This is a genomic window from Halanaerobium sp. (assembly GCF_003070835.1).
This window is the reverse complement of the sequence record NZ_QBLR01000009.1, coordinates 1-40865: the sequence shown is the minus strand read 5'-3', so window position 1 is coordinate 40865 and position 40865 is coordinate 1. Positions and strand designations below refer to the sequence as shown.

Here is a 40865-nt window from a genome sequence, read left to right as displayed (position 1 = left end):
TTTTTATCTGTTATAAAGTTATAATTAAATAAGACAAAGTTTATAGAAACCGGTTTTTATAAAGCTAAAAAATTATTAGTTCCCGGTTTTTAGTAATTCTAATTATACTAACATGTTAGTGTAAACGATAAAAAATATCAGTTTTACAATTAAAATCTACTCTAAACAAAATAATCTGGATAATCTCTCTTCAATTTTTCCTGGTCAAACTGAATTCGGCTAATATGAGATTCCATTGTCTTTTTTGCCTTTTTGGGATCTCTATTTTCAATTGCATTAATAATTTTCTGATGATCTCCAATAACATCAGATCGGTTAAAGTCAGCTGATAAACTGAGCATTCTCATCCTATTTAAATGGGTACTCAACTGTTCAATTGCTGTCCAGATATTGGCCATATTACAGCCTGCAAAAAGCATTTCGTGAAACTCATTATCGTATTCAAAAAGTTTTTGATAATTATTTTGTTTTAAACTTACCTTTTGAATCTGTAAATTTGCTTCTAAATCAAACATTTTTTCCTCTGGGAAAATATCACAGGCAAGTTCAACTATTTTGATTTCTAGAGCTTCCCGCATAAACTTTGCTTCCTGTACCTTGTCTAAATCTATATATGAGACAAAAGTACCTTTCTGAGGATAAACATCAATTAAACCTTCTTCTTTTAATTTTACAAAAGCTTCCCGAATTGGAGTCCGGCTGACTCCAAACTCCTTTGCTATCTCTTTTTTGCGCAGAGGTGTTCCAGGCTTCAAAGAAAGGTTCATAATATTTTCCTTTAAAACATTATAGACATAGTCTTTCATATTCAAATTTTTGTATTCATCATGTTTAGCTAAATTCATAAACTCACCGCCAATCAGTATATTAATAATACTAACATACCAGTTTAGAATTGTCAAACAATTAACAAATATTTTTACAGTTTTTCTAAAAAAGTGCCTGCTGGCAAATCAAGCTGATTATATAAATTGGCTTCGCTGGGATTATCCTTCCAGGCATAGCGGAGATATTTAGGGTCCTCTACTCCTTTAGTATCGATAATAACCTGATTATTATTTAATTTTGCTTTTACTGTTTTAAATTTCTTTTCTACTCCTGCCAGTTCAAAGCCCTTTAACTGCTCACCTTTAACTTTTAAGCCTCCAGCAAGATTGTTGAATTCCAGAATTATTTGCTTCTCTTTTTTAGTTAACTTTTTTAATTCCGGTCCACTGTAGACCACATCTTCTCCATAGGCCAGCTTGCGGGCTGCTAAATAAAATCTGTGAGCCACGTCTTTTTTATTTAAAGGATGGAGATCATTCCACTCTCCTAAGTCAAGGTTAACAGTCATTGCAGTATTTTCAAGCTTTAAAGCATCACGCTGTGCATTACGGAAAGCTGCCCAGATTTCTCTTTCATTTTCCTCAGGTGGCTCAAAGTTTGGCAGTTGGGCATAGATAAAGGGAAACTTACCCTGGTTAAATCTCTGGCGCCAGAGTTTGATCATTTTAGTAAATAAGTCTTTATACTCCTCTTCCCGGCCGGTATTTGATTCACCCTGATACCAGCAGACTCCTTTTATCTTATAATTAAGCAGTGGAGCAATCATTGCATTAAATAAACCAGTAGGCTGCCACTGAATAAAAATTTCTTCTTTTTTATCTTCTTTAATCACAGCAGCAACTTTATATTTCCATTCGCCCTTCAGATCAATTTCATTTTCTCCGAGGAAGAGCTTATATGGTTTATCAGCTACAAATTCTCCCTGACCGTCATTAACAACAACTCTGACTGCTATTAAATTCTTGCCCGCCTTTAAAATCCCTTTTTTCAGCTTATATTTACGGGGGGGATATTTGTAGGTTACTGCTCCTACTCTTTTACCATTAACATAGGCTGTATCTGCATCTACAATCCTCCCCAGCCAGAGTCGAGCTTCATTTTCTGCCTCAGCTTTAGTCAATTCAATTTCTTTTCTAAACCAGACAACACCATTTTTGTTGGCAAAGTTGAGCCGGTCAAATTTAGTTGGAATCCTAACTGTCTGCCAGTCAGAGTCATTATAAGCTGGGTCAAAATAGTGTGGCTTGTTATTTAAGCCCCGATCATTTTCATAAACTCTTTTTGCCCATTCTTTATTAACTTCAAGATTATGTGCTTCAGCTGCTTTAATCTTTTCCGGCTGAGCAAATTCAGCTGCTACTTTTAAATATTCCGGATATTCTGCCAGTGACTTTCTGCTCATCCAGGCTTCAACTGGTGAACCACCTACACTGGCGTTTAAAATTCCTACTGGAACTTCATATTTTTCATTTAATTTTTTGGCAAAGAAATAAGCTAAAGCTGAAAAGTCGCTGATAGTGTCCTGAGAAACTTTTTTCCAGCTAGCTCCCTTAATATCTTTATTTTCATCTTTAAAATTATAGGTGATTGGTAATTTAAACTCTCTAATTTGATCATTTCCTGCCGCTTTTATTTCCTCAGCATAGCGATCTTTAACCCGCTGCATCGGTAGTTCCATATTTGACTGTCCTGAACAGAGCCAGACTTCGCCGATTAAAATATCGCTGACTTTAATTTCTTTATCAGCAGCAATAATTTTCATTTCAAAAGGGCCACCAGCCTTTTGAGCCGGTAAAAACAGAGACCATTCCCTCTCAGCATTGGCTGCTGTCAGATATTCTTCTTCCTTAAAAATAACTTTAACTTCCTCCTGAGGCAGAGCCCAGCCCCAGATTTTAATTTCTTCATTTTGCTGTAAGACCATACCATCATTAATTAAAGAAGGTAATTTTAAATTTATATTCTGCATCTATTTATACTCCTTAAGTTTATGTATTAAGAGCAGGGTAGAAAACTACCCTGCCAATTTAATATTTATTAAAATTTTGCTTCAGTCATTGCTCTTAACATATCTTCACTTAATTCAAGTTCCAGGCTGCCTAGAGCTTCTTTAAACTGCTCATCTGTAGTTGCTGCAATCAGGGGAATAGCATTGGGCTCTCTATTCATTAACCAGTAATAGACCAACTGGTTTCTCGTTGCTCCTGTTTCAGCAGCAATTTCATCTAAAACTGCCAGCCTTTTATCAGTATCCGGACCCTGATACTGATCTTTAAATTCTTTATTCGGGTTTGTATAAGCACCCTGAAGCAGGGGAGAATAGGCTACTAAAGAAATACCGGTATCTTCTACAAATTCAAATAAATCCTGGTTTGCTGCCACCTGATCCCCAAAACCCCAGCCGCTTTTGGGCCTTAAATAAGAATAACGCTGCTGAACTGCACTGTAGCTCTGCCAGTTATTTCTGATGGCAATCTGTCGTGCCCGTTCCAGCCTCCAGGCTTTAAAATTACTGGCACCAATTGCTCTAACTTTACCCTCTGTAATCAATTCATTAAAGGCTTCCAGTGTTTCTTCCATTGGCGTATTAAAATCATCAGTATGAGCATAATATAAGTCAATATAATCAGTACCCAGTCTTTCTAAACTTTTATGAAATTCTTCTTTGATCTGCTTTTTACTGCACCCATATTCGGTGCCGGGATAGGGAAAACCAACTTTAGAAGCAATGATTACCTCAGAACGGTTATTTCTTTCCTTAAGCCATTTACCGATCATTTTTTCACTTTCTCCACCCTGAGTCTGATCACTTATCCAGTGAGAATACATATTGGCGGTGTCCAAAAAGTTTCCTCCAGCAGCAAGATACTGATCCATTCTTCTAAAGGATTTCTCCTTACTGTCTCTGGCACCAAAGTATAAACAGCCTAAACCCATCTGACTGACCTGAAGCCCTGTCTTTCCAAGCTGAACTTTTTTCATGCTGAAACCCCTCCTTTTATATCTATTATATTACATATTTGTACCCGGTCCAAAACGTCTTTTTTGGACCGGGTACAAGTGAATATTATAACAACACTAAGCTATTTCACAAAAATCAGGTTTCCAAGTCCGGACATGTTTCTCCAGCCTTCTCCACTCTGATCATTCCAGATAGCTACTCCATCTCTAGTGCCATCACCATTTCCGTCATCATTTACCTGAAAATCAAAACCGATAATTTGACCTTCTTCGGCAGTGATTTCCACAAAAGGAACAGCAGCTTCGACAATATAGCCGGTTTCAGTTACTCGGGTAGCTGTTTTCAGGCCTTCTCGCTCTGGGTTAAATGACTGCTGATTTAAATAGTTAATTCTATACTGAGTATCATCTGACTGATATTCAGTACTTTTATCATTATTTTCGTCGACAAATATCTCAACAGAATCCTCTTCGTGTACCTGCTCACCAGCCAGGCTGAGCGCTGAATCTTTTACTTCTGCAAAGATGTATAAAGTATTTTCATCCCACATAGTCTTAACTTCAGCAGTAGCTGGATTTTCACCGGAAATTATTTTCTCCGTTTTGATTGTATTGGCCTTCTCCCAGCTCTCATCCATTTCCGCATCAATTTCTGCTTGACCGTAAACTGCTTCTGTAATTACTGGTTCTTCTTTTAAATTTAAAGTCCCATAATTCTCTGCACTTTCAGTCTGCTTTTTAGTAAAGTCATTCCAGATAATAGAGGTTTCAGATTCTGCATCATTAATTTTAAGATCAAATCCAACTTGATCTCCAACCTTTAAATTCCGACTTTCTACCGGTATAACTGCTTCAATCAAATACGAATTATCTTTTTCTACTGCTGCAGTTTTTAAATTGGATTCTCCACTTCTTTTAATCTGGTAATGTTTTATTGCTTCAGAATCAGCAGTTTTTGCATTTGCTTCATCTACAAATATTTCTAGAGCATCTTCAGCATTTTTACTCTCATCTTCAATCTGAGCATAAAGATAAATATTGTTTTCATCCCAGCTCAACTTAACTTCTCCACCGAGATATTCATTTTCTTCTAAATCCAAAGTGTCTCCGCTATTCTGCCAGATCAAATCACTTTCAGCATCAATCTCTGGGCTTCCTTGAGAAATATCGAATTCTTTGGTGATTACAGGTAGTCTATCTGGATTAACAACTCCCCAGAAAGCTGGTTTGGCTTTTAATGACTGGTCAAATAAAAGCGGCCAGTTATTTCTTTCTACCGGGAAACCTGTTAACCAGGTGTGGTCATCTGCAATTCCCCAGAGAGTAACATTAGTAATTGAATCAGAATACTGTTTAAAGAGATTAAAAATCTCACGGTAGCGGTGTCCCTGCTTAACAGCTAGCTCCTCACTAAAGCTGTCATAACTCTGACTATTATTTGTATAGACACTTAGGTCTAGCTCAGTTATCTGGAGATCCACTCCCAGAGAAGCAAATTTGTCTAAAGTCTTCTCCATTGTAGCAATTGAAGGTGATTCAATATTAATGTGGCCCTGCATTCCAATTCCATCAACCGGAATATCTTCTGCCAGCAGCTCTTTAACAACTCTGTACATAATATCTCTTTTAGCCGGATCTGATAAAAGACTGTAATCATTGATATATAGTTTTGCCTCCGGGTCAATTTTATTAGCATGGATGAAGGCTTCTTTAATATAATCAATTCCCGCTATTTGATACCACTTACTATTTCTGAGTCCATTGGTTTCAGTTGAAGCAGGATCAATCGCTTCATTTACAACATCCCAGCTATCGATATCACCCTTATAATGCTCCATTGTTTTTTCAATATGCTTTCTCATTCTATCTAAGAGAACTTCCTTAGAAACTAATTCTCCCTCTTCATCTTCAAAAAACCAGTCGGGAACCTGACTGTGCCAGACTAAGGTATGACCTCTCATTACCATCTCATTTTCTTTAGTAAATTCACGAATCTTATCCCCACCAGTAAAATTAAATTCGCCTTCTTCTGGCTGAACTGTCTCTGGTTTCATTACATTTTCTGCAGTTAGACTGTTAAAATGCTTTTTTAAAATTTTGCCATGTTCTCCTTCTAGCTGATAGGGCTCAATGGCTGCTCCAATCTTAAAATGATCTGCATAAGCCGCTTTTAGAGAAGGAATATCTGCTTCCATTTTCTGCACGATTTCACCTTCCTTTTTAATAACAAGATCGTCAATTAAAAATTCTAATTCGGCATTAGCTGATTCCGCATACAGGGTAATTCTGTCCATACCGGAATTAATAGTATAATTTCCATTCAGTTCAACCCAATCAGAGGCAGAAGCTTCAACACTGGTAACATTATCCCAGGAATTGCTGCCATCCTTATTATTTTCTGTACTTAAAGTAATTGTTGAGTTCTCAGAACCTTCCACAAGTTTAACCATCATTGAAAAATTATATTCTTTGTTTTCTTCAACAATATTATGAATGTCAAGACTTGGTCCATTCCAATTTTGAGTTCTGCCCCTGACCAACAGACTCTGACTGCCGCTTACTGCAGCAGAATCAATAACTTTTAGTACTACTCCTTTACCTCTAGGCTTCCAGCTGCCCATCCCAGCTTCAAAATCAGTTTGATAGACTACTTCGGCAGCTGCTGAAGCTGAAAATAATACAGCAGAAAGTAAAATTAAAATTACAACTAAAAACACATCCTGTTTGATTTCTCTTATAAAGTTCATTTAAATCCCCCTGGTTAGAATTATTCCTTAACTTAATTTTCGCAATATTTATCTATATTAAAAAGAGAAAACTTATCAAAAGCAAATTTAATTCTGCTTCAATAAGCTTTCTCTTAAGTTGTTAAGAAAATATTAAGCTTTAAATCAAATTTATTCTTTTACTCCACCAAGGGTCAGACCATGGACAAAGTACCGCTGCAGAAATGGATAAACAACTGCAATTGGCACTGTAACAATAATAGTCATAGTTGCTCTAATAGCACGGGGAGTAATCTGAGCAGATTGAGCTGAATTTGATAAAGCCTGCTGCATTGAGCCTGACATTGAATTGGCGGTAGCCAGAACTTTCATCAGCTCATACTGTAAAGTTGAGAGAGCTGGATTGGACGAGTTATAGAGGAAAACATCCCACCAGGCACTCCAGTGATAAACTGCTGTAAAAATAGCAATTGTTGCCAGTACAGGTTTACTCAGAGGTAAAATAATTTTTAAGAAAATAGTAAACTCTGAGGCACCATCAATTTTAGCTGATTCGATTAAACTTTCTGGTAAACCATTGATATATGTTCTAACAATAATTAAGTTAAAGGCTGCTACCAGTCCAGGCAGGACATAAACCCAGAAGTTGTTAGTTAAACCAAGCCGCTGGTAGAGGAAGTAAGTTGGTATCAACCCTCCCTGAACATACATTGTTAGAACATAGATAAAGGTAATAAACTTTCTTAAAACAAAATCTTTGCGGCTGATTACATAAGCCAGCATCGCTGTTAAAAAAGTTCCAAAAACTGTTGTCAAAACAGTTCTGGCAATAGAAACACCTGCTGCATGAAAAATTTGTTGATCTGTTAATAATGATTCATAATTAAAAGTTGTAAATTCACGCGGCCAGAGATAAATTCCACCTTTAATACTGTCTCTTCCCTCATTAAACGAAATTGCCAGTGTGTTTAAAAATGGATAGAGAGTCACAATAATTAAAGCTATTAAAAATGTATAAATAAATAGATCTAATAAAATATCATCCCAGCCTCTTTTTTTGGCTCTGATCATAAGAATTTATTCCTCCTTTTAAAGTAATCTTTCCTCGCCCATCATTTTAGCTATTTGATTGGCACTAAAAACTAAAACAATACTAACTAAACTTCTAAAAATACCTGCTGCAGTAGCAAAAGAATAACGCATCATTTTCAGGCCAAAATCAAGCTCAAAAATCCTAAAAATCCTTGAATATTCAATTACTCTTCCATTGCTGAGCAGATAAATCTGCTGGAAGCCCATATTCATCAAGCGGCCAACATTGATAATTAATAAAATTATAATAACAGGTTTTAAAGCTGGTAAGGTGATATATCTAATTCTCTGTAATCTGCTGGCACCATCAATTACTGCTGCTTCGTATAAACTTGGGCTGATTGAAACTATTGAGGCCAGGTATAAAATTGCTCCAAATCCAACTGTTTTCCAGACATGAGAGGCTCCAACTATCCACCAAAAAAGTTTTGGAATTCCCATAAACATAATAGGAGAATCGACAATTCCCAGATTCAATAAGAGATCATTTACAATTCCATTAGTAGAAAGAGCATTCATCACCAGGTTAGCACCTACAACCCAGGAAATAAAATGGGGTAAATAAGAAATTGTCTGGGTGATTTTTTTGAATTTAGCAAATCGTACTTCATTTAAAACCAGGGCAAGTAAAATTGAAAAAAACATACCTGATAAAAGCTTAATTATACTCATAGCCAGTGTGTTTCTTAAAACATCAAAAAACACTGGATCTGATAAAAGTAATCTGAAATTCTCTAAACCAACCCAGGTCTGCTCAAAAAATGAATTCCCCGGCCAGTAGTTTTGAAAGGCCATTAACCAGCCCCATAAGGGTATATATTTAAATATAATTACATAAATTATAAATGGAAGTGACATTAAAACTAAGGCTTTCTGCTTCCATAGTTTCTGCCAGAAAGTATCTCCACTGCTATTCACAAATATTCCTCCTTCAAGATTTGTACTAATTAATCAAAAAATATAAAATTTTTATTTAGGAGCAGGAAGCTGAGCTTCCCACTCCAATCATCAATGATAAGCTTATAAACTAGTTTTTACCAGTTTTCCATTCTCCAGTCAATCTGTTTTTGATATTCTTTAATTTGAGCATCCATTAAACCATTAATCTGTTCAGTATAAGCATCCCAGTTAGCTTCGAACTTCTCTGTCGAATCCATTACCAGAGTTGGAACATGCTGTACTAAAGCGTTAGTCATTCTTGTTGATTCAATCTGAGCTTCAGAATTTGTAGGTAAGGTAATTGTCCAGAGTGGGAAATATTTTCTGTCTTCAAATGGCTTATTATATAGTCCTGTAAAGGATTTAACCCCATAGGCATCCATTACTTCTTTTTCCGCTTCTGAACTGTTTGCATAAATTGCACTCGGCTGTCTGCTGGGCATAAAACTGTTTCCATTAGGACCAAGACCAGTTAGACTTGGGAAGGCATTATAGAAATAATGACGGCCAAAAACATCTCTAACCCAGGATGGATCCTGGAACTTTTTAAGCTGTTCTTCAGTGCGGTAGAACTTTCCATTTTCATCTACCTGATAGTGCTCACCTTTAATACCCCATTGAATTAAACGCTGTGTTTTTAAACTAACAAGATAGTCTAAGTATTTAATTGCAGCCACTGGATCTTCACAGGCAGTTGTAATACCCATACCCTGTGTAGTCTGAACATATGGCTTATCTCTCATATGCTCTTCAACAATTGGATCATAGGTCACAGGGAAAGGTACCATAATGCTGTCGGGTTTTTCATTAATTAGAACTTCCTGAGCCTGCTGAACCTGCCAGTACTGGTTAAGTGTTCCTAAAACCCGACCGGAACTGATTTTTTGTAAATACTGGTCAAAGTTAGAAACAAATGCTTCTTGATCTACAACACCTTTATTGTACATTTCATTTAATTTCTTATAATAATATTTTTCAGTGTTACTTCCATAGTAAGGTCTAACTACATATTCGCCACCTTCTTTAACTGGTACAAATCCACCTTCATTTGGATAACCCATTAAGTGCATAGGACCATTGGTGGTTGCAAATCTTCTCCAGCCATCAAATAAAGTAGTATACCCAATTGTTTTTTGCCCATTATACTCAGGATGTTCTTTTTGATATTCTTCAATTAACTTAAAATACTGATCAAATGATTTAATTACAGGATAATCATTTGCTTCCAGTACTCTTTTATTAATGAAAAATCCTACTGATGGATATCTTCTTTCAGCTGGCTCAAAAGGAATGGCTAACTGAGGCAGGTAATAAATATTACCATCATCTTTTTTTAGAGATTCCAGATGATTTGCATAATATTTTTTGATGTTTGGAGCATGTTTTTCGATTAAATCATTCAGTGGAATTAAAGCACCTGCTTCCACAAATTTGTCAGTAAAATGAGCTGCTACCAGCATATCAGGATAATCCTGACTGGCGATCATTAAACCAACTTTCTGCTCTAAATCTCCAACAAGATATTCTCTGTTCAGCTTAACACCAGTTTCTTCCTGAATAATGTCACCAACAATTGATGAACCAGAATAATCAGGTAAGGAAACAGAAATAAAAACATCGAATTCCTTTAAATCATCCTGGGCTGCTGCTGCAGCTGTAAAAGCTAAAGACAGAACCAACATTAAAATTAAAATACTTAAACCTTTCTTCAAAATAAACCCTCCTTATAATTTTGATGTATATTTGATAAAATTGAATCAATTTTATCCGAAAATTAAGAATCACATAGACTAATAAATTCTAAAATTGCCGCTTAAGGCCAGTAAAGCAAATAAATAAAGAAAATTGTCATAATAGCGGCGCTCATCTTTTCTCAGCTCAGCTTCCCAAAAATCTTTTAGATATTTTTCTGTAAATTTATTTTCTCCAGCCAGTGATGCTGCTGCATTTGCAGATTTGAGCCCGAGATAATGTAAATAATCAGGTTTTTCTAATTCCTGTCCGTCTATTGAGTATTTTGTATATTCCTCTTTATCAGCAAAAAATTCCTGTAATTTATAAGCTTCTTCCTGCTGCCAGGGGTCTTTATTAAACCAGAGTGAATCAACTCCAATATTAAAAGCTACCCGGTAGGCATCACTGTAAAAATCTCCATGTCCCTCTTCAAAACGAGGGCTGCCGTCATATTCAGCATATTCAGCTGATAAACCGGTTTCAGGATGACAGGAATGCTGCAGATATTTGCGGCTCGCCGCTGCAGCTTTAAGCCAAAAATCCTGATCTTTTTCATTTCCCCAGCGGGCAAAGAGTTCGTAAAAATGCGGCAGATGATAGGAAGGATCTGAAAACTCAACTCCCGGGACAAATTTAATTAAATAATTATCGGGATTCCACATTGGATCCCCAGGAGAATTTTCTCCTTTATGAACAACTTCATTTAAAATTTCTTTTGCCTGCTCGGAATAATTTAAAGGTTCTTTACCGTCTCCCCATCTTCGGGAAGCTAAAAGTAAAGCCATTGCAAAATATTCTTCTCCATCTGGAGCAGGTCCATCAAAATTTTTATTTCCCTTACGGTCACAGGACCAGGCAAAATAACCTTTATATTTTCCTGCAGGATGATACATATATTTTTTGGTCCAGCGCCAGAGCCTGTCAAAAACTTCTTTTTGATCAAGTTGAACTGCTGCCATCATTCCATAAGACATTCCTTCAGTTCGAACATCATTATTCCCAGTATCAGTAATATAAGCCATCTGATCTTCAGTTTGATGATAAAACTTTAAGTCCTGGTCGAAAAATAGAGATTCCCAGGTCTTTTCAATTTTTGCTTCTATATCATTCTCGGAATAACCATGTTTTTTTAGCAAATTTTGATACTGATCTGAATAAAAAGCTCCTTTTTCTCCCAAATAATCCCCTCCTTTATAATTTTAGAAACCGGTTTAAAGTTTGAAAATTAAAAAACTAAACTTGATTTCTCTATAGAAACCGGTTTAAATTATCATAAAAAATTATTAAATTTCTCTGCAAGTTTCTCCAATAATTAATCTGGTAGGTAAAATAATCGGCGAAAATGATTTCTGATCTATAATATTTAAAAGCAGCTTTGATGCTGCCTTACCCAGTCCAATCTGATCCTGAGCAATGGTAGTCAGATGGTAATGTCTTCCCACTTCAATACTATCAAAGCCGATAACTGAATAATCTTCGGGGACATTCAAACCTGCCTCCCGGATTGCCTTAATAGCACCAATTGCAATCAAATCTTCGGCAAATATTGCTGTCGGTTGCTCTTCTAAGCGGAGAATTTTCTTCATTGACTGATAGCCGGTTTCCATACTATAATCACCGTCAAACATCCACTTGGAATTATAAGGGAGGTTTAGAGCTTTTATAGACTGCTGAAAACCAACAAATCTATCTGTAGAAACTTTAAAGCCATTAAGACCTCTGATCATTGCTATCTTTTTGTGTCCCAATTTTGCTAAATATTCTACAGCTTTGCGGGCTCCACCGGTATTATCAGAAGTCACATAAGAAGTGTTAGATCCAACAAGATCTAAATCTATAAATACAGAAGGTATCTCAGACTTTAAAAGCCTGTCAAACTGAGCTATATTAACCTTTCCATAACCCATCATAATAACTCCATCAACATTTCTGTTTTCACACTTTTCCTTGTAGCTGTAGTCAACCCAGGATTCATCCCACTGCTTATTTGTAAAATACAGAAGATCATAACCTTTATCTCCCATAACAGCTTCGATTCCTTCAAAAACTTCTCTAAAGAAGAAGTTATTTAAAATCTGAGGACCAAAAATACCAATTGTATAAGATTTTTTGGTTGAGAGACTTCTGGCTACTGAATTAGGCCAGTAATTATTTTCTTTCATAATTTTTAATACCTTTTCTTTAGTATCATCACCAACACCTGAATAATTATTGATTACTTTAGAAACTGTTGATTTTGATACTTTTGCTTTTTTTGCTATATCATTGATTGTTACCATTTTGTCACTTCCTTCGAAACCGGTTTATTTAATCATACTAAAAAAATTATCTGATTTCAATAGGAAATGATAAATTTTTCTTGTTTTTTTAAATTTTTTGAATCTTAACTCAAGTTTATGAAAGTTTTTTTAATGGAGTGGGCGATAATTTAACCGCCCACTCAGCTTTTAGCAGGTAAAAATTTATATTTAATTATTTAAAATATACTGGTTTAATCTAGCTTCCAGCATTTCCTGATGTCCGGAATAATTTTCAACTTCACCAAGCTCCATAGCATATTCTGCTAATTCTTCCAGGCCAACTTCTTTATTGACAATCTTTTTACCGATTCCACTTTCATAGCTTGCATATCTTTCAGCTACAAAATCTTCTAAGACTCTATCTTCTAATAGTTTATTAGCAATTTTTAGACCTTTAGCAAAAGCATCCATTCCTGCAATGTGACCGTAGAATAGATCTTTCATTTTAAAGGACGGACGGCGAACTTTTGCATCAAAGTTTAAGCCACCTTTACCGAGACCATTGTTCTTAAGGATCTCATACATAGCCAGAGTTGTTGTATAAATATTAGTTGGGAACTGATCTGTATCCCAGCCGAGTAATAAATCTCCCTGGTTGGCATCTACACTACCGAGCATATCATTAATTCTGGCATAGTGAAGCTCATGCTCAAAATTATGACCGGCTAAGGTTGCATGGTTTGCCTCGAGATTAACTTTAAAGTGATCATCTAAATTATATTTTCTTAAGAAAGCAATTACATTAGCTGCATCAAAGTCATACTGGTGCTTTGTAGGCTCTTTTGGTTTTGGTTCAATTAGTAACTGACCATCAAAACCAATTTTTTCTTTATACTCTACTGCCATTTCTAAGAAGCGGGCCAGGTTATCCTGCTCCAAGGCCATATTTGTATTGAGCAGAGTTTCGTAACCTTCACGGCCGCCCCAGAATACATAGTTTTCTCCTCCCAGTCTTTTGGTTGCTTCCATTGCCTTTTTAACCTGAGCAGCAGCCATAGCAAATACATCTGCATTTGGAGAAGTAGAGGCACCATTCATAAAGCGGGGATTGGTAAACATGTTTGCTGTTCCCCAGAGCAGCTTAATCCCAGTCTCATCCATCTTTTCTTCAATTAAATCGACAATAGTATCTAAATTTTTGTAGCTTTCAGCAACTGTCTTTCCTTCAGGAGCAACATCGCGGTCGTGGAAGCAGAAATAGGGAGCTCCCAGCTTATCCATAAAGGTAAAGGCCCCTTCAACTTTAGCCTTTGCTCTTTCTAATGGGTCACTAATATCTGCCCAGGGATAAACTCTGGTTCCTGCACCAAATGGATCTTCACCGGTATCAGCAAAAGTGTGCCAGTAAGCAATTGAAAATCTTAAGTGTTCCTCCATTGTCTTGCCACCGATTTTTTCTTCCGGATTGTAATACTTAAATGCCATTGGATTATCAGATTCCGGACCTTCATACTTCACCTTTTTAAAATCTTTAAAAACATTTTTCATAATTTGATTACCTCCGTTTTGTTAGAAATATAAGTTTGAGACATTAAGAGCAATATTAATTTAGGTATTAATTTAAGTGTTAAATTAACTCTCTAATTATATTATTCAAGACTAAATTAAAATCTCCTGCTTTTATTTTTATTTTTTTTAAAAATTTTAGTTTAAGCAGCAGATTTTTTATTTTTGGTATAAATATCAACCCAGACTGCAAGAATTAGAATTAAACCTTTGATAATTGACTGCCAGAAGTTCTCTACATTCATCAAACTCATACCATTATCAAGACTGGCCATTACTACAGCACCAACAACTGCTCCCCCGACTTTACCAATACCACCAGCAAGACTGGCTCCACCAATAACACAGGAAGCAATTGCATCTAATTCAGCACCATCACCAGCTGCTACTGAGGCAGCACTCAGCCTGGATGTTAAAAATATACCTCCAATTGCAGCCATTAAGCCATTGAGCATAAAAACCGTCAGTGTAATTTTTTTGATGTCTATCCCTGATAACTTTGCAGCATCACTGTTACCTCCAATTGCATAAATATAGCGGCCAAAAGTTGTTTTGTTGGTTATAAATGAAAAGATAGCCAGAAAAATTGCCAAAACCATCAAAGGTATTGGGATTCCGCGATAGGCATTAAAAACCAGAATGAAGACTACCAGTAAAATTACAGAGACGGCAATCTTTAAAATTTCAAATTTTAAAGGAAGGACATCAAAACCATATTTCAATTTATCTTTTCTAGACTTTAGCTGAATAAATATAACAGCAAGTCCAACTACCAGTGCGAAAATCAAGCCTGTAATATCAGAAAAATATCCTTTACCAAAGTAGTAAAATAAGTCACTCATTGGTCCGATTGTTGTACCACCAGTAATCCCAACTAATATTCCCCTAAAGATCAGTAATCCACCCAGGGTAACAATGAAGGAAGGAACTTTTCGGTATGCTGTCCACCAGCCATTCCACAAACCTAAAATTAAACCTAATAAAAGTGTTAAACCAATTGAGAAAACTGGATTCATACCCTGCCAGACATCTAGAATAGCAACTACTCCGCCTGCCAGTCCAACCAGAGAACCTACCGAAAGATCAATATGTCCCATAATTATGACCATCACCATTCCAATGGCCAGCATTGAAGTAAATACAGATTGTCTAAATAAATTGGAAATATTTCTAGCTGTTAAGAAATCACCACCGGTGGTAAAAGAAAAAATAATCCAGATTGATACCAGAGCAATAATCATCATATAAGTTCTAAAGTCAAGTTTTATTTTTTTGTATTAGCCATTCATTTCTCCCCCTGTTGCATAAACCATTATTTCTTCCTGACTGATATCCTTATCCCTGTTATCGAACTCTTTAGTAATTTCCCCCTCATGCATTACAATAATCCTGTCGCTCATCCCCAGTATTTCAGGCAACTCTGAAGAAATCATAATTATCCCCATCTGATCTTCAGCAAAATTATTCATCAGTTCATAAATTTCCTGTTTGGCACCAACATCAATCCCTCGTGTTGGCTCATCCATAATTAAAACTCTTGGAATTTTTACAAGGTTTTTCGCTAAGATTGCCTTCTGCTGATTACCACCACTTAAATTAACGATCTTTGTATTTAAAGATGCTGTTTTAACATTCAATTTATCTACCAGTTCAGAAGTCTTTAAGATCTCTTCATTTTCATCAATAACTAAAAAGTTTTTAAAGTTTCCTAAAAATGAGATTGAAATGTTTTCTTTAACACTCATCGGAGGAATAATCCCAAATCTTTTCCGGTCTTCAGAAATAAGAGCAATTCCTTTATCTAAAGCCTCTTTGGGAGATTGAATATCCACTATTTCATTATCTAAATAGATATCTCCTGTTTTGCTGCCTGGTAAATAACCAAAAAGAGTATTAGCAATTTCAGTTCTACCAGCACCAATCAGGCCAAAAATTCCTAAGATCTCCCCCTCTGCCAGCTCAAAAGAAATATCTTCCAGGATTTTATTACCCTGATAATCATTAAGATTTAAATTTTCAACCCTTAAAATTTCCTTACCTGCTTTATTTATTCTATCAGGAAACATCTGCTCGATCGAACGACCAACCATCATTTTTACTACTTCTCTCTCATTTAATTTATCTTTAAAATCACCACCAATATAGGCACCATCTCTTAAAACAGAAATATAATCAGCAATTTCAAAAACTTCATTTAACTTATGAGAAATATAAATACAGGTTACCCCTTCAGATTTTAAATCACGCAGAATTTCCATTAATAAATCTACTTCATTATCTGTTAGTGAGGCAGTAGGTTCATCCAGAATTAAAAGTCTCGAGTTTTTAGCCAGAGCTTTTGCAATTTCAATTAACTGCTGTTTCCCAACTCCAAGCTGCCCGACTTTAGTTGTTGGTTTAACTCCTTCTAACTTCATCTTTTTGATCCACTTATTTGTCTGATCATACATTTCATTCCAGTCTATATAACCTTTTTTAGCAATTTCATTACCCATAAAAATATTTTCTGCTACATTCATTTCCTCAAAAAGTGTTAATTCCTGATGAATAACTGCTATTCCGTTTGCTTCAGCCTGATGAATATTTTCAAATTCTTTTTTTTCTCCTTCAAGAAAAATTTGTCCTTCATAACTCCCGGCGGGATAAACTCCACTTAAAACTTTGATTAATGTTGATTTACCCGCTCCATTTTCTCCACAAAGAGCATGAATTTGATTTTTTTCAACCTGAAAAGAAACATTATCTAAAGCTCTAACTCCAGGAAAATCTTTGATTATATTCTCAGTTTTCAACAAAACATCTTCCAAATCACTCAGCTCCTTTCATAAAGGAAAGAAAAGGGGAGATTTTATTACTCCCCTTTAATATCCATCTTATTTTTCAGGTCTTTCAGGCCACTCAGATTTTGGTATATTTTTATATACTTCTTCCATTTCATGGAATCCATCTGCAATTACTGTTTCAACCATATTGCCCTTATGAACCTGAATAGGTGTCAGTAAAACTGAAGGTACATCATATTCACCATTATTTATTGCACCATTGGTGTCTACTTTTTCACCATTAGCCATTTTTACTGCTATTTCTGCACCACGAGTTGCTAGATCCTGAATAGGCTTATAAACAGTCATAGTCTGAGTACCCTCTACTATTCTCTGACAGGCAGCAAGGTCCGCATCCTGACCTGAAACTAAAACTTCACCTGCAAGTCCCTGTTCTGCTAGAGCCTGAATAGCTCCACCAGCAGTACTATCATTTGAAGCAACTATCACATCAATATTATTATTATTTGCTGTTAAAGCATTCTCAACAATACTTAAGGCTTCCTGAGGCAGCCAGTCTTTTGCCCACTGGTCACCAACAATGTTTATTTTACCTTCGTCAATATAAGGCTGTAAAATGTTCATCTGACCCTGACGGAATAATTTTGCATTGTTATCTGTTGGAGATCCTCCCAGCAGAAAATAATTTCCGGTTGGCTGTCTTTCAACTAAAAATTCAGCCTGTAGTTCACCAACTCGAACATTATCAAAAGATAAATAATAGTCTACTTTAGAATCCATCAGCATTCTATCATAGGCCAGTACTGGAACATCATTTGCATGTGCCTGTCTAACAATACTTCCCATAATTTTTCCATTATGAGGGACAACAACCAAAACATCGATTCCCTGTGTAATTAAATTTTCTGCCTGTGACATCTGTACCATATCATCACCATTAGCAGACTGAACTAATACTTTTGCTCCCATTTCTTCTGCTTTTTCTACAAAAATATCACGGTCATGCTGCCATCTTTCCAGTCTTAAATTATCCATTGATAAGCCAATTACAATTTGATCATCCTGAGCCATCACAGAAAAAGTACCTAAAAATAATAGAACTGCCATTAATACTGAAATAAATAATGTTTTACGCATTAATAAATCCCCCTTATATTGTCTTAAATCCAAAGAATAAGTCAAACGAGAGCAGGTTCACCTCCTTTTATCAACTTTAATTATATTTAAAGCCTCTTGGGCTTTAAAACTATTTCACTTCAACCTCAGTAAAATAACTTCTCTCTGCTGTCAATTCAACCTTATCTCCTTTTAAATTAATTAGGTCTTCAAGGCGGATATCTATAGAAGAACTGCCGAGCATAATTTCAAACTCACCAGGTTCTACTACCAGATTCATGTCCTTATCATAAAATGCCAGCTGTTCAGCTTTTAATTTAAATTCAACAGTTTTGCTCTCTCCTGCTTTGAGTTCAACTCGCTTAAAGCCTTTGAGTGATTTGATTGGTCTGGTTAGAGAAGCAATTCTATCGTAAATATAAAGCTGCACTACCTCTGCTCCAGCAAGCTGGCCGGTATTTTTAATGTCTGTCTTAATTGTAATTGTTTTATTCCCTGCAAATTCTTTTGGACTTATCTCCAGATTTGAGTACTCAAAGTCTGTATAACTTAAGCCGAAACCAAATGGATATAGGGGTCTGTTGCCTGTAAATACATAATCACGATAATGTGACATATGGCGTCGGTTATAATGAATAGGAGTCTGCCCAACATTTTTAGGAATTGAAACTGGCAGTTTTCCAGCCGGATTATAGTCTCCAAATAGTACATCTGCTACCCCATTTCCACCTTCTTCTCCCGGTAACCAGGCTTCTAAGATTGCATCTGCATTTTCTGCGGTCCATTCAATTGACAGAGGACGGCCATTGACAAGCACAACCACAACTGGAGTTCCTGTTTTAACAATTTCCTTGATCAATTCTTTTTGAACTCCCGGCAGATCCAGAGATGTGCGGTCATGATGTTCTCCAGTAGTATCAGTTGTATTCTGAAGTTCACTTAAGAAGGCTCCACCTTCAAAATCCACCACATCATCATCACTGTTTTCATTTTCTCCCATACCTGAAAGTCCTGATTTTCCACCAACAACAACCAGAGCAACCTCTGATTCTTTAGCAGCCATAACTGCTTCAGCAAAACCTTCCTTACTGCTGTCCATGATGCCGCAGCCATAGGCGTAATTTATTTGTGTCTGATCTGAAATCTTTGCTTTGATTCCATCTAGGATGCTGATAACTTCTACTGCATCCTCTTTGCTGTCCACATGAGCACTGTAGGCATAGTCACCAAGCAGATTACGGGTGCTGTCTGCAGAAGGACCAATCACAGCCAGTGAAGAAATTTCTTTAGCTAAAGGCAGTAAATCATTTTCGTTTTTAAGTAAAACCATAGATTTTCTGGCTGATTCTCGGGCCAGCTCTCTTTGTTCTTTTGTTTCAAAAAGATCTGCAATTTTATCAAGATCAACATAACGCTGTTCAAAGGCATTGACCTTAAATTTATAGCGGAGATGTCTTCTGACTGCCTGATCAATAACGGCTTCAGAAATCAGTCCATCATTAACAGCATCAACTAATTCCTGTCCGTAGCATTCAGTTTCCGGCAGCTCGATATCAAGCCCTGCTTCTAGAGCTTTAATTCCTGCTTCCTGCATTGAGCGGGCAACCTTATGTTCATTATGCAGCATTTTAATACTCCAGTAATCAGAAACTACAACCCCGTCAAAACCCCATTCTCCTCGTAAAATATCTGTTAATAATTTTCTGGAAGAGGCACAGGGGATCCCGTCAATATCATGATAGGCATTCATTACTGAACCAGCTCCCGCAGTTTTAATTGCGGCTTCAAAGGGGAATAGGAAACTTTCTCTAAGTTCTCTTTCCGAAAGATTTACTGGAGCATGGTTGCGACCACCTTCTGAATAACTGTGCCCGGCAAAATGTTTAAGTGTTGCTACAATTCCTTCTGATAATTTATCTCCCTGCAGGCCTTTGACATAGGAAGTCACCATTTCTGCAGCCAGATAGGGATCTTCTCCAAAAGTCTCTTCTACTCTACCCCAGCGTAAATCTCTTGCTACATCTGCAACAGGTGATAGTGCCAGGTGAGCTCCGATTGAGCGCAGCTGTTTTCTAATTACATCAGTCTGTCTTTCCAGTAGTTCCGGCTCCCAGGAACTGGCAACTCCAATTGACTGAGGAAAAGTTGTTCCACCTTTACCCATATAACCGCTCAAACACTCTTCGTGGACAATTGCTGGAATTCCAAGCCGGGTATTTTCGGCGATATATTTCTGCATCTTATTTGCCGCTTCAGCTGCAGCTTCTGGTTCTAAAGCACTGGCTCCGGCAATTCTTGTGATCTGACCGATCCCATTTTTTAAGTATTTAGCTGCCTTTGCTTCTGAAAACTTTCCGTTTTCTAAAATTTTGTCAGGACCAATTGATCCCAGCTGAGCTACTTTTTCTTCTAAAGTCATTTCAGTTAATAATTTATCTACTTTTTCTTCTAATGAGTAATTATCCAAATTAAACTCTGTCATTAATTATCTCTCCTTCTTCTTTAAAATATTATTTATATTTTATCCCTTTAAGGCCCCGGCTGTCATTCCTTTAATAATATGCTCCTGTAAGAAAACATAAAGAATTATCAAGGGTAAAACTGATAAGAAAAGAGCTGTTAAAGTTAAAGGAATATTTATCCCATGCTGACCCTGAAACTCAAATAAGCCCAGGGTCAAAATTCTTTTGCTCGGACTTGAAGTTAGAACCAATGCATAGGCAAACTGATTCCAGAGCAAAGTTAGATTATAAATTGCAACTGTAGCAATTGCTGGTTTAACCAGTGGCAAAATTATATCCTTAAAAATTCTAAACCTGCTGGCCCCGTCAATTATTGCCGCTTCTTCCAGTTCATAAGGAATATCATTTATAAATCCTGTCAGAATAAAAACTGAAATCGGAAGACTGAAGGCAACATAGGGTCCAATTAAAGCTGAGAGTCTGTCATATAAGCCCATCGAAAGTGTTATCTTATAGATTGGAATCAGAGTTGAATGAATTGGAATCATCATTCCAGCTAAAAATAAGATATAGACTATTTTATTATATTTGAAATCAATTCTAGAAATTGCATAACTCGCCAGGGCAGAAACAATAATTATAATTGCGACTGAGATAAAACAGACTATAATACTGTTAATAAAATAAATATAAAAACCTGATTCCATAACATCAATATAGTTCTGCAGAGTAAACTTTTCCGGTAAAGACCAGACTGGGTTTCTGAAGAATTCCATTCTAATCTTAAAACTGTTTTGGACTAAAAAGACAAGCGGGTAACCTGTTATCACAAGCCAGATAGACAAAAATATATATATAATTAAATTTTTGATTTTATTCAACATAATCTCTCACCTAATTCCTGACATCTTTTTTACTGAAATTTAGAAATACAACTGATACTATAAGTGCAACTAAGAATAATGCTACAGAAATCGTGCTGCCATAGCCCATATTCATTTCTGTAAAAGATTTGGAATAAAGATAGGTAGCCATTAATTCGGAGGCATGATTTGGACCTCCACCTGTTAGAGCAAAAATCATAGCAAAGTACTTAAGTGAACCAACAATAATCAAAACAGAGGCATTAACAACTGTGGACCTAAGCATTGGCAAAGTGACAAAGAAAAAAGTCTGCAGATTATTGGCCCCATCAATTTCTGCTGCTTCATAAAGCTGTTTTGGTATATTTGAAATACCAGCCATAAAAATAATCATATAAAGTGGTATAAAACGCCACTGAATTGGCGCTGCTACAGAATAAAAGGCAATATCAGGATTCCCCAGCCAGCTCTGAGTAAGCTGTTCGAGACCTACTAAATTTAAGACCCCATTAATCAAACCAAAAGTGGGATCATACATATAACGCCAGAGAAATGCTACTGCAATCGAAGATAATAACATCGGTACAAAATATATAGTTTTAAAAAAACTGGCTCCCTTAATTTTACGGGTTAATAAAACTGCTAAAAACAGAGCAATTGGTATCTGTACTACTAAGGATATTGCTACAAGTTTAAAATTGTTTGCCATCGAAGACCAGAATATAGGATCACTTAATAATTTTGACCAGTTTTCAAGACCCAAAAATTCCATTGCACCTATACCGTCCCATTTAAAAAATGAATAATAAGCTGAAAGCGGAATGGGAATAATTAAATAAACCAACGAAAAAATTACTGCCGGAAGTAAAAATAAAGCTGCAATAAAATATTTATTGTTCATTAATTCTTTTTTATCCATTATTTAAACACCTCTTAAATTAGAGCAGAGAGGAAAAATCCTCCCTGCATATTAATTCTAGTTTCCTTACTTTATTCACCGTAATATTCTTTGGCAGCTGCTTCCATCTTATCTGCTGCTTCTTCTGGAGTCATTTCCATACCAAATAAGGCCTGAGTTGTATTTAGATGAACCTGAGCCAGTTCTAATGGTAATGTTTGGTCATACCAGAGCTGGATATGGTTTGCTTCTTGACTGGTATTATATATTTTTTTCGTAATTGGTTCGTCTATTTTTTCACCAACACCTCTAAATGGAGGGATATTTCCAATTTCAATTAACTTTTCTCCCATTTTAGCATCAGTTAAATAATGTAGGAATTCAACTGCAGCATCTTTATTTTCAGCTTTTGTAGAGACAGAATAATAATTATCTCCAGGTGTACCAACTAAGTTAGAAGGATCCCCTTTTCCTGATTTAATTTCAGGAAAGTTAAAGAAACTAAATTGATCTACCATATCTGGAGCTTCATTTTTAATACCAGAATAGGCCCAGCTTCCCATCAGATACATTGCTGCTCGATCTGTATATAACAATGTTCTAGACTGTGATGCGTTTTCATCAAGACCATTAACTCCTTCAGGGAAAGCTCCCATTTTTACTAATTCCTGAATTCTTCTTCCTGCTTCAATAAATGCTTCATCATTAAAGGCACCTTCTCTGCTGATTGCTTTCTGCAGAGCTTCTGGTCCACCAATTCTATCTACCAGATACATAAAATACATTGAGCCAGGCCATTTATTTTTATTAGCCAGAGCAAAAGGTGTAATTCCATTGTCTGTAAATGTTTTGACAACATTTTTTAGCTCTTCATATGTTTCTGGTACTTCCAGACCATATTTTTCGAATAGATCAGTTCTATACCAGACAAGTGCAGGAGAAACATTGGTTACAGGAACACCATACATTTCACCATCTACCCGGCCTAAATCCATAGCTGCAGGCATAAAGTTATCTTTCCAGTCTTCAGTCATATGTGATTCTAAAGAATATACCTTGTCAGCATCTACATATCTTTCCAAACTGGCACTACCCCAGGTCATAAATAAATCCGGAGCATTATCAGCAGACATAGCAGTTCTCAGCTTAGTTTTATAATTATCATTTTGAGTTGGAACATGCTCAATATTAACATTTGGATTATCAGCTTCAAAACGTTCAATTGCATCTTTTACTGCTGGAGTAGCCTGGTCAGCAGCTGTTCTAATATCCCAGAGAGTAAGAGTTACCTCATCCTGAGCCATTACTGTAAGCGAAAATAGAGAAATTACCATTAATAAAGCAAGCGACAAAATTGAAAATTTCTTCATAAAATTATTCCTCCCTTTTAATTTTAAATCAAGACTTTTTGAAAGTTAACTTGAAATTCCAAACAAAGAAAGTACTTTTTACTGATCCCTCCCTCTTCAAATTTTTTAAACCAAAGACAAAATTTTCATTAATTTAAGCATTAATTTAAGCACTAAATTAACTCTCTATAACTTTTATTCAACACTCGGTCAAAAAATCCTGCAAGAAATTTCAGATTTTTTACGGTTTTTTTAACTAAAAAAGAAAAAACCACCTTTTTGCTGGTGGTTTTTTCTATAAATAGATTATTTTATATTTATTTAACTTTTTCTAGAATTTTTTTAATATTATTTATCTGTTCATCTGTCAGTCGACCAACCGGCTCTTTGCAGACTGCATTTAAATTGCTGCCGCTGATAGAAACAGCCTTTTTAATCGCCGGGAAAAAGGGATCAGAAACACCGTAGATCTCCATCATTAAATTGATTTTATTGACTAATTCTTTTACTTTATTAAAATCTTCTTTTTGATAGGCGCTGTAAAAATCTGTAAATAATGCAGGAGCTACATTAGATAATCCACCGATTAATCCATCTCCTCCATTCAATAAATTGGGGAGAAAATACTCATCAAATCCGGAATAGACAGCAAAATCTCTTTTTAGCGGTATTTTTACTCTTTGAATTAATTCTCTGGTATGGCTGATTGTATCCATTGTATCTTTAATTCCTACAATATTGTCATAATCTCGGGCCAGCTCAAAGACTATCTCCGGAGAAATATTAACTCCACTGCGGGCTGGAAAATTATAAATATAGAGATTCAGATCAACATTCTGGGCAATATGACTGTAATAATTATAGAGGATCTGCTGATTAAACTGAAAGAAATAGGGAGTAATTACAGCTGCCCCGTCTGCTCCTTCAGCACCAGCAAAATTAGTTAGTTCAATTACATCCTCTGCTGCTGTTCCTCCTGTACCAACTAAAACCGGCACCCGCTTATTAACAATTTTGACAGCAAAAGAAATCAGCTTTTTCTTTTCTGCTGCAGTCATCGCAAAAAATTCTCCAATACTGCCCAAAAACAAAATGCCATTTACTCCAGCTTCTATTAGTTTTTCTATATGCTCTTCTGTGGCCTCAAAATCTATCTTTTGATCCTGATCAAAGACTGTAATCGTTGGGGTAATTATTCCTTTAATCAATTTTATCCTCCTCAGATTTTTAAATTATTATATAGTGCTATTATTTATTAATTCAGTTAAATATTCTGTGTCAATATAGGCACCCTTCATGGGAGAAGCAGCAAGCTGGCTGAAAATGCCCAGGGCACCATTTAGAACGTTTGGCTCTGGTTTTTCCCACTCTTTAGAGCGCTCTTTTAAAATCTGCTTAATTTCTTCTTCACTCTTTTCTTTACCATCAACACCAACTATGTTTAGAGTTCTTTTTTCTATATTAATTTCTATTAAGTCGTTTTCTTTAACTAAAGCAATTGGTCCGCCGGAGGCAGCCTCTGGTGAAACATGGCCAATTGCCGGTCCCCGGGTAGCACCGGAAAATCTCCCGTCAGTTATTAGAGCGGTAGTTTTATTTAATTTTGGGTCAGAAGCGATAGCCTCTGTTGTATAATACATCTCCGGCATTCCAGTACCTTTGGGGCCTTCATAACGGATAATTACAGCATCACCGGAAACTATATCTCCATTTAATACAGCTTCCATTGCTTCTTCTTCCCTGTCAAAGACTCTAGCTCGGCCAACAAAGTTCTTCATTTCTTCAGGTAGAGCTGAATGCTTGACCACTGAACCTTCTGGGGCCAGATTGCCTTTCAGAATTGCAATCGCTCCCTGAGCATTAATTGGAGAATCAACCGGAAAAATCACTTTTTCTTCTGCTGGCATTAAAGCCGGTTTGGTTTCCATTCCTTTGAGGTAGGAAAAGGTTTTTAATTCATTTAAATTTTCGCCCAGAGTTTTTCCAGTAATTGTTAATACGTCAAGGTGCAGCTGATCTTTAATTCTTTTCATGATTTCCGGAACCGCACCTGCATACCAGAAATACTGAGTCGGATAATCACCACTCGGAATTGTATTCACCAAAAATGGAACTTTACGGTTAATCTTATCAAATAAGTTGCCTTCAATTTCAATTCCCAGCTCATGAGCAAAGGCCGGCAGATGCAGCAGCGCATTGCTCGAGCCACCTATGGCAGCATGAACTGTAATTGCATTTTCAATTGACTCTTTGGTGACTATATCTTTAACTTTAAGATCATTTTTTACAGCTTTAGTTAAATATGAGGAAGCCAGCTCGGTCATTTCTTTTAAGTAGGGGCCATTGGCAGGGATTAAAGCAGCCCCGGGTAGTGCCAGTCCAAGTGCCTCAGCCATGACCTGCATTGTAGAAGCTGTGCCCATAAACTGACAGGCTCCACAGGAAGGACAGGCCAGCTTTTGGGTTTCTAAATATTTCTCTTTGCTGATTTCTCCTCTTTTATATTTCGCATAATCACTGGCGGTCATATCAACAGTAGTATTTTTCTCACCTAGAGCCATTGAGCCACCTGGTACATGTGCAGTCGGTAGATTTAACCTGGCTGCTGCCAGTAAATGAGCAGGGATTGCTTTATCACAGGCTGAGATCATCAGCATGCCGTCATAAGGGGCGGCTTTCGCCTGAACTTCTACCATATTTGCAATCATTTCTCTGGAGACCAGAGAATAATTCATTCCATCATGTCCCTGGGCAATCCCATCACAGATGTCACTGACTATCATTGAAGCCCCTTTTGCACCCTCATTTTGTAAACTCTGCAGTGCCTGCTCAACCAGCTGATCAAGATGAAAACTGCCTGGATGACCGTAACCATAGGTACTGCTGACTAAAATTTGAGCTTTTGCTAAATCCTCTTCCTCCCAATCCATCCCCATTTTTAAAGCGTCAAGTTCAGGACTGCTTTTGCGTATTTTTTGACTTTTAAGCATAATTATCTCTCCTGGATAGATATTCTTTAACAATGATCATTATTGTTTCAAAGCACTTTTTAAAACCTCAACTAAATAATCTCTTTTTTCAAGGTTTTCAAATTTAAAAGCCTGCTCATGCATTTTTTTGATTTCTTTTTTACTCAGATCAATAAACTGAGCTGCATAAACTGAAGAAAGCATTGTAGATATTGTACTGCAAATGGATTCCCTTCCAAGTTTCCTAAACCATTCTCCACTGTAATCCAAACTAAATTCATTCAAATTTGTAGCAACTGAGTTAGCAACAACTTTAAGAATTTTACTGGTTTCTGCATGTAAAAGCCCATTATTTCTCGCAGTCCAAGCATCAAGACCAAGTTCGCGTTTTATTTTATTTAAGCCGGAAATCCTTTTGAGATATTCTGAATCACTTTTGGGAACAACAAGTCCCTGCACTCCAATATCTTTGTAGGTCCAGATTGTCCAGTGTTGCTCATGTTTATTAAAAACTTCTAACTGATCTCTTAAAGCCTTTAATCTTTCACCATCTGCAGGAGTGGGATTATTTACATCTCCATCAAATAAAGCTCCAAATTCACCTACCCAGGAAGGGCGTTGATGTTCAATTATCCAACCATTTCTTTCTAACAAAGAATCTTCCAGCCATTTTTTATCAGCATAAACTGACCCAGTTGCTCTTTCCATTTCTACTACAGGTCCAGGATATCTGCGTGCGCGATGTGTTGCCGGAGTATAATTATGAGAACTGTAGGCTAAATTATCATCAAATGGTTCTTCAAACCCTTCAAATTGCTTAGAATAATGATTACCTTCCAGAAAAATAATATGTTTTTTGTCTACCTCTCTGATTGCCTTTACTATCTTTTTATAAAAACCATTAATTTTTTCTACAGTTGGCGCATTTGGTTCATTCACTAAATCATAAGCAGCTACATATTCCTCATCTTTATATCTTATAGCAATATGCTGCCAGAGTTTTGCAACTCGATTCTGGTAATCTATATTATCCCACATTAAACATACATTTTGGGGATTATCAGAATGCCAACCTTCATTTTGCCAGCCTTGAGCCGCATGTAAATCTAAAATAATATAGATCCCATATTTTCTTCCGAATTCTACCACTTTATCTAAGTATTTAAAAATATCATCCTTATATTTACCAGGATTTATATCATCCTCAAAATGTCTGTAATTAAAAGGTACTCTGATCACCGTAGAACCTATTTCTGCTAAAAATTTAAAATCAGCTTCTGTAATAAACGAATCAAGCAGACTGTCAAAAAAAGCTTTATATTTATCTTCTCCTAATTCTTCTCTTATTGCTTTTCTGACTGAAGACTCTGCTCCCGGGTAGCCTGTAATAAAGTTCTCCATATTCAACCAGCCACCAAAGCTAACTCCTCGGAGATAAATTTTTTCTCCATTTTCATTTATTATGTCTTTACCCTGCATCTGCAAAAAACTCATATAGTTTCTCCTTTCAAAATAAAGTTAATTAAACTAGCAGTGTTTAGTTTTATAAAAATTAACCTTTTACAGCTCCAGCTGTCATACCCTTTATTACTTTTTCCTGAAGGAAAATATAGAATAATAAAAGTGGTAAAACTGACAACATAACTCCTGTCATAACCATCGGTACATTAGTTCCATATTGTCCCTGAAAATTCCATAATCCTAGAGTCAAATTCCATTTGTCTGGATTTGAGATCAAAACCAGAGCATAAATAAATTCATTCCATAAGAGAACTAAATTATAGATAGCCACTGTAGATACTGCCGGCTTAATAAGTGGGAAAATTATTTTAGTAAAAATCTGAAATATATTTGCCCCATCGATATAGGCTGCTTCTTCTAATTCTCTTGGAATTTCTGCAATAAATCCTGTTAAAATAAATATTGAAATTGGCAAGCTAAAAGCTACATAAGGACCAATTAAACCTGTTAATTTATCATATAAGCCCATTGTCTGAGTCATTTTATAAACTGGAATCAAAGTAATATGAATTGGAATCATCATTCCAGCCAGGAAAAAAGAAAAAACAGAGTTGCTTAACTTGAAATCTATTTTAGCAATCATATAGGCTGCCATAGAAGCTGATATGATTATTATTACAAGAGAAGAAATAGTTACAAATAAACTATTTAAATAAAATCTTATAAAACCCGAGTTCATGGCAGTTAAATAATTATCTAAACTAATATTTTCTGGAAATGCCCAGACTGAGCTGGTAAAATACTCCATATTAGTTTTCATACTTGTCTGCAGCATAAATATAAAAGGATAAAGTGTTATCAACAACCAGATACCAGCAAGTAATACAACTATTAATTTTGCGCTTTTTGACATTATTTATCACCCTTTCTTGTCGCTTTCATAAATAAAATTGAAAATGTAAAGGCAATGATAAATAAAGCAAGAGCAATAGTACTACCGTAACCCATCCGCAAACTATTGAAAGCATTTTTATACATATAGGTTGCCATTAATTCTGAAGCATTGTTTGGACCCCCACCAGTTAAAACATATACAATATCAAAAAACTTTAGAGAACCCACAAGAGAAAGCACACTGGCATTAATAATTGTAGGTCTAAGTAAGGGTAAGGTGATGTAACGGAAGTTCTCCCATTTGGATGCCCCATCAACCTTTGAAGCTTCATAAAGCTCATCGGGGATATTTTTTATCGCTGCTAAAAACAGAATCATATAAAAAGGTATATAACGCCAGTTAATCGCTACAATTACAGAATATAATGCCAGTTTAGGACTCCCCAGATAATTTATAAACAAATTTTCAAAACCAATTGTCTGTAAAAACATATTTAATAAGCCAAAATTTGGATCATAGATATTACTCCATAAAGTTGCAACAGCAACCGAAGACATTAACAGAGGAACAAAATATATTGTCTTTAAAATATCAGTAATTTTCGTTTTTTTGGCCAGTAAAATAGCTAAAGCTAAGGCAATTGGTAACTGCCCAAATAAAGATAAAAAAACTAACTTAAAATTATTAAATAACGCCTTGTGAAAAATATCATCTCCAATTAATTCAATCCAATTATTTAAGCCAATAAAAATTCTCTCTCCAAATCCTTTCCATCTAAAAAATGAATAAAATGCAGAAAGAGGTATTGGAGCTACCATGTAGAGTGAAAAAAATAATAGTGCCGGCAGTAAAAATAAAAATATAGTTAATTTACTAACCTTCTGCATATATGAATACCTCCCAGTATGATAGTTAAATAATCACCCTGCATTTAATAAAGCAGGGTGATTATAATAACTCTCATTTAATTTTCATTAAAATATTTTTGTGCTTCATCTTCCATCATCTGTGCTGCTTCCTCAGGAGTCATAGTTTTTCCAAATAAGCCCTGCATAGTATCTAGATGTGCTTGAGCTATTTGAGGAGGTAAATACTGATCATAATATAATTGAACATAATTAGCATTATTCAATGCAGTATATATATCAACCATAAATGGATCATCTAAATATTTTTCTACTCCTCTAAAAGGAGCCAGGTTACCAAGATCTACTAACTGTTTTGCTGCAGTTTCATCTGATAAATATTTAAGAAACTCAATAGCTGCTTCCTTATGCTTACTACTTTTAGCAATACTGTACATGTTTCCTCCTGGTGAACCAACTAAATTGGTTGGATCTCCTTTACCATCTTCAAAAACTGGAAATCTAAAGAAACTGAAATTCTCTAACATTGCTGGATTTTCGTTTCTAATCAATCCATATGCCCAGTCTCCCATTAAATACATTGCTGCTCGATCAGCATATAAGAGCTGTCGGGATTGTCCCTGATCTTCATCAAGTCCATTTACACCGGGAGGAAATGCACCAAGATCAACAAGTTCCTGAATAACTTCTCCTGCTCTAACAAAAGCTTCACTTGCAAATGATCCACCATCTCTACTGGCCGCATTAAGAAAAGCTTCTTTCCCACCGATGCGGTCAACTAAATACATATAATACATTGAGCCTGTCCATCTATTTTTGTTTGCCAGAGAAAGAGGAATATACCCGGCATCCTTCAGCTGAACAATTACATCTTTAAAATCTTCATAGGTTTCTGGAATTTCCACTCCTACTTCTTCAAAAATGTCAGTTCTGTAAAACATTAGAACTGCTCTCATACCGGTAATTGGCACAGCATAATAATTCTCATTAAATCTGGCAATTTCTAAACCGGCCGGCACAAATCTTTCAATCCAGTCATCCTGCTTTAATGCCTCGGTCATATCCATTACTTTACCTGCATCAACATATTCTTTTAATGGACCTCCACCCCAGGACATAAAAATATCTGGTTCATTATTAGCTCCCATTGCTACCTGAAGTTTTGTTTTATAATCGTCATTACTTGTTGGTACATGTCTTACTGTATACTCAGGATTATCTGCTTCGAATCTTGCAATTGCATCCTGAATTACTGGTAATTCACTCTCTGCTTCAGTAGTTATATCCCATAAGACAATTTCTTCTTGAGCAATAACAGAAACACTTAAGAGAACAACTAAAAACATAGAAATTGACAGAATTAAAGATAATGATTTTTTCATTTTTTTAATAACCTCCCTGTTTGATTAAATAAACCTAAAATTATTGAATCCTCCCTCCTTTCTTAAGCTAATTATATATGACCAGAATTTAATTTAAATGTTAATTTAACAAGTAAATTAACTTATAATTATATATTTCGACATAATAATACAAATTCCTGCAAAATAATTTTAATTTTTTTAATATTATTCTTTTTATCAACAATAACCTCTTTATTTGCCCCAGATTTTAACTCTATTAGTGCCTTTTTGCAGAATAGATAAAGGTCCAACAGTCCCTTTTTGAGATTTTCCTAAATAATCTCTATCAATAATTATTTCTTTTCCTTGAGGATCATCAAAGTCTGCATCAGCAATCCTAACTTTACCGAGACTTCTGGTGCTTTTAACTTCCGCTGCAAGGTCTTTAAAATCTGCTGTTAACTTACACTCCAGATAGACGGCATCTTCAGACTCTATAATTCTCAATTCTGGATTAAAACCAGGATTAATATAGTTATTTTCTTCTTTTTCAAAAGGAAGTGCTCCATTTAAATAAACATTATTATTAATATAAACAGGCTGCTTGGTATCCATAAATATTTCTACATCTCCTGGTTTTTGATGTACTTTTTCAAAATATTCCGCTAAAGAAGTCGGAGAATTGTCATAATGAGCAGTTCCTACACCTTCTTTAGAATCATTTTCTCCGATTATAATTTCGTCACTTTCATCCAGACCTATAAATAGATTATTATAAAAACGATCATCACCACCCAAAATTACAGTGAAGCCTTTAATTTTAGTGCTGTGCGGCTGATGATAGGGAGTTGAACGCTTTAAGACTTTTCGCTGTACCATTTTGCCTGCTATTAAATTATTAACATAGGCTCCACCCTGAGAAAAGTTATCCAGTGCATAATCAGAAGCTAAAATATTATTATCAACAATATAAGGTCCGTGGCTGACTTCAATAAATAAGTCGCGGTTATTATTATAATAGAGGTTGCTGCTGATTCTCGTTCCTTGAGTCTGCCAGTCCATCCAGGTACCTAATGAACAGTCATGAATCCGGTTATCATGAATTTCTACATCAATAGGAGCATGCAGTTTGATTCCAGCAATTTCATGACCATAAAATTCTCTTTTTAAAGCAATATTATAGATATGGTTGTTATAGATTTCACTGAAAATACAGCCTAAATGGCCAACAACTCCATTCTGACCACTATCATGAATGGTGTTATTTCTGATAATATGAGATCCAATATTATCTTTGTTCCAGCCGTAATCTCCTGCTTCAAAAACTGATTCAATCTGATATTTATAACCGGGTTTATCCTGTCTTTTACTGCGGAAATTATCACCAGTTGCTGCAGTTTTACCAATACTAATCGCACTGCATTTTGCATCATGTATGTTATTCTCTTCAATAATCCAACCTTTACTCCAGTTAGGACCAATTAGACCTGGTTGATCTGCTGTTGGAGGTGTCCAGGGAGTAGCTGCCTGGGCCATCTCAAAACCTTTAACAGTAATATAATCAATACCAGTAGTTTCTGGATAAAAACAGGCTTTGCGGACATTTATCTCAACTAGTTCCTCAGTTGGATCTGCCTGATGAAAGTTAGCATAAATAGTTGTTTTTTCTTGATCAACCTCTACATACCAAAGATATTTTGTCTGCTCCGGGTTTTTTACTTTATCTACTTTCCCAGTCCAGTCATCTTTTATTTCGATTTTAACTTCTGGATCAACTAATTTATCATAAGAGTCGACTTCGTAAAAAGACATTCCATTTAGGTAAACATCTCCTAAGTGTTTTGTTTCCTGACCACCAGTATGGATCAGCCAGTCACCAAAAATTTCTTCCTGATAGGGATTATAGTCACCAAAAATTTGATTATCTATTTCTGTTTTCCAGATTGAAGCTTCAACATTCTTCCAGTCTTTTATTCTTTCTGAACCTTTAATCACTACTTTTTCATTTTCAGCTGCCTGATAAGTAATTCTCCTCTTATCACTTAAACCTCTATTCTGCGGCTTAACCCATTCTCTGTATGTACCTTCGTGAACTATAACAGTATCTCCAGCCTGTGCAATTTGTGCAGCCTTATTAATTGTTAAAAATGGTTCTTCTTTAGTTCCTTGATTAAAATCTGAGCCTTTTTTTGCAACATGATATTCAAAACTCATTTATTATCCCCCTATTAAATTATTTTTTAAAAATAGTAAATATAAGATAAAACTTAAACAATCCACAGCATTAATTTAAGACTTAAATTAATGCTGTACTTATATTATTCTCCACCTATCATCTGATTCCTGCAAGAACTTTCAGACTTTTTTGATTAAAAAAAGAAATACCGCTACATAAATAGCGGTACGAATGTTATATTTTTCTGTTACAATTCAATTTTTTAGTTTCCTGGCAGCAGAGTAAACGAAGCTAAACTAGCACTTCCTTCCCCTCTGTAGGTAAAATATAATGAATGTACTCCATCTGGAATTTTAACATCTGTTGAATATTCCTGCCAGATATTTGAAAATTCAACCTGTATTTCTGCTAAAACCTCCCCATTCCAGGCTGTCTTAACTTCAAATCTGCCGCTGCAGTAACCACGAACTTTAATTTTAACTTTATTTATATTATTAAACTCAAAATATTTAAAACCAGCTGTTGCAAAATCTTTCATATTCTGAATATAACCTGTTTCTTTATCTCCATCTTTACCGTCCTGAGTTATCTTCGGAAACTGCTTATCCATCCAGGCACCGGTAAAATCAGTATAAACTGATTCTTCATCAGTAAATAAATTACAGGCAAGATAGGCCGGGTATTCTCCCACCCCAATTAACGGATTATCTTTTGAACCAGTAGAAGTCATCTCTACCTGGGGAATATTTCCCTCGTTTGTAAATTCAATTTTTTCCAGACAGGCCTGTCTGCTAAAATTGGTTCCATTCGTATGTCGGTGATAAAAGATATACCACTGATTATTTATTTCAACAATGCTGCCGTGATTATTTCCGCCATAATACATTGGCTTAGCAGCCGCTTTATAGCTTTCAATACCAATATCAGCATTGCTGACAATAGTTCCCTGATATTCAAAACCTTCGGTTGGCTTCTTGCTCGTAGCATAGCATAATTCATGCATTAAAATTGAAGAATAAATTAAATAATATGTATCTTCTCTTTTTCTAATCGATGGAGCTTCAAAAAATTCATGCCCTTCAAAGCCTGTTCCCTCACTATAAGGTTCACTCGGGATTACAAATCTAGGTTCTTCAATTATTGTCAGCATATCGTAATCTAAAACTGTGGCCATCGCCCCATTTCTTGATTTATCACCTTTCTGACAGAAGCCAGTATACAAATATGTTTTCTCCCCTTCAGTAATTACACCAGGATCAAACTGCGGCTGGTCTCCTTCTTTTTCACCAAGGCGAGTACCATCCTGATAATGGACATAACCATAAAACTCATATTCTCCAGCCGGAGTATCAGAAACAGCCACTGAAACTATAGACAGCTTATCAAGAACATAATAAAGATAATAGCGACCATCAGGGCCAACAGTCACATCCGGAGCATATAAACACATGCTGGCATCTGGATTAAGAGGATCTTCTGTTTTTTTATAAATTACCCCTTCATAACGCCAATCCGAAAGATCATCAACTGGAGCCGACCAGCAGACATAATCATTTAAACAGTAGGCATGACCATTGAATCGATCATGAGAACCGTAAATATATACTCGCTCATTAAAAACATATGGTTCAGCATCAGGGATATACTCCCATGATGGTAAATATGGATTCACTTGTTGTTTTATCATAAATCAATTCCTTTCATTTTATTTTAAAGTCAATAAAACCACAGAACTGGAAGGTATTTCCCCAGTCAACTTCTGGTTTTCAATACTAAACTCATCAAATTTTTCTGGTTTCACAAGATCAGGATTTTCAAATGTATTATGATCATTTGAATTGTCTGAAGTTAAAATTGTCCCCTTAACTTCAGTTGCATCAATTGAATTAATTATGGTCTCTATTTTCGCATCATTTTCTGGATCCAGATTACAAAGAGTAATATTAACCTCACCCAGATCATTCTTAGAAGCAGAAGCACTCAGTTTTGGAATCTCTTTATATTTTTCAGTTTCTAAATGAATAGGGATTTGAAGTGCATCCTGATGTACTTTAAACATTTTAAAAACATAATAGGATGGGGTTACAATCATATCTTCTTCATCAGTTAAAACCATTGCCTGGAGAACATTTGCAGTTTGAGCTATGTTGGCCATTTTTACTCTATCTGCATGCTGATTGAAAATATTTAAGTGTATTCCGGCTACAAGCGCATCTCTTAAAGTATTCTGCTGATATAAAAAACCAGGATTTGTTCCGGGTTCTACATCATACCAGGTTCCCCACTCATCAACGATTAAAGCAACTTTCTTTTCGGGATCATATTTATCCATTATCGTGCTGTGTTTTGTTATTAGTTCATCCATATACATAGCTTTTTTTAAGGTAATATACCATTCATCCTGGTCAAAATCAGTTGCTGAACCTTTATTTTCCCACTCATCACCGGGAACAGTATAATAATGGAGGCTTAAACCATCCATCTTATCAGCTGCTTCTTCCATTAAAACTTCGGTCCAGTGATAATTGCTGTCATGTGATCCACAGGCGATTTTGAAAATTTTATTATCTCCATGATCATTAATATATGTTTGATAGTTTTTATATTTATCAGCATAATATTCAGGCCGCATGTTTCCACCACAGCCCCAGTTCTCATTTCCTACTCCAAAATATTTTAAATCCCAGGGTTCTTCACGACCATTTTCTTTTCTCCAGTCAGACATTGGTGATTCTCCATCATGAGTCAGATAATCAACCCATTCCTGCATTTCTCTAATAGTTCCACTACCCAGATTACCGGAGATATATGGTTCTGTATCTAAAAGATCACAGAGATCCATAAATTCGTGTGTACCAAAATGATTATTCTCAGTTACACCACCCCAGTGATTATTAACAATAGTAGCTCTTTCTTCACGGGGGCCCACTCCATCTTTCCAGTGATATTCATCTGCAAAACAACCTCCAGGCCACCTTAGGACTGGTATATTAATTTCTCTCAAAGCTTCAATAACATCATTTCTGATGCCTCTTGTGTTAGGAATTTCAGAATCTTCTCCAACCCAAAATCCCTCATAAATACATCTTCCTAAGTGTTCTGCAAAATGTCCATAAATATTTTTATTTATCTTCTCTTTTGCTTGCTCTATATTTAATATCAGTTTATTCATAATTATATTCCTCCAAAATTAATTTATATTATTATCCTTTAATACTGCCAGCTGTCAGGCCGGAAATGAAATGTTCCTGCATTTTCAAAAATAAAAGTACAATCGGCAGAACAGCCAATACGGAGCCAGCCATTAACATACCATAACGAGGTCGATACTGCCCGATTAACGTTGATAAACCCACAGCCAAAGTAAACATCTCTTCTGTTCTCATTACGATTAAAGGCCATAACAAATTATTCCAGGCAAAAATAGAAAATAAAATGGCTAAAGCAGCTAATACTGGTTTTGATATAGGTAAAACTATTCGATAAAATATCTGCCATTCTGAAGCTCCATCAACTCTCGCTGCATTTAGAAGATCATCTTCTATTCCCACCATATATTGGCGCACAAAAAATAAGCCCAGTGGATTTGCAATCATTGGCAATATTAAACCAGCATAAGTATTAATAATTCTGGCTTTAGTTAACATAATAAAAAGTGGAATTAATTGAATATGAATGGGCAGCATTTGAGCTGCAACAATAATTAAAAATATAAAATTTCTATATTTGAATTCATATTTTGCAAAGGCAAAACCGGCAAGACTACAAACAAACAATCCCAGGATAACATAGCCAGTTGCAAAAATTATACTATTAATATACCATCTTATAAAATGAGTATCAGCAAGTTCTGTATAATTCGTGATAATGGGATTGTTTGGTAATAAACTTAAACTACTGGTGAATATTTCTCCCGACGGCTTAAAAGATGAAACAAACATCCAGTAAAATGGTATTATAAACAATAGACAAACAAAAATAAAAAACACAACTACTCCAAAAGTTTTAATATTATTTGAAATATGAAGCCGCATAATTTAACCTCCAAAAGTATCTATTATAAATTAATTTTCTTTGAAGAATCCAGTGAGTTTGAGTTGGAATAAAGAAAGAATTAAAATAATTAATGCCATTAAAAAACCAATAGTTGAAGCATAACCCAACTCAAAATATGAAAAGGCTGTCCGATACATCATTACAGCTAAAGTTAAAGCACTTTTTCCCGGTGAGGCTCCACCATCCCACAACATATAAACTTCAGTAAATAATTTATATCCGCCAATTAAATTTAGTGTCGCTACAAAAATAATAATTGGTTTTAAAAGTGGCACTGTTATATAGTAAAAACGCTGCAGCATATTGGCTCCATCAATTGAAGCTGATTCATATAACTCTTTTGATATACCAGTTAATCCGGTTGTAAAATAAATTAAATTCATACCTGTCCAGCGCCAGGTTGCAATTAAAACCACTGAAGGTATTGTTAACAGGGGATTTATTAACCATTTTTGAGGTGGAATCCCAATATAACCTATTAACAAATTTACAATCCCAGTTTCGCCTTTATATAATAAAATTTTGAAAACTGCTGCAGCTATAACCAGTGAAGTTAAAGTTGGAATAAATAAGATTGTTTTATAAATATTTTTACCCTTACAATGTTTAGAATCCAATAAAACTGCAAAAATCAGTGGAATAGGAATCAAAGTAATCATAGTTCCAATCATATATTTGGTATTATTCCATACAGCTTTTAGAAAATTACTATCATTTATAAGTTCAATATAATTTTTTAAACCAACAAATTCTCTTCCTGATAATCCCTGCATCTCATGCAGGCTTAAAAAGGATGAATATATAATTGGGTATGCTTTAAAAATAGTAAAAAAGATTAAAAAAGGAGCTATAAATATCCATGGGACTATTTTTTTATTATATAAAATCTTTTTAATCATTCATTTCCCCCCCCATAAGTATTGTAATTCTGGATGCACTGCAAAAAATACACTCTTTTCACAGTGCAACCATTTTAATTTACTTTTTGATAAAGTTGTAAGAAAGAATTAATGTTTGATTATTCGGAACGTAATGTCTCCGCAGCATCTTTAAGTGCTTTCTCCACATCTTTATTTTGTTCAATAGTTTTAAATAGTACTTCTTCACCTAAAATATCCTGAACTTTTGGGTAAAGTCCTGTTAGATATAAAGGTTGAATTTCACTTTGTAAGCTTTTAATAGTATTCATCACTCTCTCGTTACCAAAGTAAGGTAAGGGTTCATATAATTCTTCATGATTATATGCATCTTTTCTTATTGGATCAAATCCAAGTTCTGTCCAGATCTGTACACCCGCTTTTTCAGTTAGCTTTGCAAAGGCTAAGAAATCTTTAGCAACTTCAATGTTATTAGCCTGCTTAGTGATAGCTGTACCGGTTCCGCCACCAGTCGCTGAAAGAGTTCCTCCAGAACTCCAGGCAGGCATTGGACGAACTAATATTTTTCCCTTTAAATCAGGCATGAAATCAGTAAATCTAATCATGTACCACTGTGGCATTGGCAAAACACTTGCATATTTACCACTATTCATGACATCATAGAAATTTTGCTGATGGTAATCCTGCATGACATTTCCTATTTTATGTTTGTAAACTAGATCCTGTAAAAACTGTAGTACTTTTATATTTTCTTTTCTGTCCAATATAATATTTCCATCTTCATCAAAAGAATTACTTCCAAACTGACGACTCATTAAATGAAATGGCCAGGCTGATCCGTGTGCTACAGGGGCCATCCATTGATCTATCTCTCCATCACCATCGGTATCTTTGGTTAATTTTTTACCTACTTCAACATAATCTTCCCAGGTTTTAATATCATCAACTGACACACCGGCTTCTTTAAATAGTTCCTGATTATAATAAATAACTGCTGTTCCTATATGAGTTGGAATACCATAAACTTTACCTTCTAATGAAGAATAAGGAGCAAGTCTGGCAGTAACAATTTCATCTTTATACTTATCTGTTACGGAAGTAAGATCAACCAGTTTATCAACACTATTGGCAACAATCCCCGGAAACTTTGCAATTTCAATATCAACTATGTCAGGAGCACCCATTCCTGTTTGTAAAGCAACATTTAATTTATCATGCATTTGATCATATGGTAAGGTCTGAGTTTTAAGTTTTAAGGTAACATCAGATTGTGCCTGATTATATTCTTCAGCTTTCATTTCAAAGAATTCAGCATGAGCGTTAACAAATGTCCACATATTCAACTCTACAGTTTCAGCATTGACTGCTGTTGCTGCTAATAAAAATCCTAAAACCAAAACAAAACTCAAAATTATAACTTTTCTTCCTTTAGCTAGAAACATATGCTTATTTCCTCCTTTTGGTTATAAAAACTTCAGCTTTAACTTTACAGACTGTAAATCACAAACAAAAATATTTCACCTCCCTAAAAGTTAAGTAGTTTCTCTTATTACTAATTTGGGATGAATAAGATGTGTCTGATAACTATCACTTCCTCCATTATCAATTCTCCTAAATAATAATTCCATAGTTTTTTCTGCAATTTTATACTTTGGCAAATCCATTGTAGAAAGCTTAGGATTTGTATAAGAAGCTACACTATTATCATAACCTATAACTGCAACTTCATCCGGTATTTTTATTTTCTTATAATTTAAATAATCAATCACTCCAGAAGCCATCACATCATTATAAACAAAGATTGCATCTATTGAGCCATTATTTTCAATTAATTCTTCTGCTGCCTGATATCCATCTTCTCTATCAAAATCTTTTTGAATCGAAACTAAATCTTTATCTAATTTTAAATTATTTTCTTTTAATGCTTTTTTGTAACCAGAATATCTAATCTCAGTAGTTTTACTTTCTTCTACCCCAACGAAGGCAATATTTGACTTATTATTTTTAATCAAATATTCAACAGCTTTAAAACTTCCTTCCTGATCATCAATTAATACTGTATCTATATCGTCTCGTTTTCTTGCTCCAGCCATTCCGACTACAGGAATATCTGCTTCCAGAAGATTCTCTATAAAATTACTGGTCATAATCTCCCAGGTCAAAGTTACGATAACCCCACCGACTCTGTTTTCAATTAGATTATTTAAATATAAATCACTCCTTTCTATTCGTGAATGTGTATTACATAAATATACTCCATATTTCTTTTCAAAGGCAAAATTTTCAATATAATGACCAATCTGTGAAAAAAATTCATTTCTGATAGTTGGAACTACATAGGCTATCATTGGATTTTCTTTTTTTGATAATGCTCTAGCAATTCTGTTGGGCCGATAATTTAGTTCACTTACAGCACTTATAACTTTTTTTGAAAGTCTATCACTAACTTTAACATCAGAATCTTTATTTATTACAGCAGACACTGTTGCTACAGAAACTCCTGCTTTTTTTGCTACATCTTTGATTGTAACCATAATAATCTATCTCCCCAATTATATTTATTATTAGCTTAAAAATCCTTAGAATTCTTTCTAATCGGTTAGAAGTTTGAATTTTAAAAAATCTAATCGGTTAGAAATATAGTAAAAATATATAATATTTACC

General features: G+C 35.3%; 30 protein-coding genes. All 30 read right to left on the bottom strand.

Features of this window, described 5'->3' with window-relative positions; all coding sequences use genetic code 11:
• Nucleotides 1–161: 161 nt before the first annotated feature.
• Nucleotides 162–845 (bottom strand): GntR family transcriptional regulator, encoded by a 684-nt coding sequence (locus tag CI949_RS02195; protein WP_108140053.1) that lies wholly within the window; start codon nt 843–845, stop codon nt 162–164.
• Between the two features lie 74 nt (nt 846–919).
• Nucleotides 920–2797, bottom strand: a complete 1878-nt coding sequence (locus CI949_RS02190) for a sialate O-acetylesterase (protein ID WP_290762669.1) — start codon at nt 2795–2797, stop codon at nt 920–922.
• 68 nt (nt 2798–2865) lie between these two features.
• On the bottom strand, nt 2866–3810 hold the full coding sequence (locus CI949_RS02185; RefSeq protein WP_290762667.1) for an aldo/keto reductase: 945 nt from the start codon (nt 3808–3810) through the stop codon (nt 2866–2868).
• Nucleotides 3811–3911: 101 nt separating this feature from the next.
• On the bottom strand, nt 3912–6536 hold the full coding sequence (locus CI949_RS02180) for an endo-1,4-beta-xylanase (RefSeq protein ID WP_290762665.1): 2625 nt from the start codon (nt 6534–6536) through the stop codon (nt 3912–3914).
• 150 nt (nt 6537–6686) lie between these two features.
• Nucleotides 6687–7586, bottom strand: coding sequence for a carbohydrate ABC transporter permease (locus CI949_RS02175; protein ID WP_290762662.1), 900 nt, complete (start codon nt 7584–7586; stop codon nt 6687–6689).
• Nucleotides 7587–7604: 18 nt separating this feature from the next.
• Nucleotides 7605–8525 (bottom strand): sugar ABC transporter permease, encoded by a 921-nt coding sequence (locus CI949_RS02170; protein ID WP_290762660.1) that lies wholly within the window; start codon nt 8523–8525, stop codon nt 7605–7607.
• 116 nt (nt 8526–8641) lie between these two features.
• Complete coding sequence (locus tag CI949_RS02165) at nt 8642–10258, bottom strand: extracellular solute-binding protein (RefSeq protein ID WP_290762658.1); 1617 nt, start codon at nt 10256–10258, stop codon at nt 8642–8644.
• Nucleotides 10259–10336: 78 nt separating this feature from the next.
• Nucleotides 10337–11458 (bottom strand): glycosyl hydrolase family 8, encoded by a 1122-nt coding sequence (locus tag CI949_RS02160; RefSeq protein WP_290762657.1) that lies wholly within the window; start codon nt 11456–11458, stop codon nt 10337–10339.
• Between the two features lie 105 nt (nt 11459–11563).
• Nucleotides 11564–12559, bottom strand: coding sequence for a LacI family DNA-binding transcriptional regulator (locus tag CI949_RS02155; protein ID WP_290762655.1), 996 nt, complete (start codon nt 12557–12559; stop codon nt 11564–11566).
• Nucleotides 12560–12748: 189 nt separating this feature from the next.
• Nucleotides 12749–14068, bottom strand: a complete 1320-nt coding sequence (gene xylA / locus CI949_RS02150; RefSeq protein WP_290762653.1) for a xylose isomerase — start codon at nt 14066–14068, stop codon at nt 12749–12751.
• 161 nt (nt 14069–14229) lie between these two features.
• On the bottom strand, nt 14230–15327 hold the full coding sequence (locus CI949_RS02145; RefSeq protein ID WP_365941422.1) for a sugar ABC transporter permease: 1098 nt from the start codon (nt 15325–15327) through the stop codon (nt 14230–14232).
• Between the two features lie 36 nt (nt 15328–15363).
• Entirely contained in the window at nt 15364–16893 is a 1530-nt protein-coding gene (locus CI949_RS02140; RefSeq protein ID WP_290762650.1) for a sugar ABC transporter ATP-binding protein, read from the bottom strand.
• 66 nt (nt 16894–16959) lie between these two features.
• The gene (gene xylF, locus CI949_RS02135; protein WP_365941423.1) at nt 16960–17976 is read right to left on the bottom strand and encodes a D-xylose ABC transporter substrate-binding protein; all 1017 of its coding nucleotides are present in this window, start codon (nt 17974–17976) and stop codon (nt 16960–16962) included.
• Nucleotides 17977–18115: 139 nt separating this feature from the next.
• The gene (locus CI949_RS02130; RefSeq protein ID WP_290762646.1) at nt 18116–20467 is read right to left on the bottom strand and encodes a glycoside hydrolase family 3 N-terminal domain-containing protein; all 2352 of its coding nucleotides are present in this window, start codon (nt 20465–20467) and stop codon (nt 18116–18118) included.
• A 39-nt stretch (nt 20468–20506) separates the two neighbouring features.
• Nucleotides 20507–21331 carry a carbohydrate ABC transporter permease gene (locus tag CI949_RS02125; protein WP_290762644.1) on the bottom strand — a complete coding sequence of 275 codons (825 nt, stop codon included), beginning with the start codon at nt 21329–21331 and terminating at the stop codon, nt 20507–20509.
• 10 nt (nt 21332–21341) lie between these two features.
• Entirely contained in the window at nt 21342–22229 is an 888-nt protein-coding gene (locus CI949_RS02120; protein ID WP_290762643.1) for a carbohydrate ABC transporter permease, read from the bottom strand.
• Between the two features lie 71 nt (nt 22230–22300).
• Nucleotides 22301–23578, bottom strand: coding sequence for an extracellular solute-binding protein (locus CI949_RS02115; RefSeq protein ID WP_290762641.1), 1278 nt, complete (start codon nt 23576–23578; stop codon nt 22301–22303).
• Nucleotides 23579–23874: 296 nt separating this feature from the next.
• Complete coding sequence (gene dapA / locus CI949_RS02110; protein ID WP_290762639.1) at nt 23875–24765, bottom strand: 4-hydroxy-tetrahydrodipicolinate synthase; 891 nt, start codon at nt 24763–24765, stop codon at nt 23875–23877.
• 27 nt (nt 24766–24792) lie between these two features.
• Entirely contained in the window at nt 24793–26547 is a 1755-nt protein-coding gene (ilvD, locus tag CI949_RS02105; RefSeq protein ID WP_290762637.1) for a dihydroxy-acid dehydratase, read from the bottom strand.
• 39 nt (nt 26548–26586) lie between these two features.
• Complete coding sequence (locus CI949_RS02100; RefSeq protein ID WP_290762635.1) at nt 26587–28020, bottom strand: glycoside hydrolase family 5 protein; 1434 nt, start codon at nt 28018–28020, stop codon at nt 26587–26589.
• A 58-nt stretch (nt 28021–28078) separates the two neighbouring features.
• Nucleotides 28079–28900 carry a carbohydrate ABC transporter permease gene (locus CI949_RS02095; protein WP_290762634.1) on the bottom strand — a complete coding sequence of 274 codons (822 nt, stop codon included), beginning with the start codon at nt 28898–28900 and terminating at the stop codon, nt 28079–28081.
• Nucleotides 28900–29769, bottom strand: a complete 870-nt coding sequence (locus CI949_RS02090) for a carbohydrate ABC transporter permease (RefSeq protein ID WP_290762633.1) — start codon at nt 29767–29769, stop codon at nt 28900–28902. The genes CI949_RS02095 and CI949_RS02090 overlap by 1 nt, the downstream gene beginning before the upstream one ends.
• A gap of 77 nt (nt 29770–29846) precedes the next feature.
• Complete coding sequence (locus tag CI949_RS02085) at nt 29847–31130, bottom strand: extracellular solute-binding protein (protein ID WP_290762630.1); 1284 nt, start codon at nt 31128–31130, stop codon at nt 29847–29849.
• Between the two features lie 213 nt (nt 31131–31343).
• The gene (locus tag CI949_RS02080) at nt 31344–33305 is read right to left on the bottom strand and encodes a right-handed parallel beta-helix repeat-containing protein (RefSeq protein ID WP_290762628.1); all 1962 of its coding nucleotides are present in this window, start codon (nt 33303–33305) and stop codon (nt 31344–31346) included.
• A 224-nt stretch (nt 33306–33529) separates the two neighbouring features.
• Complete coding sequence (locus CI949_RS02075; protein WP_290762627.1) at nt 33530–34954, bottom strand: family 43 glycosylhydrolase; 1425 nt, start codon at nt 34952–34954, stop codon at nt 33530–33532.
• Between the two features lie 18 nt (nt 34955–34972).
• Nucleotides 34973–36439 (bottom strand): alpha-N-arabinofuranosidase, encoded by a 1467-nt coding sequence (locus tag CI949_RS02070; RefSeq protein WP_290762626.1) that lies wholly within the window; start codon nt 36437–36439, stop codon nt 34973–34975.
• A gap of 31 nt (nt 36440–36470) precedes the next feature.
• Nucleotides 36471–37301 carry a carbohydrate ABC transporter permease gene (locus CI949_RS02065; protein WP_290762624.1) on the bottom strand — a complete coding sequence of 277 codons (831 nt, stop codon included), beginning with the start codon at nt 37299–37301 and terminating at the stop codon, nt 36471–36473.
• 30 nt (nt 37302–37331) lie between these two features.
• Nucleotides 37332–38222, bottom strand: coding sequence for a carbohydrate ABC transporter permease (locus CI949_RS02060; protein WP_290762622.1), 891 nt, complete (start codon nt 38220–38222; stop codon nt 37332–37334).
• A gap of 119 nt (nt 38223–38341) precedes the next feature.
• Nucleotides 38342–39643, bottom strand: a complete 1302-nt coding sequence (locus CI949_RS02055) for an ABC transporter substrate-binding protein (protein WP_290762620.1) — start codon at nt 39641–39643, stop codon at nt 38342–38344.
• Nucleotides 39644–39733: 90 nt separating this feature from the next.
• Nucleotides 39734–40735 carry a LacI family DNA-binding transcriptional regulator gene (locus CI949_RS02050; protein ID WP_290762619.1) on the bottom strand — a complete coding sequence of 334 codons (1002 nt, stop codon included), beginning with the start codon at nt 40733–40735 and terminating at the stop codon, nt 39734–39736.
• Between the last annotated feature and the right edge of the window lie 130 nt (nt 40736–40865).

Excerpts from the sequence above, each read along its gene's own strand:
- CI949_RS02195 (WP_108140053.1), bottom strand. The coding sequence starts at position 845 with ATGAATTTAGCTAAACATGATGAATACAAAAATTTGAATATGAAAGAC.
- CI949_RS02190 (WP_290762669.1), bottom strand. The coding sequence starts at position 2,797 with ATGCAGAATATAAATTTAAAATTACCTTCTTTAATTAATGATGGTATG.
- CI949_RS02185 (WP_290762667.1), bottom strand. The coding sequence starts at position 3,810 with ATGAAAAAAGTTCAGCTTGGAAAGACAGGGCTTCAGGTCAGTCAGATG.
- CI949_RS02180 (WP_290762665.1), bottom strand. The coding sequence starts at position 6,536 with ATGAACTTTATAAGAGAAATCAAACAGGATGTGTTTTTAGTTGTAATT.
- CI949_RS02175 (WP_290762662.1), bottom strand. The coding sequence starts at position 7,586 with ATGATCAGAGCCAAAAAAAGAGGCTGGGATGATATTTTATTAGATCTA.
- CI949_RS02155 (WP_290762655.1), bottom strand. The coding sequence starts at position 12,559 with ATGGTAACAATCAATGATATAGCAAAAAAAGCAAAAGTATCAAAATCA.
- xylA (WP_290762653.1), bottom strand. The coding sequence starts at position 14,068 with ATGAAAAATGTTTTTAAAGATTTTAAAAAGGTGAAGTATGAAGGTCCG.
- CI949_RS02145 (WP_365941422.1), bottom strand. The coding sequence starts at position 15,327 with ATGATTATTGCTCTGGTATCAATCTGGATTATTTTTTCTTTTACCACC.
- xylF (WP_365941423.1), bottom strand. The coding sequence starts at position 17,976 with ATGGCAGTTCTATTATTTTTAGGTACTTTTTCTGTGATGGCTCAGGAT.
- CI949_RS02130 (WP_290762646.1), bottom strand. The coding sequence starts at position 20,467 with ATGACAGAGTTTAATTTGGATAATTACTCATTAGAAGAAAAAGTAGAT.
- CI949_RS02125 (WP_290762644.1), bottom strand. The coding sequence starts at position 21,331 with ATGTTGAATAAAATCAAAAATTTAATTATATATATATTTTTGTCTATC.
- CI949_RS02120 (WP_290762643.1), bottom strand. The coding sequence starts at position 22,229 with ATGGATAAAAAAGAATTAATGAACAATAAATATTTTATTGCAGCTTTA.
- CI949_RS02115 (WP_290762641.1), bottom strand. The coding sequence starts at position 23,578 with ATGAAGAAATTTTCAATTTTGTCGCTTGCTTTATTAATGGTAATTTCT.
- ilvD (WP_290762637.1), bottom strand. The coding sequence starts at position 26,547 with ATGCTTAAAAGTCAAAAAATACGCAAAAGCAGTCCTGAACTTGACGCT.
- CI949_RS02100 (WP_290762635.1), bottom strand. The coding sequence starts at position 28,020 with ATGAGTTTTTTGCAGATGCAGGGTAAAGACATAATAAATGAAAATGGA.
- CI949_RS02095 (WP_290762634.1), bottom strand. The coding sequence starts at position 28,900 with ATGTCAAAAAGCGCAAAATTAATAGTTGTATTACTTGCTGGTATCTGG.
- CI949_RS02090 (WP_290762633.1), bottom strand. The coding sequence starts at position 29,769 with ATGCAGAAGGTTAGTAAATTAACTATATTTTTATTTTTACTGCCGGCA.
- CI949_RS02085 (WP_290762630.1), bottom strand. The coding sequence starts at position 31,130 with ATGAAAAAATCATTATCTTTAATTCTGTCAATTTCTATGTTTTTAGTT.
- CI949_RS02080 (WP_290762628.1), bottom strand. The coding sequence starts at position 33,305 with ATGAGTTTTGAATATCATGTTGCAAAAAAAGGCTCAGATTTTAATCAA.
- CI949_RS02075 (WP_290762627.1), bottom strand. The coding sequence starts at position 34,954 with ATGATAAAACAACAAGTGAATCCATATTTACCATCATGGGAGTATATC.
- CI949_RS02070 (WP_290762626.1), bottom strand. The coding sequence starts at position 36,439 with ATGAATAAACTGATATTAAATATAGAGCAAGCAAAAGAGAAGATAAAT.
- CI949_RS02065 (WP_290762624.1), bottom strand. The coding sequence starts at position 37,301 with ATGCGGCTTCATATTTCAAATAATATTAAAACTTTTGGAGTAGTTGTG.
- CI949_RS02060 (WP_290762622.1), bottom strand. The coding sequence starts at position 38,222 with ATGATTAAAAAGATTTTATATAATAAAAAAATAGTCCCATGGATATTT.
- CI949_RS02055 (WP_290762620.1), bottom strand. The coding sequence starts at position 39,643 with ATGTTTCTAGCTAAAGGAAGAAAAGTTATAATTTTGAGTTTTGTTTTG.
- CI949_RS02050 (WP_290762619.1), bottom strand. The coding sequence starts at position 40,735 with ATGGTTACAATCAAAGATGTAGCAAAAAAAGCAGGAGTTTCTGTAGCA.